We start from the raw sequence: 57,671 nt of genomic DNA on the forward strand, positions 1-57,671 counted from the left end.
GCGGCCGGGATCGCCGGTGAACTGCGTGATGATCTTGTTCCCGTTGTCGGTGTACTTGTAGTTGGTGTACTGCTTGCCGCCGTTGCTGTCGGTGGACTTGGTGTTGGCCGGCAGGCCGTCGAGCACCGACTTGGCGTCGGCGGCCGAGTTGAAGGCATAGATCCGGTAGAACGGATCGTCGCTGTCGCCGCCGCCGAAGCAGCTCCACAGGTGCACCCAGGCGCCGAAGTCGGGTTCGCCTTCCGCGGGCGACGGCGGATCGCTGTTGTCGGTCTCCCAGCAGGTGGCGCCGTTGTATCCGGTGGAGTCGTCGACCGTGGCGGGCACGATCCGGCCGAACTCCGCGCTGATGGCGTCGGCGCTCGGGGTGATGTAGGCGCCCGCCGACGTGGTGGTCGTGCGGTCGCCGCCGCCCGCGTCATCGCCGCTGGCCGCGATACCGATGCCGATCAGCAGCACGATCACCAGGATCACCGCGACGACGATGCCGATGATCAGCCCGGTGTTGGACTTCGACGGCGGCCGCTGCCCGTGCGGATACTGGGCGAAACCACTCGCCTGTGGCCGCGGCGCCGACTGGTACTGCGGCCGCGACTGCTGGGTGTAGGGCTGCGAAGCGCCGGTGGGCGACTGGTTCATCGGACGCTGGGTGCCCATCGGGCCACCCGTCATCGGGCCTTGCGCGGTGCCCATCGGGCCGCCGGTCATCGGGCCTTGCGCGGTGCCCATCGGGCCGCCGGTCATCGGGCCCTGGGCGGTGCCCATCGGACCGCCGGTCATCGGGCCCTGTGTGGCAACGGGATACGGCAGACCGGTCTGCGGAATCGCGCCACCTGTCGTGGGCCGCCCGGCGATCGGCAGCGACCCACCGGTGCCCGGTCGTGGACCGACGATCGGCAACGCGGGTGCGCTCGGACTGTTCAACGCCTCGATCGCGGCTTCGGCGAAGTCCGAACAGGAGTCGAACCGGTCATCGGGCCGCTTGGCCATCGCCTTGGCGAGCACGCCGTCGAGTGCGTAGGACAGGCCGGGCCGGACGCTGCTCAGCGTGGGCGGCGGCTGCTGGAGATGACCCTGGATCACCGCGGCCGGGTTGGTCGCCGCGAACGGTCCCGAACCGGTGAACAGCCAGAACAGTGCGCAGGCCAGCGAATACTGGTCGGACCGGTGGTCCAGCGAGGCGCCGGTGAGCTGTTCGGGGGAGGCATAGGCCAGCGTCGCGGTGAAGGTACCGGTCTGGGTGAGATGGCCGGTGTCGTCGCGCAATCGGGCGATGCCGAAGTCGGTGAGGTAGACGCGTTCGCCCCGGCCCGCGCCCGAGCGGGCGAGCAGGATGTTGGCCGGCTTCACGTCGCGGTGCAGCACGCCCATACCGTGCGCGTAGTCCAGCGCGTCGGCGGTTTCCTTCACGATCTGCAGCGCGCGGGCGGGCGGCAGCGTCTGCGGATCCACCGATGCCGCGTCGACGCCGTCGATGAACTGCATGGAGATCCACAGCTGTTCGTCGTCGTGCCCGCGGTCGTAGACGGTGACGATGTTCGGATGATCGAGGCGCGAAACGAGATCGGCCTCCCGCTCGAACCGTGCCCGCACCTCGGCGTCGAAGAACATCTCGCGATTGAGCAGCTTCAGCGCCGTCATCCGCGGTAGGCGGGGGTGCTTGGCCAGATAGACCGAACCCATGCCACCGCGGCCGAGCTGCCGTTCGATGACGTAGCCGGCAAAAACATCTCCGTTGGCCAGCATGTCTGCTCCACTTCCCGCCGCGCGCCGGGACCCACCAGCGCACGTGCGTACAGCATAAAAGCCGCGGCCGACGTTGCCCGCCACGGGAAAATCAACGAAACCTTATCAGTCGGCGACGACGCCGACGGTTGCCACGATCACGGCGGACGCCGCTGCTGCGGCGGCACGATATAGCCGGGATGGTTACGGCCACCAGGGAAATCGATGGTGCCCGGGCGTGCGCTTCCGCGTCGCGGCGGGATGGCCGGACCGCCCGTCGACGGCCGCGGCGCGTGAGGATGCGGCTGTGCGGGAGTGGTCGGCTGCACGTGCGGGTGCGGTTGCGCGGGGGTGGTCGGCGGGGGCGCGTTGCGGTAGGGCTGCGCCGGGGTGGGCGGCCGGGAATATCCCGGCGCCTGCGGATAGGACTCGCGGGCGCGCAGCACCACACCGGCCGCGGTGTACTGCTGCTGCTGATGCCACGGCCCCGGCACCGCGAACAGCGCCGCTTTGGCCGCCTGCGCGAACTCGGCGCAGCTGGCGAAACGGGACTCGACGCGCTTGGCGGTGGCTCTGGCCAGCACCGCGTCCAGGGTCGCGGGCAGGTCGGGGCGCAGACTGCGCAGCGGGGGAAGGGGCTTGCTCAGGTGCGCCTGGATCACCGCGCCCGGGCTGGGTCCGGGGAACGGCACCGAGCCCGTGAGCATCCAGAACAGCGTGCAGGCCAGCGAGTACTGATCGGCGCGATGATCCAGGGGTGCGCCCGCCAGATGCTCGGGCGCGGCATAGGCCAGGGTGGCGGTGATCGTGCCCGCCGAGGACAGCGTGGTCTCGCTGTCGCGCACCGCGGCGATGCCGAAGTCGGTGAGCACCACGCGTTCCGGGCGCCCGATCGGTGGCTTGGCGAGCAGGATGTTCGCCGGTTTCACATCGCGGTGCAGCACGCCGCCCGCGTGCGCGAAGTCCAGCGCGGTGGCGGTCTCGGCGACGATCTGCACGGCCCGGCCGGGTGTCAGCACGTTCACGTCGGCGGTCGCGACATCGGTGCCCGCCACGAACTGCATGGAGATCCACAGCTGGTCGTCGTCGGTGCCGCGGTCGTAGACATTGACGATATTGGGGTGCTCGAGCTGGGCGACCAGATCGGCTTCGCGCTCGAAGCGGCGGCGGATCTCCTCGTCGGCGGACAGTTCACGGCTGAGCAGTTTCAGCGCGGTGAGCCGGGGCAGCCGGGGGTGCCTGGCCAGGTAGACCACGCCCATTCCACCCTGGCCCAGCACGCGCCGGATCGTGTATCCGGCGAACACGTCGCCTTTGCGCAACACGCGAAGTCACCCCCTCCAGGGCAGAGCACCCGTTTGAAATTCTACCGATGTATCTCCCGAACCCACCGCCGCGCAACATCGCGAGCGAAGTTGTCGGTGCCTGATATTAGGGTGGCAGCTATGCGCATTGGAGCACATGTTCGCGACGAGAGCGATCCGATCGGCTTCGGCGAGAAGCTCGGTGCCGAGGTCGTGCAGATGTTCGTGGTCGATCCGCAGAGCTGGGACAAACCCCAGCCGCATCCCAGGGCCGCCGAGATTCTGGCCAGTCCGATCGATGTCGTTGTGCACTCGTCCTATCAGATCAATGTGGCGAGTCTGAACAACCGGTTGCGGATGCCCTCGCGCAACGCGGTGGCCCAGCAGGCGAAGGCCGCGGCCGACCTCGGTGCGTTCGGCCTCGTGGTGCACGGGGGACACGTACGCTCCGACGCCGAGCTCGATACCGGAATCGACAACTGGCGCAAGCTGTTCGAGCGTCAGCAGGACAAGGGCGGGTTCGCCGTGCCGATCCTGATCGAGAACACCGCGGGCGGCAATCACGCGATGGCCCGGCATTTCGATTCGATCGCGCGATTGTGGGACGCGGTCGGCGACTACGGCGCGGGCTTCTGCCTCGACACGTGTCACGCGTGGGCGGGTGGTGAGGAATTGGTCGGGGTGGTCGAGCGGATCAAGGCCATCACCGGGCGCATCGATCTCGTGCACCTGAACTCCTCGCGTGACGAATTCGACTCCGGCGCCGACCGGCACGCCAATTTCGCCGACGGCACCATCGACCCGCAACTGCTGGCCGAGGTCTGCCGCACGGCCGGTGCGCCGGTCATCCTGGAAACCCCGGCCGACGGGGTCGCCGAGGACCTGGCCTACCTGCGGGAGCACATCGGCTGACGGCGTTGGGATCACTTCGAGGCAAACCCTGTCTGTCGAACGGGATTCACGGTGTGCTTGATGCATACCAACCGATCGAGAACGACAGTGAAGGTGATCCCCATGACGGTCGACCACGCCCTCCCAACCACCCTGACGGTGACCAAGCTCGGCGCCCACATCGGCGCGCAGATCGATGGTGTCCGGCTCGGCGGTGACCTGGACGCGGCGACCGTAGCGAAGATCCGGCGCGCGCTCAACGAGCACAAGGTGATCTTCTTCCGCGGTCAGAACCATCTCACCGAGGACGGTCAGTACGAATTCGCGGAGCTGCTCGGCAGCCCGACCACCCCGCATCCCACGGTGAAGTCGGCCGGTGTGAAGAGCCTGGCCATCGACTCCGAGCGCAGCCGCGCCAACTCCTGGCACACCGATGTGACGTTCGTGGACCGCGTGCCGAAGGCGTCGATCCTGCGCGCCGAGCACCTACCCACCTACGGCGGCTCGACCACCTGGGCATCCACGGTCGCGGCCTACAACTCGCTGCCCGCTCCGCTCAAGGCGCTGGCCGAGAACCTGCGCGCGGTGCACACCAATCTCTACGACTACGCCGGAGCGGTCGACAAGGTGCGCCCGTCGCAGGTCGAGTACTCGACGGAATTCCAGTCCGATGTGTACGAGACCGAACACCCCGTCGTGCGGGTGCATCCCGAGACCGGCGAGCGTGCGCTGCTGCTCGGCCATTTCGTGAAGCAGTTCGTCGGGATTCCGTCCCGTGAGTCCGACCAGCTGTTCCGTCTGCTCCAGGATCGGGTCATCCGCTTGGAGAACACCACCCGCTGGAACTGGTCCGACGGCGACGTCGCGATCTGGGACAACCGTGCCACTCAGCACTACGCCATCGACGACTACAACGACCAGCCGCGTCGCCTCACCCGGATCACCCTCGCCGGTGACATCCCGGTCGGCGTCGACGGACAGGCCAGCACCGTGTTGAAGGGCAATGCCGAGGACTACTCGATCATCGAGGAAGTGGAGCTCCTCGCCAGCTGAACTATCGGTTCGCCGCCGGGCCCGCACGTGCCCGGCGTCACCGGGGGTCGCACTGCGATACTGCCTGTATGAGTATTCGGCCGTTGGACGGTGTTCGCGTCCTGGAACTCGGTAACTATGTTGCCGCTCCCACTGCCGGACGTATCCTCGGCGATTTCGGCGCCGAGGTGATCAAGGTGGAACGCCCCGGCACGGGCGACGAATTACGCAACTGGCGGTTGTACGGTGGCGATACCTCGATGCTGTATCGCACCGTCAACCGCAACAAGAAATCGATCGTGCTGGATCTGCGGACCGAGGCGGGGCGCGCGATCGTGCTCGATCTGGTGAAACAGTGCGATGTGCTGCTGGAGAACTTCCGGCCCGGAATGCTCGAGAAGTGGGGGCTGGGGCCCGAGGCGCTCGAGGAAGCGAACCCGAAGCTGGTGATCACGCGGATCTCGGCATACGGCCAGACCGGGCCGATGGCCGCGCGACCGGGATTCGCCGCGGTCGCGGAGGCGGTCGGTGGCCTGCGTGAGCTGGTGGGGGATCCCGATCGGCCGCCGGTGCGCACCGGGGTGTCGATCGGTGATTCGATCGCGGGCATCTACGCGGCGTTCGGGACCGTGATGGCACTGTTCCAGCGCGAACGGGTCGCGGGTGCGGTGCCGCAGGCGGAGCGGATCATCGATGTCGCGCTCAACGAGTCGATCCTGTCGGTGATGGAATCGTTGATCCCCGATCATCTCGCCTACGGCATCAACCGGGAGCGGGTCGGCGGCCGGATGGAAGGCATCGCGCCGTCGAACGCCTACCCGACCAGCGATGGTTACTCCATCATCATCGGTGGCAACGGCGATGCCATCTTCCAGCGGTACATGCAGGTGATCGGCCGGCCCGACCTGGCCGTCGACCCCGAGCTCGCCGACAACAACGGCCGCTGGCGCAACCGCGAGCGCCTCGACGCCTCGATCGCGGAATGGTCGAGCAAACACACGCGCGCGCAGGCGCTGAAACTGCTCGATGACGCGGCCATCCCGTGCGGCCCGATCTACACCGCCGCCGACATCGTGGCCGACGAGCAGTACCGCGCACGCAATATGATCCAGATGTTCCCCGTCGACGTGGGCGAGGCCGAACCCAAGCAGGTGGGTTTCGGTGGCATCGTCCCGGTGATCGGGGACGCATCCCTGCCGATCCGCAATGTCGGCCCCGACCTCGGCGAGCACACCAGAGAGGTGCTCGGCGGGCTGCTCGGGATGAGTGAAGATCAGATCGACGCGCTGGAGGCACTGTGACGAGGCGAGTACACGGCAGGCGCCGCCCGCCGGTGCGCAACAAGTGGGAGCCGCGCGGCCCGGGTCATGTGCGTCCGACGGTCCACCCCACCCCGGCCAGCGTGGGCGACAAACCGTGCGGTGGCGTGATGTGCGTGCCCGCGCGGGAACCGGAGCAGCGGCGGTGACCGCACCGCTGCTGCGTGATGTGACGCTGCGCGACGGTTTGCAGCTCACCGGCAAGGTGCTGCCGGTGGAGCAGAAGATCGATGTGGTGCGCAGACTGCTCGCCGCGGGCGTGCCCGCGCTGGAGATCGGTTCGATGGCGCGGCCGGATCTGGTCGCGCCGATGGCCAACTCGCTCGAGTTGATCGCGGCGCTCACCCCGGACGAACTGGCGAAATGCTGGGTGTGGGTGGCGACCCCGCGCCATGTCGAGAAGGCCGCCGCAGCGGGCGCGCGCAATTTCCAGTACTGCTTCTCGGTGTCCGACGCGCACAACAGGGCCAATATCGGCCGCGATACCGAGACCTCGGTGGCGGCGATGCCCGCGGCGATCCGCCTCGCCCACGAGGCGGGCGGTGAGATCCAGCTGTGCCTGGCCACCACGTTCACCTGCCCGTTCGACGGTCCCGTCGATCCCGGCCGGGTGCTCGCCATCGCGAACGATCCGCGCACCGACGGCGCCGCCGACATCGTCCTCGCCGATACCCTCGGCCAGGCCCACCCTGGTCAGGTGGGCGCCCTGGTCGCCGCCGTCCGCGACACCACCCCGCCGCGCCGCATCGTCTTCCACGGTCACGACACCTGGGGCATGGGCGTGGCCAACACGCTCGCGGCCGTCGCCGCGGGCGCGACCATGGTCGACGGTGCGCTGGGCGGCCTCGGCGGCTGCCCCTTCGCTCCCGGTGCCAGCGGCAATACCGCGTCCGAGGACATCCTCTTCGCGACCAGGCCCGACTGGTTCACCCCGGCCTCGCTGGCCGACCTCGTCGGGCTCACCGAAGAACTCCTCGCCGAGCTCGGCGAGCCCAACCGCTCCCGCGCGCTGGAAGGCGCGCGCTCGGAGGCCGACGCCTTCGAATGGGTCGTTCGCTGAGAGGTCGGTAAGACCTGCGGTATCGGGGGGATCCCGGATGGCGCGGTTCTCGGTGGGCAGCCAGACTGGACAGCATGACTTCGCACGCCTTGGGCACCGAGGCCGCCGATGCGGCGGCCGCTACCGATATCGCGGCCGCCGCGCTCGATCTGGTCAAGCTGTACGGATCGGGAGATACACAGGTCAAGGCCCTGGACGGGGTGTCGGCTGACTTCGCGAAGGGCGAATTCACCGCGATCATGGGCCCATCGGGTTCGGGCAAGTCGACGCTGATGCACTGCTTGGCCGGGCTCGACAGCGCCAGCGCAGGTCAGGTCCGCATCGGCGACACCGCGCTCACCGGCCTGTCCGACAAACAGATGACGGCGCTGCGGCGCGACCGGATCGGTTTCGTCTTCCAGGCGTTCAACCTGGTCCCGACGCTCACCGCGCTGGAGAACATCACCCTCCCGCTCGATATCGCGGGTCGCAAGGCCGACCAGGAATGGCTCGACACCGTGGTCAAGCGCCTCGGTCTCGGCGACCGCCTCGAGCACCGGCCGTCCGAACTGTCCGGCGGCCAGCAGCAGCGGGTGGCGTGTGCGCGTGCGCTGGTGGGCAAGCCGGAGATCATCTTCGGTGACGAGCCGACCGGCAACCTGGACTCGCATTCCTCGGGCGAGGTGCTCTCGATCCTGCGCGCCTCGGTCGACGAGTTCGGCCAGACCGTCGTGATCGTCACCCACGACCCGCGCGCGGCCGCCTATGCCGACCGCGTCGTGTTCCTCGCCGACGGTCGCATCGTCGACGAGCTGCGCGACCCGACCCAGGATTCGATCCTCGACCGGATGAAGGCGCTGGAAACCCGATGAGCAATCCCATGCGCAAGGTCGCCTTGCGTAACCTCGCCGCGCACAAGGTGCGTTTGGCATTGACTCTGCTGTCGGTGGTGCTCGGTACCGCCTTCATCTCCGGATCGTTCGTCTTCACCGACACTTTGCAGCGCACCTTCGACGGGATTTTCGAAGGCCAGGCTCAGGGCGTGGACGTGCGCGTGGGCCCCGCGGACCGCCAATCACTGGGCGTACCGACGAACATCGTCGACGCGCTGGCCAAGACTCCCGGTGTGGCCAGGGTCGCGCCCGCCGTGAACGGCCCGGTCGTGCTGCTCGAGCCCGACGGCAAGAAGGCCGTGCAGACCGGTGGCGCACCGAGTTTCGGCCTGTCCTACCTGCCGCCCGACAAGTCCGTCGAGGAGCCCGAGAAGTTCCTGTCGGGCGCCGCGCCCACCCAGCCGAACGAGATCGCGCTCAATGCCGGTGGCGCCGAGAAGGCCGGGCTGAAGGTCGGCGACAAGACCAAGGTGCTGATTCCGTCCAAGGGTGACCCGTTCGAGGTGACGCTGTCGGGCATCTACGAGATGCCGGGCGCCGAGGGCGGCGGTGTGGTCGCGGTGATGTTCACCGAGCCGCAGGGCCGCAAGCTGTTCACCGACGGGTCGCACGTGGCCTACGCCGACATCGCCGCGGCGCCCGGTGTTTCGGCCGATGACCTGCGCGATCAGCTCGCCGCCGGCCTGCCCAACTACAAGGTGCAGAACTCCGACGAGGTCCGCGAGGACATGAAGAAGGAGATCTCCGAGGCGCTCACCTTCATCAACTACTTCCTGCTCGCCTTCGGCGCGATCGCGCTGATCGTCGGCACGTTCATCATCTACAACACCTTCTCGATGATCGTGGCCCAGCGGCTGCGCGAACTCGCGCTGCTGCGCGCGATCGGAGCGAGTCGTCAGCAGGTCGGGCGGTCGGTCGTCTCCGAGGCGATCGTGATCGGGCTGATCGGTAGCGCGCTCGGGCTGGCCGCGGGCATCGGGCTGGCGTACGGGTTGTCGGCGTTGCTCAACGCGTTCGATCTCGGACTGCCGACGGGGTCGCTGACCGTGTTGCCGCGTACCGCGATCGTCGCGCTGCTCGTCGGCCTGATCGTCACCGTGGCCAGCGCCTATGCTCCCGCTCGCCGGGCGGCGAAGGTGCCGCCGGTGGAGGCCATGCGGTCCGAGTTCGCCAGCGCGGGTGATTCGTTGCGGCTGCGCACGATCATCGGCGCGGTGATGGCCGTCGCCGGTGGCGTGCTCGTGTACGTGGGTGCGCAGGGCACCGGCAAGGGCTCCGCGGTGACCGTCGGTGTCGGCGCGCTCGGGCTCATTCTGGCGGTGCTGTTGGCGGCGCCGGCGTTGTCGCGGCCGATGGTGCTCGTGCTCGGCGTGCTCACCAGACCGTTCGGCGCGATCGGGCAGATGGCGCGCAACAACGCCACGCGTAACCCGCGGCGTACCGCCGCCACCGCGTTCGCGCTCACCCTCGGCCTGATGCTGGTCTCGGCGATCGGCATTCTCGGTGCTTCGGCGAAGACGAGTGTCGGTGTGCTCATCGACAAGGGTGTGAAGGCCGAGTACGTGCTCGCCGGTCCGCAGATGATCGGTGCGCCGATCGGTGCGGTCGACGCGGTGCGCACCGATGTTCCCGGCGTCAGCGATGTCACCGGGATCCGGATCGTCGCGTTCAAGGTCGGCGACGAGCAGATCGGCGCCACCTCACCGGACGGTCCGATCGACCCGGTGATGGACATCGACATGATCAGCGGCACCACCACGATCCCCGCCGGTGGCGCGCTCATCGACGAGACCGAGGCGACCGAGCGCGGGTGGAAGCTCGGCGACAAGGTCACTATCACCAGTCTCGACAAGAAGCAGATCGAGCTCACGATCGGGGGCATCTTCGCCGACTCGCCGCTGCTCGGGCCCATGGTGGTCGATCCCGGTATCTACGAGCAGTTGATGCCGCAGAGTCTGCGCACCAATGTCTTCGTGCTGGTCAAGGCCGCACCGGGGGCCGATCTCACCGCGATGCGGGCGAACCTGGAGAAGGCCACCGAACCGTTCGTGGTGGTGCAGGTCCAGGACCACGAACAGTTCAAGGGCGCGCAGGGTCAGCAGATCAACACCCTGCTCGCCATCCTCTACGGGCTGCTCGCGCTGGCGGTGGTGATCGCGGTGCTCGGCATCATCAACACCCTGGCGCTGTCGGTGGTGGAGCGCAGGCGCGAGATCGGCATGCTGCGCGCGGTCGGCACCCAGCGTGCGCAGGTGCGTCGCACGATCTACCTGGAGTCCATGCTGATCGCCATCTTCGGCGCGATCGTCGGCCTGGTGCTCGGCATCGCGCTCGGGGTCGGATTCCTGCGCACCCTGCGCGATATGGGCATCGACCAGATCACCATTCCGTGGTCGCAGCTGGTGATCGTGCTGATCGCGTCCGGTGTGGTGGGTGTGCTGGCCGCGGTGTGGCCGGGTGTGCGGGCCGCGCGGACGCCGCCGTTGGCGGCTATCGCGGATCTGTAGGCGGCACAGGCACGTTCGACCCCCCACCGGAGTTCTCGGTGGGGGGTCGAACGGTGTCATGGGGCGCGGTACGCCGCTCGTGGTCGATCGACTGGGCGATATCTGACGGCCACTGGGGTCAGTGCGGAACTAGCCGGACGGGGGCCAGCCCGGGTAGCGGTTCCACCAGTGTTCTGGTGGTATCCCGTGGGAGTCACTCGGTGGTGTGAGGCCGAATTCCGTGCAGTAGCCAGTGGCCAGGAGATCGAGAATCGGGCGCGCATCGACCGCATTCGCCCAACCTCGCGGGAGTGCGGAACGGCCGTACCGGGCGCCGAGAAGACTGCCCGCGATCGAACCGGTGGCGTCGCTGTCGCCGGAGTGGTTGACCGACAGCAGGAGTCCGGTGCGGACGATGTCGTGGGGCGAGCCGCCGAGTCCTTCGGCGGCGAGGGTGGCGAAGACGGCGATCGACAGGGCCTCTGGACCGATCCATCCCTGGCCGAGCGTCTCGACATCTTCCGGTGTGGGATAGCGCCTTTCGCGTTCGATCCGGGCGGCCAGCCGGTTGGCCGCGTTCAAGGCGGCCGAGGTCTCCCCGTGGTCGGAGTAGCCCGTCAGCTCGGTGCGGGCGCGCGAGAGGGCGGTGGCGGTGTCGGCGCCGCGCGAGAGCTGATAGATCAGGGCGGACAGGGTGCCCGCGGGCAGCCAACCGCTGGGATGACCATGGGTGAGCGCGGCCGCATCGCAACCCAATTCGAAGATGGTATCGGTCGCGGCTCCGGAACGATCTGCGGCGTAACCGAATCCGCAGGGGGCCGCGCGCATCACCGCGCCGCTGCCCTTGGAATGGTTGATGGGCTGGTCGCGGGTGCCGAGCGGATTCATCGGCGCTTTCCGGGCGGCCGCGTGACGCAGCGCGGTGTAGACCGAATTCGCCACGCCACGTTGCTCGATCAGCTCGGGGTAGTCGCTGAGGGCGCTGTACAGCGCGAAGGGCTGCTCCGGCATTTCGGTGACCTGCCCGCGCAACCACACGAGCATGCCCTGCTGCAGCAGGCCCATCGTCGCTCCGCCGATGCCCTTGGCCCTGGCCCGCACCGACCCGCGGATCAGCGCTTCTACGGTGAAGGCCGTCAGCTGGGTCTCCTCGGAGATGCGAAGCGGGTCGACGTCGGTCAGCCCGGCGTGGCCGTACTCGTTCCGGATCTGTTGCAGCGAACGGGTTTCCACCGGAGCGCCGAGGGCATCGCCGATCGCTCCGCCGAGCAGACAGCCGTGTACGGCGTCGAGCCATACCGGTGCGGTGCTGGTGTCTCGCGCGTCCCTGCCGTAGGTCGAGGAAGCGCGTGTATCGATCCGGCCGTGGGGAGAACGGGGATTCGCGGCCGGGTTCGAGGTGAGGTCGGGTGGCGTTCCCGGCCGGGCGGACATGGCGGTGTCGAAGCCACGAACGTCGACCGAGACGCTGCTTTCCGGCTCGGACATGGTGTTGCGGACAACGGTCGGGTCATGTCGCCGACCGGCATTCGGGTGACTCGAGGATGTGCGCGACTCAGGCCTGGAACCGGCGCTCGGCGGCAGCGGTGTTCCGGTCGGGCGCACCTCGGGAGCAGAGGCGGTTCGCCGCGGCCCGGCGGTCGGGATGCGGCCGGACGCCGGCGGTGTGGGTGGGCGATGGCGCAGTGCCTCGGTGAGCGCGGTGGCGAACGCGGTGCAGGTGGGGAAGCGGTGGCTGGGGTCTTTGGCCATGGCCTTCGACAGGACGGTATCGACCGCGGTGGACAGGGTGGTGCGGCGGGTGCTGGCCGCGGGAGGCGGGGCGTTGAGGTGGCCGAGCATGACGGTGGCCGGGTTGGGGGCGTCGAAGGGGCCGGTGCCGGTGAGGAGGCGGAAAACCGTACAGGCCAGGGAGTATTGATCGCCGCGGCCGTCGAGTGGTGCGCTGCTGAGTTGTTCGGGCGAGGCGTAGGCGATGGTGGCGGTGAACTGGCCGGTGCGGGTGAGGCCGCCGGTGTCGTCGAGGAGTTTCGCGATGCCGAAGTCGGTCAGCACGACTCGTTCGTCGAAGCCCGCGCCGACACCCGCGGTGTGCGACAACAGGATGTTGGCGGGCTTCACGTCGCGGTGCAGAACGCCCTGGCGGTGGGCGTAGTCGAGCGCACTCGCGGTCTGGGTGACGATCTGGGCGATCCGCTCGCTCCCGAACTGCTGCACCGGCACCGCCGAGGCGTCGACACCGTCCACGAACTGCATGGCTATCCAGAGACGTTCCTCGTCGATGCCGCGGTCGTAGACGGTGATGATGTTCGGGTGGTCGAGCTGGGCCACCAGGTCGGCCTCGCGTTCGAATCTGGCGCGGATCTCGAAGTCGGCGAACAGGTCACGGTGCATCAGCTTCAACGCGGTCAGCCGCGGCAGCCTGCGGTCTCTGGCCGCGTACACCGCGCCCATGCCGCCACGTCCCAGCTCACGCTCGATGACGAAACCGGCGAACACCGCCCCGCGCCGCAACATCGCCTCACCCCGTCCAACGAACCCGATCGTTCGCAGCCTAGTTGGCGCGGGCTCGCAACGCTGCCGAGTCCCGCCACGTTCCCCGGGGTGCGATCACACCGCCGGGGCGTTGGTGTCGGCCCAGCGCGTGATGTCGCCGCGGTCCAGCGCGGTGGCGAGCAGGTCCGGGAACTTGTCGGGGGTGCAGGCGAAGGCGGGGATGCCGAGCGCTGCCAGCGCCGCGGCGTTGTCGTGGTCGTAGGCGGGCGCGCCCTCGTCGGAGAGCGCGAGCAGCACCACCACCTGGACACCCGCCTCTTTCATCGCATGGCAGCGGCGCAGCATCTCGTTGCGTACACCGCCTTCGTAGAGGTCGGAAATGAGCACGAAGAGGCTGTCGGTGGGCCGGGTGATCAGCGTCTGCGAGTAGGCGATGGCGCGATTGATGTCGGTGCCACCGCCGAGCTGGGTGCCGAACAGGACGTCGACCGGGTCGCTGAGCTGATCGGTGAGATCGACGATCTCGGTGTCGAACACGACCAGCGAGGTCTTCAGCGACCGCATGGACGCGAGGACGGCGCCGAACACCGAGGCGTAGACGACGCTGGCCGCCATCGAGCCGGATTGGTCGATGGCCAGCACCACATCGCGCTGGATCGACTGCGACTTGCGGCCGTAGCCGACGAGCCGCTCGGGCACGATGGTGCGGTGTTCGGGCAGGTAGTTGGCGAGATTCTTGCGGATGGTCCGGTTGAAATCGATATCGCGCAGTTTCGGGCGATGAGTGCGGGCGGCACGGTTGATGGCGCCCGAGACCGCGGCCACGGTCTTGGCGGCGATGCGCTGCTCGATCTCGCGCACCACCTTCTCGACTACCATGCGCGCGGTGGCCTTGGTGGTTTCGGGCATCACCCGGTTGAGGCCGAGCAGTGTGCCCACCAGATGTACATCGGGCTCGACCGATTCCAGCAGCTCGGGCTCCAGCAACAGTTGGGTGAGGTTGAGCCGGTCCACGGCGTCGCGCTGCATCACCTCGACCACGGTCGCGGGAAAGTAGGTGCGGATGTCGCCGAGCCAGCGCGCGACTCGGGGCGCTGAACCACCCAGTCCACCAGACCTTTTCGTCGAACCGCCGGCTTCACCGGTGTTGTAGAGGGCGGACAGTGCCTGGTCCATCGCCTGATCGGCACCGGAGCTCAACCCGCCGAGCTGTTCTTCGGCGGCGGTTCCCAGTACGAGACGCCAACGGCGCGAATGGGTTTCGTCGGGTTCGGTCATCGGTGCTCCTGGTGGTCGAGCGGGATGCGGTGGCGAGTGGGTGTCGGACGTCTGCGGAGGTGGGTCACCCAGCGGCCCCCAGGATCGCGGTCGCTGCGCGCAGCGACAGTTGCCCGCGGATCGGATCGACCGCGGCGGGGCCGTCGGCGGTGGTCGGTGCTGAGCCGGTGTCTCGCAGGGCCTGGCTGATGGCCCGGCGTTCGCCGGATTCGAAGGAGCCGAAGGTGCGGCGCAGCAGCGGCAGGGTGGCGACGAACTGGTCTTCGTTGAGGTCGCGGAGCCATTCGTCGATGCGGCGCAACAGCTCTCGGTCGTGGACCAGGAGCAGACCGCGGCCGCCGAGGAAGCCGTCGATCCAGGCGGCCTTGGCGGCGGGGGTGTTGCCGACGGACAGTGCGGCGGCCAGCCGGCGGGCGGATTCGGCGTCGTCGATGCGTTCGGCGTCGCACAGCAGGCGCACCGCGCGGCCGCCGATCGCGCCGTGTACGTCGTCGCGATCGGCGATGCGGTGCAGGGTGGCCAGCCATTCGGTGGTGGCGTGCTCGTCGTCGCGGGTGCTGATCGCGGTGTGCGCGGCGTCGATCTGGGTGCGCAGGGCCTGGGCGGCATCGGTGTCGAGGCCGGTGACGGCGCCGGGCAGGCCCGCGCAGATCCGCACCAGCAGGCCGTCGGCGACGTGGGCCAGGGCCTTGGTGTCGGTGCCGCGGACATCGCCGTAGCGCAGGGTGCGGGTCAGGCCGGGGAGGGCGCCGAGCAGATGGGTGACATCGTGGTCGAGGGCGGCGGCGGCTTCGAGCCTGGTGATCAATCCTTCGGTGGCGCCGCCCAGGTCGGCGAGCAGGGCCATTTCCAGTGCGTCGGCGAGCGCGGTGACGGTGACGTCGTCGCGGCTCGCGGTGTCGAGGATCTTGGTCTCCGCGGCGGTGCGCAGGGTCGTGCCCCAGACCGCGGCCTCGACGATGCGGACCTCGAATTCGGGTTCCCAGCGCAGGGTCCACGTCTCACGGAAGGTGCCGGTGCTGCGGACCTCGCCGGTGGTCGGAGTGCCCCAGCCGATACCGAGCAGGCGCAGGCGGTGCAGCAGATGCGACCGCTCGACGTCGCGTTCTTTGCGCAGGTCGAGGTCGACATTTCGAGCGAGCGCCTCCTGCTTGAGCCGCAGGGTTTTACAGCGTGCCCGCAGGTCGGCCGCCAAGGGGACCGTCGGAGTGTCCTCGGGAACACCGCCGAGCGTCTCGCCGACGACCAGTTCGTCGACCACCAGTCGCAGCATGGTCTCGTCGCCACCGCACATCACCGACCGCACAGCCTCGGTGACCTCGGACAATCCCGGCAGCGGCCTGCCGCGCAACGCGGCGAGGGTGTCCGCCAGCCGCACCGCCTCGATGATGTGCGCACTCGACACCGGCAGATCGTGCGAGCGCAACACTCCGGCGACCTTGGTCAGCCAGCGCGCCACCGGCCGCTCGGTCTCGGTGAACAGGTGGTGATACCAGCCGGGCGAGGTGACGCCTGCCCCGTAGCCGGACCCGGCTGCCAACCGCGAATGCGTCCACGGCACCCAGGTCAACGCGGCCTTCGTCTTCGGCAAACCCTTGAGCAGTCGCATATCCGGTGCGGCGGGACCGAGCGGTTCGACCAACGCGGGCGCGTGCCAGGCACCACACACCACCGCCAACCGCTTCGCACCACCCTTGAGCACCTGCCGCATCACCTGCCGCATATGCGCCTCGCGGACCAGAGTGTGCTGGTCGACGATCAGCGGCGCCATCGCGGGGTCCGGTCGATTCGCGGCGGCCGGGAACTCGAATCCGTTCGCTGCCGAAGGCTTCTCCAGCAGCTCGGGAGCGTCGAGTGGCGAAAGTGCCACCGGGTCTGGGACTTCGGTGCCGGTCGGCGCCGTCGCGCCGAGCTGCGGTGGCGCGTCCGCTGTGGGTGGCGTGATCGCGGCGTGTCGGGCATCCTCACGCAGGGCGGTCATCGCCTCGGTGATGGCGTCGAAAGCCGCGCTGTCGGGCACGGATTCGACGACCGCGTCCCACCAGCGTTCGGCGTCGTCGTAGCCCGCGGCCGAGGCCAGGGCGGCCAGCGGGTCGGAGCCGCCGCCACGGGCATCGTCGTCGGCGGCGAGGACGTTCGTGGCGGGGAGGTCGCAGAAGCGGACCGGGACGGCGTGCTCGACGCCGTAGCGCATCGCCTGCCACTCGGGGGAGAACACGGCGAACGGCCAGAATGCCGCGCGGGCAGGCGAATCCGGGACGTAGGCGAGCAACGCGACCGGTGGGGCCATCGTGTCGGCGGCGACGAACCCGACGAGCGGATCAGCGTCGGCGGGGCCTTCGATGAGAATGGTGTCGGGCCGGAACTCCTCGAGCGCGTGGCGCAGCGAGCGTGCTGATCCGGGCCCGTGGTGACGGATGCCGAACACCCGCGTCACCGCCTCCGCGCCCGCACTCGAATTCGTGTCGGTCACCGAACCCGCACCGGCTTCGGCCTCGGTGGTGACCGCGCGCGCCTCGCCCGCGCCCGTATCCGAGGCGGAGCTCTCGCGGATTTCGGCACGGCTCGCCGGCTCGCCGGGCGTGGTGTCACCGGCGGCCGGGTGGGTCGCCTTGTTGCGTTGACTCATCGAAAACCCCATGTGTGGTGTGTGTTCCGTCCTCCCCTTCGGGCGGTTCTCAGCCGGCGATTTCGCGGCAGGCCCGGTAGAAGTCGGCCCAGTCGGGGCGTTCCCGGACCACGGCCTCGAGGTATTCGGTCCAGATCACGGTGTCGGCCACCGGGTCCTTGATCACCGAGCCGAGCACGGCGCCCGCGATGTCGGAGGCGCGCAGCACGCCGTCGCCGAAGTGGGCGGACAGGGCGAGGCCGTTGGTGATCACCGAGATCGCCTCGGCGGTGGACAGGGTGCCCGAGGGGGATTTGAGCTTGGTGCGGCCGTCGGCGGTGATGCCGGAGCGCAGTTCGCGGAAGACCCGCACCACGCGGCGGACTTCCTCGGCGGCGGCGGGAACGGTCGGCAATTCCAGTGCGGCGCCGAGCTGTTCGACGCGACGGCTGACGATGGCGACCTCGGAATCCTCGTCGGCGGGCAGCGGCAGCACCACGGTGTTGAAGCGGCGCCGCAGGGCCGAGGAGAGATCGTTGACGCCGCGGTCGCGATCGTTGGCGGTGGCGATGACGTTGAAACCCTTGGCCGCCTGTACTTCCCCGCCCAGCTCGGGCACCGGCAGCGTCTTCTCGGACAGGATGGTGATCAGCGCGTCCTGCACATCGGAGGGGATGCGGGTGAGCTCCTCGATGCGTGCGATGGCGCCGGTGCGCATAGCGGTCATCACCGGTGACGCGACCAGGGCGGCGTCGCTCGGCCCCTCGGCGAGCAGGCGGGCGTAGTTCCAGCCGTAGCGGATCGCTTCTTCCGCCGTACCGGAGGTGCCCTGCACGAGCAGGGTCGACTCGCCGCTGATGGCGGCCGAAAGATGTTCGGAAACCCACGTTTTCGCGGTGCCGGGCACCCCGAGGAGCAGCAGGGCGCGGTCGGTGGCGAGGGTGGCGACCGCGACCTCCATCAGCCGGCGGGGGCCGACATATTTGGGCGTGATCACGGTGCCGTCGTCGAGGGTGCCGCCGAGAATGTAGGTGACCACGGCCCACGGCGACAGTTTCCAGGACGGCGGGCGCACTCGATCGTCGACGCGGTCCAGGGCGGCCAATTCGTCGGCGAAGGCCTGTTCGGCGTGGGGACGCAGCAGGGTGGTGGAGGGTTCGATGGTGGTCAACGCAGCTCCTCGAGCATGGTGGCACGATCGGTGAGATCGTGGGCGAGTCGGTGGAATGCCTGGTGCCAGGCGGGATCGTCGGTGGTGTCGGCGAGCGCGCTGACGCGCGACGCGAGTTCGACAGGTAGGTGGACGCTCGCGGCCGTGAGCAGCGCCCGGTCGGTGTACACGCCCGCACTGGCGTGCGGCTGCCGCGCGGTGGTGCGGGCGCGCTCGCCGAGCAACCGCAGCACATGGTCGGCGACGGGTTGCGGCCACGGATGATCGAGGCCGGGCAGGATCGCGTGTAGTTCGTTGAGCTGGTGCGCGTCCAGGTCGAGCACGTGCTCGATCCGGTCGGCGGCATCGAGCAGCGTGAACAGTTCGCGACGCCGCAGCACCGCCTGCTCGGTCGGGGTCGCGTGGGCGAACAGCGCACGGGCCCACGCGGTGTCGTGCTGGGCGAGCGTGGCATCGACCCAGCCGTCCACGATCGCCTTGGCGTAGCGGGGCGGCAGCGACAGGGTCAACGCGGTGGTCGGGGTCTGCTCGCCGGGGGCCCGCACGATCGAGGACCATGCGGTGAGCGGAGTGGCGGCGATCGCCTGGTGCAGCGTCGTGATCGTCGAATCAGGGGTGTCCCAGCGCAATTTCGCTTGATCGGTCGCATCGGTGATGCCGTCGCGCCGGGCCTGCGCGTCGAGCTCCGCGGGTACCCGTACGTCTACCGTCCCGTCGTCCGCCACCCGGATCCACGACGCCACCAGCGCCGCCATCCGCCGCCCGAAAGCGGCATCCGGCAGCTTGTTCAGCAGCGTCGTGGCGGTGCGCCGGACATCACCGCGCCGGTCGTCGAGGGCCCGCTCGAGCAGGGCTTCGTCGGCCGGACTCAGCCCCTCGGCGAGCAGCCCCAGCAGCTCCGCCTTCACTGGCCCCGACTCCTTCGGCCACGCAGCGGTCAACACGGTCAGCGCCGCGGCCGGATCGGCCCGGCGAGTACGCGCGAACCAGTCCTTTCGCTCGCCGGATGTGCCGAACAACCAGACATCGTGGACAGCGGGCGCGCCCGGCTCCGTACCGGAGCCCGAGTCGGCAGTGGTGCCGGAATCGGCATCGTGATCCGGGGACGTTGTCGGCCCGGCGCTCCGGGTCGTGCTCGCGTCCGTGTCGACCTGGATGTCGGCGGCGCTCGCCGTCAGCTCCGGCCGGCTGTTGTGGGTTTTCCCCTCCGCCGACGATGTGGCAACGTCGGCAGGGAACTCGTCGACCAGTTTCGCCCATGCCGGGTTGCGCGCGGCGAGCCAGCGTCCGCGGCGGCCTGCCAGTCGCAGCAGTGGCGGACGCAGCGTGGTGTCGGAGGCCGCCGAGAGCGCCTGGACACACAGCACATCGGGCAGGCGGAAGTCGAATGGTGTTGCCGCAGTGAACCATTCGGTTAAGAACGGGGACTTGTCCGCGAGTAGGCGGCTGAGGCGGTCGGCGGCGGGGCGCGGCAGAAGCGGGCGTGGATCATCTACGGCGGGTTCGGGTTTCGCCGCGATACGGGGGAGTTGTCCGCCGCGCAGATACAGGTCTTGTAGCGCGGCGGTGTGGAGCAGCCGGGTGGCCGGTTCGCCCGCGTGCTGCGGAACGGCGGCGGCGACCGCGGAGTCGAGGTGGACACCGTCGGCGCTGCGCCGGGCGGTGCCGAGCAGCGCCACCGAGACGAGTTCGGCCAGCGCGGGGGTCGGGGTGGTTTCGGTGGGGAATTCGGTTTCCAGGTCGCTCACCTCGCCTGCGCACAACACCGAGATCGGGTCGAAGCCGTCGGCTCGCCACTCGCCGCACACCGTCACCGGGTGACCGCCCGCGACCGCGATCAGCCGCCACGGGCGCGCGCCCGCGGCCAGCGGCAGCGCGGTGCCGTCGGATGCGACGAGCTGCCATCCGGTCTCGTCGAGCACCGGCACGACATCGGCGAGCAGCGCGGGCCAGGAACGCAGCCACGGATCCGCACTCAACGCGCCCGCGTAGGCGTCGAGCGCGTCGTCGATCGTGGCGCCGCCGACCGAGGGGACGGTGGTGAAGGGCTCGGGTGCGCCGTGGCGGGTGCCCCACTGCGCGCGCAGGGACACCGCGCCGGGGTAGTAGTGCAGTTCGGCGTCCACCTCGTTGCCGGGTGCGGGCACCTCGCCGGTGAAATTCGGGGTGGCGAAGGAATGTTCGATGAGCAGGGCCCACCGTCCGCTACCGCGACCGCGCAGCCAGGTGCGGCGCGTGTGCAGTCGCTCCTCCTCGCTCGCCCGCATGCCGAGCACCAGCCAGCGATCCCGCACCGCGGGCTCGTTCAGCACCGACTCGGCCGACGTCGGGTAGCCGATGTGGGTGCGGATCCCCGCCCGCAGCGGCTCGGGGAGGGCGTCGAGCCTGCGATGGGCCAGCACCAGCAGGTGCAGGCGGGCGTACTCGCGCAACAGCAGTTCGGGCCAGTGTTCGGTGGTGACGACCGCGGTGGGCAGCCTGCGCAGGGCCTCGGCGATGCGGGGCGCCTGGGCATCGACCATCCGGGCCGCGATCGCCTCGTAGGCGGCGTACGAACGGTCGGTCTGGGCCAGCCCGGTCCGGATCTGGTCGGTGAGCCAGACCTCCAGTTCGGTGAGCCCGGCGGATACCCGCGCCCGCCGCTGCTCGACGGTGGCCTGCGACGGCGTGCTCGCGGCCTTGGCCTTCGCCGGCGCGGCAGCCTTCGCGGCCCGCCCGGCCAGCCACTCGGCCGCGAAGTCGGCGGGTGCCTGCTGGACGGGGGTCTGGCCACTCGACCACGTGAGCAACAGCGACAGCGTGTGCTTACACGGGAACTTGCGGCTGGGGCACGAGCACTTGTACGCGGGCCCGTCCAGGTCGACGATCGCCTGATACGGCTTGGCGCCGCTGCCCTGGCACAGCCCCCACACCGCATTGCCCGCGGTGCCGGTCTCGCGCCAGCGACCGGCCAGCTTGCGTGCGGCAGCCAGTGAGCTCGCATCGGGCGCGAGCGCGCGGACCTGGTCCTCGGTCCACGGTGTGCGTTGCTCGGTCATCGGTTCCCCCGTTCTCGTGTTCGCCGAATATCTACCGCAACCCACCGACAACTGGCGGACCCGGCGGCGTAACGCTCGGAAAACACTGGTGCCGCGGCAAATTCGTGCTCCAGCTCTTGCCCTGGGTGGCGATCTCTGGCATTCTGACCTGTTCGGCACCGCCCGGACCGCCCGCGCTGCTCGACGCAGCGTAACGCGGGTGTGAACACCTCATCGAGCTGCCCGCCGGGGTGGGCGAGGGGTGGACATCGAGGGCCCGCCGTGGCGCCGCGATGGCCATTCCACTCCCGCGGGCAGATTCGCTGAGGGCCCTGCGCATCCCCTGGGCGAACATCCGGCGATCGGGTAGCGTTTCAACCAGGATCGCCGCGTTGCGCGCCGACGCGAAGGGGGATGTCGCAAGTGTGCTCGGATCGGATCGCCGAGGTGGTCGCGCGCGAGCTCGCCGCCGACCCGGCAGTGGAGGAACGGGTCGCCGATTGCGTGCTCGCCGCGCTCACAGCTGTCGACGGTGACTCGGCCGCAACGGATTCCGGTGATACCGGGGTCTTTCTGCGGTCGATCACCGTGCAGGGTTTCCGGGGAATCGGTCCCGCGGCGACGCTGCGATTGAATCCGGGGCCCGGCCTGACCCTGGTGGTCGGTCGCAACGGCAGCGGGAAATCGAGTTTCGCCGAGGCCGCGGAATTCGCGTTGACCGGTGGGAATCGCCGCTGGGACGGTCGCTCGACCACCTGGCGCGAGGGATGGCGCAACCTGCACGAACCCGAGACCGCCCGGATCGACGTCGAGCTGCTCACGGCGGGCGACGACCCCGCACTCTCGGTTGCGACCAGCTGGGACCCGAGTGCGGACCTGGCCGACGCGCGGTGGACCGAGCGGCGTGGATCCGAACCGGCGGCCTCGGTCGACCCGCACGGACGGCGCAGGCGACTCGATCTGTACCGGCCGTTCCTGTCCTACAGCGAGCTCGGCGCGCTCGTCGACGGGAAGCCGAGCGACCTGTTCGACGCGCTGCATCGCCTGCTCGGCCTGGACGAGCTGGCGGCCGCGGCCGAACAGATCCGATTGCGCAAGCTCGAACTCGAACGCGCCGTGAAGGATTCGCGCCAGTCCCGCGCCGACCTGCTGGTCGAGCTGGCCGAGGCCGATGACGAACGCGCCCGTGCCGTGGCCGACCTGTTGCGCACGCCGGACCCCGATCTCGACGCGGTGGCGGGCGCGGTGGCCGGCTCGGTCCTCGGCATCGACGGGCCGGAGGGTTTGCGCGCGATCCTGCGTCTGTCGTTGCCCGATGTCGCGCGGGTTGCCGCCACGACCGATCGACTCGCCGAAGCAGCCCGGAATGTGGCGCGCCACGAGACCGTCGATACCGAAGCCGATCTGCGAGTGCTCGAATTGCTCACGCGGGCGCGCGCACACGTCTCGACGGCAGGTTCGTGCCCCTGCCCGGTCTGTGGACGCGACGAACTCGACGCCGACTGGCTCGCCGCCGCCGATACCGAAATCATCTACCGCACTAGGGAACTCGCGGCCCTACAGTCGGCCACGGCGGAATTCGACACGGCTCTGACAGCGGCCCGCAACCTCCCCGCAGACCTGCCGATCGAGTTCGGTTCGGCAATCGCGGTCGGTGCCGGCGCAGTGAGGCTCTCGGGGCCGGTGTTCGATCCGGCGGGGCGCCGGGCGGATGCGCCCGCGCCGTACGCCACGTCGGACTCGTTGCGTAAACAGCGCGACATCGTCGGACAGCTCTGGTCGGAGTGGGCCGCGCTCGCGACGGCCGACTACGAAGGCCGGCTCCCGGACCGGCTGCGCACGATTCACGCCGACCTCACCGCGGAACTCGCCGCACTGCAACGGGATACGCGCACTGAACTGGACCGTCTGGACGCGGTGTGGTCGCCGTTGGTCCCGCGCGTTCTCGCGTGGCTCGACCCCGCCCGCGCCGTCGCCGACCACGCGAGCGAACTGCGGGTGGTGAAGAAGGCGGCCGAGTGGCTCAAGGCGGCGACGGCGACGATCCGCGAGGAGCGGATGCGGCCGCTGGAGACCACGGCACGGTGGGTGTGGAGCACCCTGCGGCAGCAGAGCAATGTCGAGCTCGGGGCGATTCGGTTGCAGGGCAGCGCGGGCACCGCGCGGCGGGTGCTGCTCGATGTGACCGTCGACGAGGTGGACGGCGCGGCGCTCGGCGTGATGAGCCAGGGGGAGCTGCACGCGCTCGGACTGTCGCTGTTCCTGCCGCGAGCCACGGTGGCGCACAGCCCTTTCCGGTTCGTGATGATCGACGACCCGGTGCAGGCGATGGATCCCGCGAAGGTGGACGGGCTGGCCAGGGTGCTCGCCGAGGTGGCGGCCTCGCGGCAGGTGGTGGTGTTCACCCATGACGAGCGTCTCGCCGAGGCGGTGCGCCGCATGCAGCTCGACGCGACAGTGCTCGAGGTGCAGCGTCGCGAGCGTTCGATCGTCGAGGTCAGGGTGACCGGCGACCCGGTCCGCCGCTATCTCGACGATGCCCGATCCCTGCTGCGCACACCGCAACTCCCCCCGGCGATCGCCGATGAGCTCGTCGCTACCTGCTGCCGTTCGGCGATCGAAGCGGCCGGGCTGGCGAAAGCCCGCCAGGAACTCCTGGCGGTGGGCCTCGAGCACGGGGAAGTGGAGCGGCGCGTGCGCAACGCGCACACCACCCGTGCCATGATCACCCTCGCCATCATGGGTGTCGGCGCCCGCGTGGACGACCTGAACAAGCACCTGAGCGCGGTCGGCGGACGCTGGCTCGTCGGCGTCCTTCGCGATGCGACCGCGGGAGCGCACGTGCCGATCGATCGTCCGATGCGCGAGTTGATCAGTGACACGGAACGATTCATCACCTGGCTGCGGGCGCACGAGCCGGCGGCGGTGCGCCCATGAGTGGGCTCGCCGGAGACTCCGGTAGGCGTCTTCGCGGCCGACGAGAGGTGATGGCCGCGCGCTCCCGTGCCGGTACGGTGGGGTCGTGAATCGTCGCGGCAGGCCGGCTCGCGCGAAGTTCAGCCCACGGCCCTCGGTGGCGCAGCGGCTGGAAGCCGCCGAGAACCTGTTGGACGGGTCGGTATCGGACGCCGGCGGGGTGTGGTCGCGGGCGGTGGCCTGGATCCTGCGGTTGGCGCTCGAGCAGGCGGTGGACCAGCTGTGGGCGCAGGTGGCGCCGGAGCTGATGCGGTGTCCGATGCGGGCGCAGCTGCTCGCGTTGCGGGTGTACGCGGGGCCGGAGACCGCCGGTCAGGTCGGTGCGTTGTGGGCGGCGCTGTCGCGGGCGGCGCATCATCTCGACTACGAGATGGCGCCCAGTGTCACCGATCTGCGGCGTTGGCGGGATCAGACCGCGGAGCTGGCGCGGGCGTTGGAGCTCGCGCCCCTCGCGCACCAGCCGTTCGGGTGACCAGCGCCAGCGGACCGAGCGGACCTGTGCGTGGCGTGGGGGTTGGGTCCGGCAGGATGACGGTATGGGTGAAGTGAGAGCGTGTCCGTGTCGTCGAGGTGAGTCGTTCGATGCCTGCTGTGGACCGATTCTGGCCGGGGAGAAGGCCGCGCCGACCGCGGAGACGCTGATGCGTTCGCGCTACACCGCCTACGTCGTCGGCGATGTGGACTACCTGCTGCGCTCGTGGCACCCCAGTACCCGCCCGGCCGAGCTCGACCTCGATCCGGACCAGCGATGGCTGTTCCTCGAAATCGTGGGCACGCAGCGTGGCGGGCCGTTCGACGACAACGGCACCGTGGAGTTCATCGCCCACTACACACTCGACGGCGCGCGGGACACGATGCACGAGCTGAGTACCTTCGTGCGGGTCGACAGGGCCTGGGTCTACCTCGACGGGACATTCCAGGCCTGATCAGGGGATACTGCTCGGGTGTCCCGTATCGCGATCGAATACTGCACCCAATGCCGCTGGCTGCTGCGCGCGAGCTGGATGGCGCAGGAACTGCTCACCACGTTCGCCACCGAACTCGGTGAGGTGGCGCTCGTGCCCGGTCAGGGCGGCATCTTCCGCATCACCCTCGACGGCGAACAACTCTGGGAACGCAAGGCGGACGGCGGTTTTCCCGATATCGCCGTCCTCAAGCAGCGCGTGCGCGACCGGATCGCACCCGATCGCGACCTCGGCCACGTCGACCGCCGCGACTGACGGCCGGGCAACCGGCGGGGTCAGCAGCAGCCGCCGCCACCGCAGCAGCCCCCACCCGCCGGACGTGGCGCGGGCGCGGGGGCGGGCGCCGAGCCGCGTCCCACCGCCGCGAAGGTGGTGAGCAGTTTGACGGTGTCGTCGTGGCCGACCGGGCACGTGGCCGGATCCGAGGACTGCGCCATCGGCCGGTTGACGTCGAACGTGTCGCCACAGGAGCGACACCGGAAGCTGTAGTTCGGCATCGGCCCAGTGTAAGGCCGATGCTTGCGATCACGCTGCGCCGAACGCTTCGTCGTGGCCGCTGCGCTCCGTACCGTGAGCGAACAGCGGTGATGGCGAGGTGGCGCATGGCGAACAGTAGCGCGGGGGCGGTATTGCGGGCGGTGCTCGACCTCGGGTCGGCACCGCGCAGCGTGGTGGCCAGACACGCCGGGGTTTCCCCGGCCACGGTCACCTGGCAGAGCCGGGCGCTGGTCGAGGCGGGACTGCTCGTCGAACTGCCGGAGTCACCCGGGCCGGGTGGCGTTGGCAGGCCACACAGTCCGATCGCGCTGGACGCGGTCGGCAATGTGGTGATCGCGGTGCACATCGCGGCGGTGCAGATCACCGTCGCGGTGGTCGACATCGCCGGTGCGGTGCTGCACAGCGAGCAGGTGCCCCATCGCACCCATGCCCCGTACGACATCCTCGACGCCGTGCTGGAGCGAGTGCGCGCGGTCGGGGCCGCCCTTGCCGACCAGGTGCGGATCCGCGGGCTCGGGGTGGCGATCGGCGGCCGTGTCGACACCGCCACCGGTTCGGTCGTCGAACACTCCTACCTGCGCTGGCGTGATGTGCCGGTGCGCGAATACCTGAGTGCCCGAACGGGTTTACCGGTCAGTGTGGACAGCCATACCCGCGCGACGGTGCACGCCGAGCAGCTCTACGGACGCCTGCGTGGCTCGGCGAGCTCGATCGTGCTGTTCGTCGGCAATGTCATCGACGCCGCCATCGCCGTGCACGGCCGCGTCCACTGCGGGCCACATTTCGGGGCGGGCTCCATCGCCCGATTGCTCGGCACGACCGACAGATTCGCGCTCGAGGCTCTCGGTGACCACGCGTTGCTGGCGCGTGCCGAAGCGGCCGGCCGGTACGACGGCTTCCCCGCATTGGTGGCGGCGGCCGCGGCGGGTGGCCCGGAACGCGAGTACTTCATCGAGCGCGCCACGGTGATGGGCGAGGTCGCCGCGGCACTGATCGATCTGATCGATCCGGAAGCGCTGGTACTGATAGACCGTGGCCTGATCACGGTTCCCGGCGTCCGCGAAGCCTACGACGACGCGGTGCGCGCCCACTCGACCATCGGCGCCGACCCGTCCGAGGTGATCTTCGCGTCGACGTTCCCCGGTCAGGTGCTGGTGATGGCGGCGGCCGGGGTGGTGTTGCAGGAGTTGTTCAGTGATCCCCTGAGCACGGTTGTCGCGCAGGCAGTTTGATTCGTGGTTATTTTAAGACAGTCGAATATTGACCGGAAGCGGCGTCACCCGCGACAGTTGACACTATGAACAAAATGCAGTCCGGCGTCGCCCGGGTTACGTCGGATGTGCTGTGTTGTCGCGGTTCGAATTCCGTCGCCGACAATTCTTCCATCAAATTCGGGAAATCACCTTGCGTAAAAATATTCGACGAATAGCACTTCTCGCCGCGGCGGCTTCGCTGCTCGCGGTCTCCTGCGCCACCGGTGACGAGGGCGGCGCCGCGCTGACGAATCCGCTGCCCACCCAGGTCCCCGCCGGGGTCTCGCTCGCGGTCGCGGCCAATACCGCCAAAGTGGCGCTGACCGCGTCGGGAGAACTGAACAAGCTCGGGTTCACGGTGTCGTCGTGGCCCGCCGTGCAGGCCGGTCCCGATGTCATCCAGGCTTTCCGCGGTGGCTCGGTCGACCTGGCCACCAACGCGGGCATTCCGCCGATCCACGCGCACGCCAGCGGGCTCGACGCGAAGATCGTCGGTGTCAAGGTGCGCACGACCCCGCTGTACAAGCTGGCCACCGCCCCCGGATCGACCTTTACCAACCTCGATGGGCTGCGCGGGAAGAAGATCGGCTTCTCGCCGGGCCAGGCGCAGGGGTTGGTGGTGTTGCGCACGCTGAAGGCGGCGGGCATCCGCACCGACGAGGTGCAGCTCGTGGAGCTGCCGAGCACGAAGTTCCTCACTGCCCTGCAGGCCAAGGAAATCGATGTCGCCCCGTTCGGCGAACCGACTCTGACCAAATACCTCGACAAGTACCGCGTCGACGGCGCCACCGCGATCGACACTCCCGCCGTCGACGCGCTGACCGTGCTGTGGGCGCCGACCTCGGTGCTGCGTGACGACAGCAAAGCCGCTGCCGTCGCCGAATTCGTGAAATTCTGGGCACGCGGCGAAGTCTGGGCCTGGGAGCATCCCACGGAATGGATCGACGCGTACTACGTCAAAGATCAGTCGGTCTCGGCCGAGGACGGTAAACGCATTGTCGCCACGACGGAAAAGCCGTATTTCCCGGAGAATTGGAACGAGGCGATCACCTGGGAACAGGAGACGATCGATCTGGTGACCAAAGCCGGCTTCTTCGGTAATTCCTTCCCCGCCGGCGAACTGTTCGACCGCCGATTCGAGAAGATCGCGTTCGACGCGGTGCCTGCGCCCTATCGCACCAAGGGGCAGCAATGACCATCGCCCTGTCTCGCACCGCGATTCCGGTTTCCGCACCGTCCGGTGACGGATTCGTCGAGCGGCGCACGCTGCGCCGGCTCGGACTGCGCAAGGCCTTCCCCGCCGCCCGCCTGCTCGGTGTGGTCCTGGCGGTCGCGGCCTGGGCCGCGGGTTCACTGCTCGAACTGATCGACCCGCGCAAACTGTCAGCGCCGTGGACTGTCCTGGCGACCGGCTGGGAGTTGCTGGTCGACGGGCCACTGCTGGCCAACCTGGGGGTGTCGCTGCAACGGGTGCTGATCGGCATGGTCCTCGGCGTGCTCATCGGCACCACGCTCGCCGTGATCGCGGGACTTTCCCGGTGGGGTGAATCGCTCATCGACGGCCCGGTCCAGATCAAGCGGGCCATTCCCACCCTCGGCCTGATTCCGCTGATGATCCTGTGGCTCGGTATCGGCGAGGAATTCAAGCTCGTGCTCATCACCCTGGGCGTGGTCGTGCACATGTACATCCAGACCCACGCCTCACTCACCACGATCGACCAGAAACTGGTGGAACTGTCGGAGGTGCAAGGCGTTTCACGCGCGGAGTTCATTCGCAGCGTGGTGCTGCCCGGATCGCTGCCCGGCTTCTTCCTCGGTCTGCGGATGTCGGTCACCAGTGCTTGGCTGGTGCTGATCGTGGTCGAGACGGTCAACGCCATCGACGGTCTCGGCAAGATGATGTCGAACGCGCAGAACTACGGGCAGGCCGATGTGATCCTGGTCGGCTTGGTCGTCTACGCCGTCTTCGGCCTGGCCTCGGATTCGGCGATCCGCCTGGTGGAACGGAGGGTGCTGTCATGGCGACGCACTATCGCGGGGTGAGCGAGCCGAAGGTCGTGGGTGTCGAAGTGCGCTCGCTCACGCGAAGATTCGGCGATCGCACGGTGCTCGACTCGATCGACCTGACCATCGCGCCCGGCCAGTTCGTCGCCTTGCTCGGACGCAGCGGCTCCGGCAAGAGCACGTTGCTGCGGGCGCTCGCCGGGCTGGACTACGACGTCGACGGCGGCGGCACACTGCGCATCCCGGCGAAGACCTCGGTGGTGTTCCAGGATTCACGGCTGCTGCCCTGGCAGCGGGTGCTGCCGAACGTGCTCTACGGGCAGCCGCGCACGCGCCGCGCCGCCGGCGAGCAGGTCCTGGCCGAGGTCGGCCTGGCCGGTCGGGAACGCGCCTGGCCCAGAGAGCTCTCCGGCGGTGAGCAGCAACGAGTGTCGCTGGCCCGCTCCTTGGTCGGCGAACCGGATCTGCTGCTGGCCGACGAACCCTTCGGCGCGCTCGACGCGCTCACCCGGATCAAGATGCACGCTCTGCTGCGCGACCTGATCAGCCGGCATCGTCCGACCGTGCTGCTGGTCACCCACGATGTCGACGAGGCTGTCGCACTGGCCGACCGGGTGATCGTGCTCGACGACGGAAAGCTCGCGGTGGACATTCCGGTCGACCTGCCCGGCGAGCGTGATCCGAGCCAGCCCGCGTTCCAGCGCATCCGCCGCACTCTGCTCACCGCACTCGGGCTTGCCGAGACCGCGGCCTGAAAGGCACCCATCATGTCGAAGAAACTGCACCTCAACGCTTTCCTGATGTCGGTCGGTCACCACGAGGCGGCCTGGCGGCTGCCGGAGAGCGATCCCCACGCGCACACCGACATCAACTACTACGTCCGGCTCGCCCAGACCGCCGAGCGCGGCAAGCTCGACTCGATCTTCTTCGCCGACAGCCCGGTACTGATGGGCGACCCCGGTCGTCGGCCGAGCGGCAAGCTGGAGCCGACCGTCATCCTGACCGCGGTCGCCGTGCAGACCAGCCGGATCGGCCTCATCGCCACGGCCTCCACCAGCTACAACGACCCCTACAACCTCGCGCGCCGGTTCGCCTCGGTGGACTGGGCGAGCAACGGCAGGGCAGGCTGGAACATCGTCACCACCGCCGGTGCCGACGCGGCCCGCAACTTCGGCCTCGACGACACCCCCGACCATCGGCTGCGCTACGAGAAGGCCGCCGAATTCGTCGACGTGGCAACGAAACTGTGGGACAGCTGGGACGACGACGCCATCCTGGCCGACAAGGAACTCGGCATCCACACCGATGCCTCGAAGGTGCGCAAGATCCTGCACCACGGCGAGCACTTCCGAGTGGACGGCCCGCTGAACCTGCCGCGTTCCCCGCAGGGATATCCGCTGCTGGTGCAGGCGGGATCATCGGAGGACGGCAAGGAGTTCGCCGCCCGCTACGCCGAAGCCGTGTTCACCGCGCAGCAGACGCTCGACGATGCCAAGGCCTTCTACACCGACCTCAAGGCCCGCACCGTCGCCGCGGGCCGCGACCCGGAGAGCATCAAGATCCTGCCCGGCATCGTCCCGATCATCGGCGACACCGAGGAGCAGGCCCGCGCACTCGACGAGGAACTGGCGCGGCTGATCTCGCCCGAATACGCGCGCAAGCAACTCGCCGAGCGGTTCAAGCTGCCCGTCGACGAGCTCGACCTCGACAGTGAGCTCCCCGAGGAACTGCCCACCGAGGACGACATCGAGGGTGCCAAGAGCCGCTTCACCCTGATCGTGAATCTGGCTCGGCGCGAACGGCTCACGGTGCGCGAGCTGATCGCCCGGCTCGGTGGCGGACGCGGGCACCGCACCTTCGCGGGCACCGCGGTCCAGGTGGCCGACGCCATCGAGGACTGGTTCCGCCAGGGCGCCGCCGACGGCTTCAACATCATGCCCGCGGTACTGCCCTCGGGGCTCGAGCGCTTCGTCGACGAGGTGGTCCCGATCCTGCAGGAGCGCGGCCTGTTCCGCACCGAGTACACCGAGACCACGTTGCGCGGCCACTACGGTCTCGCGCGACCGGCGAACCAGTTCGACGACGCGGACGCGCTCGTGGCCGCCCGATGAGATCGGACTGGATCCGGTACCTGACCCGCCGCTGTCTCGAGCACCGGCGGCTGGTGATCGTCAGCTACACCGGTGCGCTGGCGGCGGCACTGCTCACCGCGGCGCTGCCGCTGGTGGTGCGGCATGTGGTCGACACGCTCAGTGCCACCGCGGCGTCGGTGACGCCGTGGGTGGTGCTGTTGCTGGTGATCGGGGTGGCCAGGTTCGCGTCGTCGTACGCGCGCCGGGTGGCCTCCTCCGAGCTGTCGCTGGGGGTGCAACACGACCTGCGCCGTGACCTGTTCGCCGCGTTGCTGCGGCTCAACGGGCGCGAGCAGGCACAGTTGCGCACCGGGCAGGTGGTGAGCAGGGCGATCACCGATGTCACGTTGATCCAGATGTTCCTGCAGCTCATCCCGATGATCGCGGGCAATGTGGCGCTGCTGCTGGCGGTGCTGGTGCTGATGGCCGTGATGTCGCCTGCGCTCACCCTGATCGCGCTGGTCGTGCTGCCGGGGCTGTGGATCGTCACCCGGCGCAGCCAGCGTCAACTGTTCCCCGCGAACTGGGACGCGCAGGCGCGGGCCGCCGAAGTGGCGATGCAGGTCGAGGCCGCCGTGGCCGGTGTGCGGGTGGTGAAGGGTTTCGGGCAGGAGCAATACGAGCTGGATCAGCTGGGCGCGCGTGCGCGGGTGCTGTACCGGTCGCGGTTGCGGGTCGCCCGGATCACCAGCCGGTTCACCCCCGTCGTGCAGGCGGTGCCCGCGGCGGGGCAGGCGCTGATCCTGATCGTCGGCGGGTTGCTCGCGCTGCGCCAATCCATCACGCTCGGCACGTTTCTCGCGTTCATGACCTATCTGGGCGCTTTCGTGGGGCCGGTGCGGCAGTTCTCGATGCTGCTGACCGTGAGCCAGCAGGGCAAGGCGTCCCTCGACCGGGTGCGCGAGGTGATCGAAGCGCCGGACGACGCGGGCGCGGCGCCCGGCGCGGCGGGGACGCCGGTCGCCGCCTCGAGCGGACTCGGCGCCACCGAGCCGCCGTCGATCGAATTCGACGCGGTCACTTTCGGTTTCGACGACACGATGATCCTGGACGGCGTCGACCTGCGGATCGGCTCGGGCGAGACCGTCGCCGTCGCGGGTGGTGCGGGCAGCGGCAAGTCGATCCTGGTGTCGTTGCTGCCCGCCCTGCTCGAGCCCGATTCCGGCGCGGTGCGCTTCGACGGGATCGACCTGCGAATGCTGCCCGACCCACGCGCGCAGGTGGCGATGGTCTTCGAGGACACGCACCTGATGGCCGATTCGATCCGGGCCAACGTCGCCTACGGCAGACCCGACGCGAGCGACGAACAGGTCTGGCACGCGCTGTATCTGGCCGCGGCCGACGAATTCGTCACCGCCCTGCCGCAGGGCATCGACACCACCATCGGTGAACGCGGACAACGGCTCTCGGGTGGTCAGCGCCAGCGCATCGCGCTCGCCCGGGCCCTGCTCACCGAGGCGCCGGTCCTGGTGCTCGACGACGCCACCTCCGCCATCGACGCCCAGGTGGAGGAACAGATCTACCGGCGGATCGGCGCCGAGCTGCGCAAGCGTACGACCATCGTCGTCGCGCACCGGATCTCGACCCTGGCGCTCGCCGATCGGGTCGCGGTTCTCGACGGCGGTCGCGTCGCCGAACTGGGCACACTGCGCGAACTACAGCAGTCCGGTGAGCTGTTCCGGGCCCTGTTCACGCCGCCGGAAGTCGTCGGCATCGGCGTCGATCCGCACCGCGACAGCACGCGGGTCGCCACCGAAGAGCTCTGGGTGGCACCGGAAGTCGACTCCGACGACGACCGCACGATGGAACACCTGGCCAAGGCGTTCGCGCGGCGCTCGGCCGGCGCGCCCGCGGGTCCCGGCGGTGGCGCGGGCGGGGGCATGATGGCGAGCGCGCCACCCAGCGGCGATATCGTCGCCCTGCTCGACCGGCTGCCGCCGGTGTCCGGCGAACCCGAGGTCGACCCGTCGTTCTCCCACACCCCGGACACCGCGTTCTCCCTGCCGCGACTGCTTCGCCCGTTCACCTGGCCGCTGCTCGCCGGACTCGGTCTGGTCGGACTCGATGCCATCGCCCAGGTGCTGATCCCGTTCCTGGTGCGCTACGGCATCGATCACGGCGTCCTGGCCGGTGCGCGCGACGTGGTGATCGGCGCGGCCGCGCTGGCGATCGTGGTCGTGGTGGTGGACTGGGCGATCAGCGTCGCCCAGGTGCGCGTCACCGGGCGGGTCGGGGAGCGGCTGCTCTACGGTCTGCGCCTCAAGACCTTCGCCCACCTGCAACGGCTCGGCCTGCAGTATTACGAGCGCGAGCTCGGTGGCCGGATCATGACCAGGATGACCACCGACGTGGACGGGCTGTCGGCGTTTCTGCAGACCGGCCTGGCCACCGCGCTCACCAGCACGGTCACCATCGCGGGCGTGGTCGCCGCACTCCTGGTGATCGACGCCGAGCTGGCCGTGGTGGTCCTCGTGTTGCTGCCGGTGCTCGGCGTGGCGACCGTGGCCTTCCGGCGCGCGTCGATTCCCGCGTACAACCTGGCCAGGGAGCGGGTCAGCGCCGTCAACGCGTATCTGCAGGAGAACGTCGACAACATCACCGTCACCCAGGCGTTCCGCCGGGAGTCGGTGAACCAGAACGAGTTCGAGCGCAGGTCGTGGGCCTACCGCGACGCGCGGCTGCGTTCGCAGGTGCTGATGGCGGTGTTCTTCCCGTGCATCGAGCTGATGTCGGTGATCGCCACGGCCGCGGTGCTCGCGGTGGGCGTACACCAGGTGCGCGACGACGTGCTCACCGCGGGCACGCTCATCGCGTTCCTGCTCTACATCGAGTTGCTGTTCGCCCCGATCCAGCAGCTCTCGCAGGTGTTCGACAGCTATCAGCAGGCGGTGGTCGGCGTCGACCGCATCGGTGACCTGCTGCGCACCCCCGTCGACACCCCCGAGGCCGCCGATCCGCTCCCGGTGACCGGCCTGGACGGCGCGATCGAACTGCGCGCGGTGAGTTTCGGGTACTCGTCGCGGGCTCGCACGGTGCTCGACGGACTGGACCTGCGGATCGAGCCGGGCCAGAAGGTGGCCCTGGTGGGAGAGACCGGGGCGGGCAAATCGACGCTGGTCAAGCTGCTCGCCAGGTACTACGACCCGACCGAGGGAGCGGTTCTCGTCGACGGTGTCGACATCCGCCGGTTCCGGCTGCGCGACTTCCGCAAACGTCTCGGTGTCGTCCCGCAGGAGCCGTTCCTGTTCGGCGACACCGTGCGCGAGGCCATCGCCTACGGCAACCCCGATGCCGAGCCCGCCGAGATCGAGTGGGCCGCCCGCGCGGTCGGGGCGCACGAGATGATCGCGGCGCTCGAACACGGGTACTACCAGCCGATCGGCGCGCACGGGCGCAGTCTGTCGGCCGGGCAGCGGCAGCTGCTGGCATTGGCCAGGGCGCAGCTCATCGACCCGGACATCCTCATCCTGGACGAGGCCACCGCCTCGCTGGATCTGGCCACCGAGGCACGGGTGCGTGCCGCGGTCGACGTGCTGACCGCGGGCCGCACCACGATCGTCGTCGCGCATCGGCTCGCCACCGCCGCTGATGCCGATCTGATCGCGGTGGTCGGCGGGGGCAAGCTCGTGCAGATCGGCGCTCATGCCGAGCTGGTGGCCGTCGATGGACCGTATCGGCGCCTGTGGGCCGCCTATGTCGGTGACGAAGCCCAGCACATTTCCAGCTAATCGGCGAGAGGTCGGCCGCTGTCCGGTGGGGGAGATCCGGCTGGTGGCCGACCTCGGTCCACCCGGGAGTGGTGGGCAGGGGCGGCATCCGCCGCCGAACCCGCGTCACGACCGCCGGGTGTCGGCGCGGAACGGGACTTTCGCGTGTACCGCGGAGTAACTGTTACCTGCGGAAATGGCGCGTAGGGCACGCGTTCGGGCGGTATCCACGTACGCTCGTAGGAAGTCACCAGGTGCTGCGACCAGCGGGAGCAAATACACAGGCACCCGTGCGGTCGTGCCGGCTAGGAGGTGTGCGATGAGCATTCAGCCCGATTTCGACCCGGACACGCGGACCCGTGATGCCGACCCACTGGCGGAGACCGAGTACGGCACGGTCGGTGGAACCTGGGATGGACCGGTCGCCGTATGGCGCAGCATTCCCTACGCCGCCGCTCCCGCTGGGCCCGCTCGTTTCGCGAAACCCGAACCCCCGAAACCCTGGGACGGCGTGCGCGACTGTGTGGTGTTCGGCGATATCGCACCGCAGGCCATGGGTGCGATGGTGCCGGTGGATTCCGACCTGCAGATGGGCGAGGACTGTCTGTGGGTCAACGTCTGGTCACCGCGGCCCGAGCCCAGCGACGACGCACCGCGTCCGGTCATGGTCTGGGTGCACGGCGGCGCCTACTGCCTCGGCACCGCCGCCCAGACCATCTACGACGGACGCAAGCTGGCCGAGGCGGGCGACGTGGTGGTCGTCTCGGTGAACTACCGCATCGGGGTGTTCGGCTTCCTCGACCTGTCCTCGTTCGGTGAGCAGTTCACCGCGAACCTCGGCCTGCACGATCAGCTCGCCGCCCTCGCGTGGGTGCGAGACAATATCGCCGCCTTCGGTGGTGATCCGGGCAACGTGACCCTCTTCGGTGAGTCCTCGGGCGCGGGATGCGTCACCGCGCTGCTCACCTCGCCCGCCGCGGCCGGGCTGTTCCACCAGGCGATCGCCCAGAGCCCGCCCGCTACCACGGTTTTCGGGCAGGAACGGGCGGCGGTCGTCGGGCAGCGCTATCTCGAGCTGCTCGAACTCGGGCCCGGCGAGGCGAATCGGTTGCTGGAATTGCCGATCGAACAGCTCGTCGAGATCGGGTCCGTGCTGCTGGACGAGGTGCCCATCAAGGAACCGGGCAGGCTCGCCGCGGCACCGGTCGTCGACGCGGACCTGTTGCCCGGCTACCCGATCGACCGATTCCAGCAGGGACATTCGCATCGGGTGCCGTTGCTGATCGGCACCAATCGCGATGAGGCGTCGCTGTTTCGGGTGCTGCGCTCACCGATCATGCCGGTGACGCCCGACGCGGTGAACGCGATGCTGCGCGACGTCGCCGCCTCGCATCCGGAGATGTCGCCCGAGCGGATCGCCGAGATCACCTCCGCCTACCCTGACCTCACCAAAACCCGTGGCGCACTGGCGATGTCGACCGACGCGGCCTTCCGGATGCCCGCGGCCTGGGTCGCCGAGGGGCATGCCCAGCATTCGCCGACCTGGATGTACCGCTTCGACTACGCCACCCCGATGTTGAAGGCGGCCAGGGTGGGAGCCGGTCACGCCACCGAATTACCGTATGTCTTCGGCAATTTCGGCACCTTGAACCACGACCCCACCTTCTGGCTCGGTGGACGCAAGGCCTCGGTCGCGGTCTCGGGCCGCATGCAGCGCCGCTGGCTGGCCTTCGCCGAACACAGTGTCCCCGCCGCCATCGACGGCTCCAAGCACTGGCCCCGCTACCGCCCCACCGCCCGCACCACCCTGCTGATCGACACCATCGACCGCATCGTGGACAACCCCGACGCCGACCTCCACACCGCCTGGGGTGACCACGCCGTCGGCTTCAGCTAGACCCGGCGCGAGCGCGTTCGATCTCGTTGATGTGGGTCTCGGTCCACTGCCGCAGGGCGGTGATCGGCTCGGCGAGGCTGCGACCCAGCGCGGTGAGTGCGTAGTCGACCCTGGGCGGAATCGTGGGATACACCGTGCGGGTGACGAATCCGTCGGCCTCGAGACTGCGCAACGTCTGGGTGAGCATCTTCTGGGAGACGCCCTCGATGCGCCGGTTGAGGTCGGTGTAGCGCTGCGTGCCGTCGAGGAGCGCGTCGATCACCAGGATCGTCCATTTGCCCGCGATGTGATCGAGCACCTGGCGGGTCGGGCACTTCGCCGAGTAGGCGTCGGCGGGCAGACCCGAGGACTCCACGAAGGTTGTCATCGGGGGATAGTAACGCACTATTTAGTGCCTACTTCCCAATGGAGAGTGACTCTCTGATAGTGGGTGCATGACATCGAAAACTCTGTCGGTCGCCGAAGCGATCCGCACCCGACGCACCGTCCGCCACTACCGCCCGGATCCGGTTTCGACGACCGATCTCGAGGTGCTGCTCGATCTCGCCATCGAGGCGCCCACCAGCTGGAACTTGCAGGATCGCGCCATCGTCGCCATCACGAGCGAGGCAGGTCGGGCCGGTCTGGCCTGGGCGACCGGTGACCAGCCCCAATCGCGGGAGGCGCCACTGATGCTGGTGTTCGTCGCCGAACCGGAGTCCTGGCGCGCGGACCATCGCGACGTCTACGACCAGGCTCGCGGCAACGGCGCGTGGACCGAGGAGTTCATCGAGATGTTCGCCTCGGCGTCACAGGAGTTCCAGACCGATCTCGCGCGGCGCGGGCTACTGCGTGAATACGCGGTCAAGGACGCCATGATCGCGGCGACCTACGTGATGCTGGCGGCCACCGAGCTGGGGCTGGCCACCGCACCGATGAACGGCTGGGACGAAGCGAAGGTGAAGAAGACGATCGGGATCGGCGACCGTGACGATCTCGCGATCGCGCTGCTGCTGGCGGTCGGTCATCCGGCCGAGCGACGCGAGCATCCGGGCCGCCGAGCCAGGGAGCGCAATGTCTTCCGTGAGGCGTATGGGCTCGCGTGAACAGCACGACGCCGGGTCGCCGGCCGAGGGAATCGGCGGTGACCCGGCGTCGCGAGGATCAGACGTCGGTGGAGAAGCGGATGCCGCCGTCGGGGATGACCACGCCGGGCCACACCCGGGCGCCACGCAGGAGCTCGCAGCGGGCGCCGACATGGGCGCCGTCACCGATCACACCGTCGCGAACCAGTGCGCGGGGGCCGATGCGGGCACCGAAGCCGATGATCGAGCGTTCGACGGTAGCGCCCGCCTCGACCACCGCGCCGTCGAAGATCACCGCGCCGTCCAGTCGCGCACCCGCGCCGATTTCCGCGCCGCGCCCGACCACGGTCCCGCCGATCAGCAGCGCGCCCGGTGCCACACCCGCGCCGGGGTGGACGAGAGACTCGCCACGCTGGCCGGGCAGAGCGGGGGAGGGAGCGATGCCGCGGACCAGATCCGCGGAGCCGCGCACGAAGTCCTCCGGGGTGCCCATATCGCGCCAGTAGGAGGCGTCGACGTGGCCCTGGACGCGGGCGCCCTCGGCCAGGAGCGCGGGGAAGACCTCGCGTTCCACCGAGACGGGGCGACCCGTGGGGATCTTCTCGATGTACTCGCGGCGGAACACGTAGCAACCCGCGTTGATCTGGTCGGTCGGCGGATCCTGGGTCTTCTCCAGGAACGCGGTGACCCGGCCGTCGTCGTCGGTCGGCACGCAACCGAAGGCGCGCGGGTCGCTGACGCGGACCAGGTGCAGGGTGACGTCGGCGTTGGTCGACTCGTGGGTGTCGAGGATCGCACCGAGATCGGTGCCGCCGAGAACGTCGCCGTTGAACACCATCACGTTGTCCGCGCGCAGCTTGGGCAGCACATTGCGGATACCGCCGCCGGTGCCGAGCGGTTCGGTCTCGGTTACGTACTCCAGGTCCAGGCCCAGCTCCGAGCCGTCACCGAAGTGCTCTTCGAAGACCTCGGCCTTGAAGGACGTACCGAGCACCACGTGGGTGATCCCGGCTTCGGCGATCCTGGCCAGCAGGTGGGTCAAGAACGGCAGCCCGGCCGTCGGCAGCATGGGCTTGGGCGCCGAGAGGGTGAGCGGACGCAGCCGCGTGCCCTGTCCGCCGACGAGGATGACCGCGTCGGTGCCTGCATTGCCTGCCATCGAGTTTCCCCTGTTCACAGTGGACCGGTACCTACTCAGGCTCCGGTTCGCGCTTGCTCACGCAGCGCCGATCGAACCGCAATCTTGGAGCGAACCGCAAGTCCGGCCCGCAACGCGCCCCGCAACGGTGCCTGCCACCAGTGCGGATGCCGGTCCGCCTGGAAGCGGTAGGCGCTGGCGTGGTGGGCGGGCAGCATCAATTCGGGATGCTTGCCCGCGGCATGACCCTTGGCGTGGGTCACCTCGGCGTCCGGGACGAATACATTGTGCCAGCCCGCCTTGCCCATGCGGTCACCGAAGTCCACGTCCTCCATGTACATGAAGTAGCGCGAGTCGAAACCGTCGATGGTGTCGAAGGCGGCGCGGCGCACCAGCAGGCAGGAGCCGGACAGCCAGCCGACCACCCGCTCGGAGATCTGCTCGTTCTCCTGGCGGTAGCGCACCGACCAGGGGTTCTTCGGCCAGATCGAGCCCAGGATCGCGTGCCCGGCGCCATCAGCGAGGCCGGGGACCCGGCGTGCGGACGGGTAGATGCTGCCGTCGGGCTCACGAACCATCGGCCCGATCGCGCCCGCCCGCGGCCAGCGTGCGGCGGCTTCGAGCATCTTGTCGATGGAGTCGACGCCCCAGCGGATGTCCGGGTTGGCCAGGATGACGAATTCGATGGACGGATCGATCTCGGCGACGGCCCGGTTGATGGCGCCGCCGTAGCCGATATTGCCGCCGGTGTGCAGCAGCGTCACGTGCGAGTTGGCCTCGGCGACGAGTTCGGGGACGCCGTCGGTCGAGCCGTTGTCGGCCAGGATCACCTGCGGCTTCTCGCTGGTCGCGTCGGCGAGAGTGGTGATGAAGTGCTCGAGGTGCTCACCCGGTGAATAGGTCACCGTGACCACGGCAAGGCCGGCGGTGGCTGGAGAATCGGCTGCGTCTGCTGCGTTCACGACTGCGGAGCCTAGTCGGACAACCGGCGCAGTGTGTCGGTGAGTGCGATACGCCAGGGGCGCAGCGGGGTGAGGCCCGCCGCGTTCCAGGCGGCGGGGGACAGCACCGAATACGCCGGGCGCGGTGCGGGTCTGGGGAATTCGCTGGACGCGCACGGCAGTACCCGGTTCGGGTCGGCGCCCAGGTCGGTGAAGACCGCCGCGGCGAGGTCGAACCAGGTGGCGGTGCCGGAATTGGTGGCGTGCAGCACACGGGGGGCGTCGGGGCGGGTGCTCAATTCGAGCAGGCCCGCGGCGAGATCGGCGGCGCTGGTGGGAGAGCCGAGCTGGTCGTTCACCACGGTGACGGTGTCGCGTTCGGCCTCCAGCCTGCGCATCGTCGCGACGAAATCCCCCTCGACACCGGAGTAGACCCAGGCGGTGCGCACGACCTGGGCGCCCAGCGCGAGCACCGCCTGCTCACCGGCGAGCTTGGATCGGCCGTAGACGGTGTCCGGTCCGGTGGGGTCGTCGGGTTCGTACGGGGTGCGCGCGGTCCCGGGGAAGACGTAGTCGGTGGACACGTGGATCAGCCGCGCGCCCGCCGCGGCGCAGGCGGCGGCCAGGACGCCCGGTCCGGTTGCGTTGGCGGCGAAGGCGGCGTCGACGTCGGTTTCGGCGGCGTCGACCGCGGTGTAGGCCGCGCAGTTGATCAGTACGGCCCCCGAAGTGAGGACGGCGTCGACGGCGGCGCGGTCGGTGATGTCGAGTTCGACCCGTCCGAAGCCGCGCGCCTCGGGTGCCAGGCGCAGGATCTGTCGCCCCAGCAGACCATGTGCGCCGGTTACGATCAGGTGAGCGGGGGCGGGGAAATCGACGTTCACGCGGCCAGTCTGGCACGCCGGGGCACGTGCGGTTGGGCCCGAGTGTGGTAACTGTTGGTTAGCCTGTGATGGCCGGTGTCCTCGGACGAGCCCGGGTTAACGACAAAGGCGGAGTTTGCCGGGGGAAGAGCGGGCCGGGCGCGGAGTTCGTCGAGAGGATGCACGAGTGCGAGAGTCGACAAGACCGGTCAGCGCGCCTGCGGGCACCTTCGGTCCGGCCAAACTGATGGTGGCGATTTCGGCGGTGCTGGTGCTGGCACTCACCGGATTCGCCTGGCGCAGTGTCGATAACCTGATCGCCAACATCGACCGGATCGGCGGCCTCGGCCTCGGCGGTGAGCGCGACGGCGCTGTCGACATCCTGCTCGTCGGCGTCGACAGCCGCACCGACGCACACGGCAACCCGCTCACCAACGCCGAACGCGCGATGCTGCACGCGGGCGACGAGGTGGGCACCAACACCGACACCATCGTGCTGATCCGCGTGCCCAACGACGGCCGCTCGGCCACCGCGATCTCCATCCCGCGCGACTCCTACGTCGATGTCGGCGGCCAGGGCAAGGCCAAGATCAACTCCGCGTACGGCTCGACCAAGGAGACCGAACGCGCCGAACTGCTCGCCGACGGCAAGTCCGAGGCCGAGGCCGAGCGTGAGTCGACCAAGGCGGGCAGGCAGGCGCTGATCAAATCGGTCGCGACCCTGACCGGCATCACCGTCGATCACTACGCCGAGGTGAGCCTGCTCGGCTTCGTGCTGCTCACCGACTCGGTGGGCGGTGTCGAGGTGTGCCTGAACCAGGCGGTGGACGAACCGATGTCGGGCGCGGACTTCCCGGCCGGGCGTCAGCGGCTGGACGGTCAGGAGGCATTGAGTTTCGTGCGCCAGCGCCACGATCTCGAACGCGGTGACATCGACCGGATCGTGCGTCAGCAGGTGTTCATGGCGCAATTGGTCGGCCAGCTGCTCAACGCCAAGACCCTGGCCAATCCGGGCAAGCTCAGCGAGATCAGCGAGGCGGTCGGGCGCACCGTCGTGCTCGACGACGACTGGGACGTGCTGGCCTTCCTGCAGCAGCTCAAGGATCTGTCCGGCGGCAAGGTGGAATTCGAGACCATTCCCGTCTCCGATCTCAACAGCATGACCTCGGCCGGAGAGTCGGTGGTGAAGGTCGACCCGAAGACGGTGCAGAGGTTCGTCGCCGGTCTGGTGGGGGAGGAGAAGAAGGAAGAGGAAGACACCGCTCCGAAGATCGATACCTCGACCGTCACGGTGAACGTGCTCAACGCGGGCGGCGCCACCGGACTCGCGGGCAAGGTGTCCACTGCCCTGACGGGCAAGGGATTCCGGGAAGGCACGGTCGGCAACTACACCGGCGGCAGCGTGAGCTCGAGCCGCGTGCTGGCCGCCGACGCCGACGACCCGAAGGCGGCGGCGGTTGCGCAGGCGCTGGGTGGCTTGACGGTGGTCGCCGACAAGACGGTGTCGGCGGATACAGTGAGCGTGGTGTTGGCGAGCGACTATTCTGGTCCCGGCTCGGCCGCGGCAGGCATGTTCGATCTCGACGCGACATCCTCCGCGACCGCGACACCGATACCGCCCGCCCCGCCGATCGACGCAGGCCAGAACGGACCGAAATGTGTGAATTGACCCATGCGTGAGCCGAATTCGACCCTGACCGACGCCCTCCTCGACCCCATTCTCGAACGTGATCCCGCCGGACCGCGCGTCACCTGGTACGACGACGCCACCGGTGCGCGGATCGAACTGTCCGGGCTGACGCTGGCCAACTGGGCCGCCAAGACCGCGAACCTGATCCGCGACGAATTCGCGCTCACCCCGGGCGCCAGGGTCGCGGTGCTGTTGCCCGCGCACTGGCAGACCGCCGCTGTGCTGCTCGGTTGCTGGTGGGCCGGCACCGAGGTGGTGCTCACGCCCGATCCCGACGCCGACCTCGCGCTGGTCACGCCCGACCGGCTCGACGACGCCGACGGTGTCGACGAGGTGGCGGTGCTGTCGCTGGACGCCATGGGGACGCCGGTGCGCGACCTGCCGGTCGGAGTCACCGACTTCGCGACCGCGGTGCGCGTGCACGGCGATCAGTTCCTGCCCGGTGGTTTTCGGGCCGCGCTCGACGGCCTCTCGGTGCCGGAAGTGCTGACGATGGCCCGGAAATCCGCTGCGCTGCAAGATTTTTCCGCTGGCGACCGAGTGCTGTCGAGTACGCCGTGGGAGACGGTGGAGGAGCTGATCGACGGCTTCGTCGCGGTGTTGTTCGCCGGGGCCTCGCTGGTGCAGGTCGTCAATCCCGATCCCGCCGGTGTCGAACATCGGGTCGTCAGCGAGAAGGTGACCGTCCGGCGCTGACTCCTACCCAGGTATAGGTTCGGGTCCACCTGGGGGACGTGTCGCGTGTCACACCCCGTCCGTACTGTGGAAGCAAGACTTCGGCAGAGTGGCAGGGGTGGCGATGATTGCGAAATACTGGGTTCGATGGTCGGCCGAACACGGGGCGCCGCGCGCGATTCTTCGCTGGCAGGCGCGTCGCGGCGATCCGTTCTCGACGTTGCTCAGCGGTCAGCGGGGCCTGCACGATCCGTATCCGCTGATCGATGAACTGCGTGGTCGCGGCGGATTGATCAAGACGTCGGTGTCCTATGCCACGTTCGATCACGCGCAGGTCCGAGCGATTCTGCGTGCCCCTGAATTCGGTGTGCGCCCTGCCCTCAACGCGGATCTGCCCGCCGCGTGGCGCAAGCTCGCCGGGGTGGTCACGGTGCCGCCCAACCCGGTCGAGCCGCCGTCGATGCTGGTCCTCGACCCGCCGGAGCACACCCGGATGCGCAAGCCGGTGGCGTCGGCGTTCACCCCGCGCGCTATCGCTCGGCTGCGCGAGCGCGTGGAGGTGGTCACCGCCGAACTGCTCGAGGCGATGCCCGCGAACGGCTCGGTCGACCTGATCACCGATTTCGCGGCCAGGGTGCCGATCGCGATCATCGCCGACATGCTCGGCTTCCCGCCCGCGGACCGCGAGATGTTTCTGCGCTGGGGCGACAAAGTGACCCCGTTGCTCGATCTCGGCACCTCATGGCGAACCTATCGAGCCGCGATGACCGCGATCGAGACCATGGACGACTACCTGGCCGACCACATCGCCACGTTGCGTCGCGCACCGGGCGAGGACATCCTGTCCACCCTGGTCCGCTCGGGTGATCTGAGTCTGCGGGAACTGCAGGCGGGCGCGAGTCTGCTGATGGGCGCCGGTTTCGAGACGACGGTCAACCTGATCGGCAACGCGGTCGCCGCGCTGTCGGCCCATCCCGATCAGCTCGCCCTCGCCCAGGACGATCCCGAACGCTGGCCCGACGTGGTGGAGGAAACGCTGCGGTTCGATCCTCCCGTCCAGACCACCGCGCGCCAGACGCTCGAGGATGTCGAGATCGATGGTGTGCGAGTGCGGGCGAACAGTACGGTGATCCTGTCGCTGGCCGGGGCCAACCGCGACCCGGCGGTCTTCCCCGACCCGCACCGCTTCGACATCGACCGCCGTAATGCCAAGGAGCACTTGGCGTTCAGTAGCGGTGTGCACTCCTGCCTGGGTGCGAGCCTGGCCAGGATGGAAGCGGTTCACGCCCTGCGCGCGCTCTACACCCGCTACCCGAATCTGCGCTTGCGCGGCGAGCCGGTCCGTCGAAACCTGTTCACGCTGCACGGTTTCGAGCACATGCCGGTCGACCTGGGTCCGGTCGCGCGCATCTCGGCCCCCGATGACCTGGCGGGGGCGTCCCGTCCGGCTTGAGTCCGGTGCTCACCGACCGTCGGCCGGACTTTCGCGCGTGCCCGCACCGGGCGGAGCCCGGGTACGCGGCTATGAGCTCGTACGCCAGCGGTAGCGGGTCTTCGGCCGGCCGGCCCGGCCGTAGTCGGCGCGACGCTCGGCCAATCCGTCGTCGGCGAGCTTCTCGAGATACCGCCATGCCGTGATCCGCGAAACACCAACGGCCGCCGCGGCATCGGTGGCCGTGATGCCGGATTCGGCCGCGCGTACCGCGCGCGACACCTCTTCGAGGGTGTGCTGGACAACGCCTTTCGGCGCACCGGCCTTCTGGTCGGCGGTGCGCAGCGCACCGAGCGCGCGGTCGATGTCGTACTGCGACAGGGCCGCCTCACCCGCGGGCAGCGCGGTGTCGAAACCGCGGTAGCGTTCCAGCTTTTCCCGGAACGCGGCGAAGGTGAACGGCTTGAGCAGGTACAGCACCACGCCGTGCGCCACCGCGCTGCGCACCATGTTCAGCTCGCGCGCCGAGGTGATCGCGATGACATCGGGGCGCGGCTGGAGTCCGTTGAGCGCGGCGGCCACATCGAGGCCGCTGATGTCGGGTAGGCCGATGTCCATCAGCACCAGATGGAACGGATTGCCGTCGGCGATCGCCTCGGCCGCCACCCGCAGCGCGTCGCGTCCGGTGTGGACGACCCCACCGGTGACGAAACCGTCGAGCCGTTCGAGATAGGCCCGATGTGCCTGGGCGATCAACGGCTCGTCCTCGACGATCAGGACGCGGATCATGGTGTCTCCCTCAGCGGAATGCGAACGATGACCGCGCTGTGTGGTGCGGCCGTGGTGGTGATGGTGCCGCGATGTCGATCGACGAGGCGGTGCACCAGCGCGAGGCCGAGGCCCGCGTGGTCGGATTTCGTGGTGTAGCCGCGTTCGGCGGCCCGCGAGAACATCTGGGCCGACATGCCGGGTCCGCTGTCGGACACCTGGACCCACAGCGCGCCGTCACGATGGCACACCGACACCTCGACGCGCTTGTCGACGGTGCCCGCCGCCGCGTCGATCGCGTTGTCGATCAGGTTGCCCGCCAGGGTGACGGTCTCGTGCGCGGACAGTGGATCGGTGGAGTCCAGCGCGGTGTCCTCGCTGATCGCCAGGCTCACGCCACGTTCGGCGGCCTGGTCGACCTTGCCGAGCAGCAGCGCGGCCAGCGCCGCGTCGCCGACGGCGGCCAGCAGCCGGTCGATCAGCACCTGCGAGAGCTGGAGTTCCGCGGTCGCGAAGGCCACCGCTTCCTCGGGGCGGCCCAGCTCGACCATCGTCACCACGGTGTGCAGCCGGTTGGCCGCCTCGTGCGCCTGCGCGCGCAGCGATTCGGCGAAGCCGCGCACCGAGTCGAGTTCGCCGAGCACCGTGCGCAGCTCGGTCTGATCGCGGATGGTGAGCACGGTGCCGATATCGCGGCCCTCCCAGCTCACCAGGTCCTGGTTCACCAGCAGGATGCGGTCGGTGGTCACGTGCGTCTCGTCGCGCACCACGCCCCCGCTCATCTGCTGCAGCGAGACCGGCAGGTCGCTGCGCAGGACCGGACCGTCGGGCAGGTCGAGCAGCGTGCGCGCCTGATCGTTGACCACCTCCGCGGCCTCGGATTGGTCACCGAACACCACCAGTCCCTCGTGGACGGAGTGCAGTACCGCGTCGTGGTGCTCGTAGAGCGCGCGTAGTTCGTCGGGGGCCAGACCGTGGGTCTGGCGGCGCAGCCTGCGGCTGATCAGGAACGACGACAGCGCGGCCAGCGCGAGACCCATCGCGGCGACGCCGAGGATCAGTGGCAGCTGGGAGGCGACCTGGGTGCTGATCTTGGCTCGGGTGACACCGGCCGAGACCAGCGCGACCACCCGGCCGTTGTCGTAGACCGGGGTGACCGCGCGGATCGAGGGGCCGAGGGTGCCGGTGAAGGTCTCGGTGAGGGTCTGGCCCGCCAGGGCGCCGTCGATGCTGCCGACGAACGGCTTGCCGATCAGATCGGGGTTGGTGTGGGTGTAGCGGGTGCGGTCGGGGGCCATCACGACGATGAAGTCCATGCCGGTGGCCGCCCTGATGCGCTCGGTGGTCGGTTGCAGCAGTCCGCTCGGGTAGGGCGAGTTCACCGCGGCCAAGGTCGACGGCGACCGCGCCACCGTGACCGAGACATCTCTGACCTGCATCTCCGCGGCCAGGTCATGGTCGCGCCGGGCATCGAGCACGGCCAGGATCGTGCCGATGGCGATCAGCAGCGCCAGCACCACCAGCTGCCATACGAAGGCCTGTCCCGCGAGCGACAGTCGTCCTCGTCGCACCTCTTGCCTCCGACCTGGATTTCTCGAACGTTATGCGCAGATATGAAACTTATGGACCAAAGTGACGGCCGTCACAATAGTTGCTCATGCTCGTCGGCATGAGTGATACCACCGCAGCGCGGAAACGCGACCATACCCACTGGCTGTACATCGCGGTGATCATCGCCGTCGTGGCCGGCGTCGTTGTCGGCCGGGTGGCCCCGGAATTCGGTCAGTCACTCGCGCCGCTGGGCACCGTGTTCGTGAACCTGATCAAGATGATGATCGCACCTGTCATCTTCTGCACGATCGTCCTGGGCATCGGTTCGGTGCGCGCGGCGGCCACCGTCGGCAAGGTGGGTGGGCTGGCCATCGGCTATTTCCTCGCGATGTCGACGGTCGCGCTCGGCATCGGGCTCGTGGTCGGCAACCTCATCGACCCGGGCGAGGGCCTGAACGTCGGCGCCACCGGAGCGGGCGCGAAATACGCCGATCAGGCGCACAGCGCGGGCGGTACCTGGGACTTCATCCAGAACATCGTGCCGACCACGCTCGTGTCCTCGCTCACCGCGGGCAGCGTGCTGCAGGCGCTGTTCGTCGCGCTGCTGGTCGGGTTCGCCGTGCAGGCGATGGGCGCGGCGGGCGCGCCGATCCTGCGCGCGGTCTCGCTGGGCCAGAAGCTGGTGTTCCGGATCCTGTCGATGATCCTATGGCTGGCGCCGATCGGCGCGTTCGGCGCGATCGCGAACGTGGTCGGCCGCACCGGCTGGTCGGCGGTGGTGCAGCTGGCGACGCTGATGATCGCGTTCTATCTGACGTGCCTGGTGTTCGTGTTCGGTGTGCTCGGCGTGATCCTGCGGATGGTCTCGGGCGTCTCGATCCTGAAGCTGTGCCGCTACCTGTCGCGTGAGTACCTGCTGATCGTGGCGACCTCGTCGTCGGAGTCGGCGCTGCCGCGCCTGATCGCGAAGATGGAACACGCGGGGGTGGAGCGCACCACCGTGGGTGTTGTCGTTCCGACCGGGTATTCGTTCAACCTCGACGGCACAGCCATCTACCTGACGATGGCCTCGATCTTCATCGCCGATGCCATGGGCAAGCCGCTCGAGCTCAGTGAGCAGTTCGGCCTGCTGCTGTTCATGATCATCGCGTCCAAGGGCGCCGCGGGCGTCACCGGCGCCGGCCTGGCCACCCTCGCCGGTGGCCTGCAGAGCCATCGCCCCGACTTGCTCGACGGCGTCGGCCTGATCGTCGGCATCGACCGCTTCATGTCGGAAGCCCGTGCGCTGACCAACTTCTCGGGCAATGCGGTGGCCACCCTGCTCATCGGCACCTGGACCAAGACCGTCGACGCCGACCGGACCCGGCGTGTGCTCGATCGTGAGCTGCCGTTCGACGAGGAGACGATGGTCGACGACCACGTCGACGACCATCGCGTCGACATCACGAAACCTGTTCCGGCCCAGGTGGTCGACGCGCAGTGAGACAGCCGAAAGGCCCCGCGACGAGATCGCGGGGCCTTTCGGCTGTATCGGATCGTTCAGTTCCCGCACCGGCTAGATTCGGGACCACTTGCCGGGGTTGAGGTGGAACTGCACCAGGGCGGTGGCATGACCGTGGCCGAGGCCGTGCTCGGACTTCAGCCAGGTGACCAGGGCGGTGTGCCCGGTCGGCTCGGCCGCGTCGAGCAGGGCGAACCACTCGTCGACGGTGCGCCCGTACTTGGTCTCGATGGTGGGAAAGTAGGACGCGGGGCCGTGCGGCGCGTTCGCCATGGTGGTTCCTCCTCGACAGGTGATCGTTATCGGTGGAGACGGTGCGGCGGTGCGGAATTCATCGCTGCCGGGGTCATGCCGCGACGAGTGCGTGATCGGTGGTGGTCGAGCGGCGTTCGCGGATCAGCAGCACGCCGGCGAGCGCGACGAGTACGGCGGTGAAGCCGTGGACGCCGAACGCGGTGGCGGTGGAGCCGTGCCAGCTCAGGACGGTGGCCATGTCCCCGAACGGGGTGAGCGAGGTGGCCAGCATGGCGACGCCGAGCGCGAAGCGCTGTTTGGTGGCCAGCAAGCCGAGGATCACCAGGCCGCTCACCACGTCGCGGACGCCCTTGAGGTTCAGGAAGGCCACCGCGTCGCCCTTGGGTACGGCGGGGAGGCCGAAGCCTGCGGCCGTCATCTCCGGGGCGATGAGGTAGTTGATGCCGACATAGATGATGAACAGGCCGCCGAGCAGGGAGAGGGCGGTGGCGATGCGCGAGGTGGTCATGAGGTGCTCCTGAATCTTGTTGCTTGCTCTGAAATCTAGCGGCGCTAGGTGTTGAGAGGACAATAACCTGATCCTCGCTATCTTGTCTAGCGTTGCTAGAATATCGAGCATGAGCACTCAGCAGCGCAAGGAACGCGAACGCGCCGAACGGCATCAGCGAATCATCGACACCGCGCGCGAGATGGCCGAAGCGGAAGGCTGGGACGCGGTCACCATCCGCAAACTGGCCGACCGCATCGAATACAGCCAGCCCGTGCTCTACAGCCATTTCGCGAACAAGGCGGCCATCGTCGGCGCCGTCGCCCTGCAGGGCTGCGTCGAGCTCGCCGAGCAACTGAAGCAGGCCCGCGAGGCGGCGACCACCCATTCCGAGGTGATCGCCAACGTCGCGCGCGCCTACCTCGACTTCGCCACCGCCAACCCGGCCCGCTACGACGCCATCTTCCAGCAGAAGACCGACCTCAACTTCGGCCTCGACGCCCCGCAGCCCCTGCGCGACGCCTTCGCGGGCCTGGAAGCGATGTTCTCCCCGTATGCGGAGGGCGACGATCTCGGTGCCCGCACCGAAGTGGCCTGGGCCTCACTGCACGGCCTGGCCACCCTCGACCGAGGTGGACGGCTACGCCCCGAACTGCGGGAACGACGCCTCACCCTGCTGGTCGACGGGACCAGCGAGGCGACAGCCGATCCGGCCTGAGCGAGGCGACGGCGCGTCGAACCGGCTGGGTGACCCAGCGCACCTGGACGGGCTCGTCGCTCCGCGTAGGTTGGAGGCAACGACGCAGGTCGGCAGAGCGGGGCGAGGGCGAAGGGACGGCGGATGGCGGAAGTCGTAGTAGTGGGGTCGGGGCCGAACGGTCTTGCCGCGGCCGTGATCGCCGCTCGCGCCGGGTTGTCGGTGCGAGTCCTCGAAGCGCAGGAGCAGGCGGGCGGCGGTTCGCGCACGGCCGAGCTGACCCTGCCCGGATTCCATCACGACATCTGTGCGGGCGCGCATCCGATGGCATTGGCATCACCGTTCTTTCGTGCTTTCGACCTCGAGGCGCACGGCGTCGACCTGCTCACCCCGACTGTCTCCTACGCGCACCCCCTCGACGGCGGGATCGCCGGATTGGCGTGGCGCAACATCGAATCCACCGTCGCCGACCTCGGCCGTGACGGTCGGCCATGGCGCGACCTGTTCGCGCCGCTGGTCGAGCACTGGCCCGATGTCGTCGACCTGGCCATGTCGGATCTGCGGCACCCGCCCCTGCACGTCGGCACCGGCATCAAGTTCGCGACCCGTCTGCTCGAACAGGCGTCCCCGCTGTCGGACAGCCGTTTCAGCGGTGACGTCGCGCCCGCGATGTTCAGCGGGGTGGCCGCCCACGCCATCACCTCACCGCGCGCCTTTCCCGCCGTGGGCGCGGCCCTGCTGCTCGGCACTCTCGCGCACGCGGGTGGCTGGGTGATCCCGCGCGGTGGCAGTCAAGCCATCCCGAACGCGATGATCGCCGAGATCGAACGTCTCGGTGGCGAGGTGCGCACCGGGCACCGGGTCGACGATTTCGCCGAACTTGCCACCGCGCGCACGGTGCTGTTCGATACCTCGCCCGCCGAACTCCTTCGCGTCGCCGGTGACCGTCTGCCCTCGCGATACCGCAACAGCCTCGGGCGTTTCCAGTACGGCAATGCCGCGTGCAAGGTCGACTTCGCCCTGTCGGGACCGGTGCCGTGGGCCGCCCCCGGCGCCGACCTGGCGGGCACCCTGCACCTGGTCGGCACCAGGGCGCAGGCGATGCACGCCGAACACCAGGTCGCCACCGGCACTTTCGCCGATCAGCCCTTCGTACTGGCCATTCAGCCCGGCGTGGTCGACCCCACCCGGGCGCCGGAGGGGCAGCACACCCTCTATACCTACGCCCACGTCCCCAACGGCACCGATCGCGATATCAGCGATCAGGTGATCGACCAGGTCGAACGTTTCGCACCCGGTTTCCGCGACCTGATCCTGGCGAAACACGTGACACCGGCGGCCTTCATGCCCGCGCACAACGCCAACTACATCGGCGGCGACATCTCGGCAGGCGCGATGACCACGCGTCAGACCCTGTTCCGGCCGCTCGCTCGCTGGAATCCTTACTCCACCCCGATTCCGGGCACCTACCTGTGCTCGTCATCGACTCCACCGGGTCCCGGTGTCCATGGGATGCCGGGCCTGCACGCGGCGCATCACATGCTGCGCAACCGATTCGGCATCGTCACCGACCCGCTCGACCTGTTGCGCGGCGAGGCGCCCGCCTACCGGTAGGGCTTCATCGGTGCGTCGTGGATCTTGTCGGGCTCGAACACATCGGGCTCGAGGTAGATCGTGCACGTATTCGGCACTGCGGCGTGAATGCGGTCGTCCGCGGCATCGATCACCTCGGCGACCTGGGTGATGTCGAGGCCCGCGTGCAGCGCGATCTTGGCGTTGATCAGCAGATCCTGGGGCCCGAGGTACTGCGTCTGCATCCGGATCACGCGCTCGATCCGCGGATCGGCCAGCAGCGCCGACCGAATCGCGGTGTCGTCCTTGGCCGTCGCGCCCTCACCGATCAGCAGACTCTTGGTCTCCACGATCAGGATCACCGCGTTCACGCCGAGCAGGATGCCGATGAACAGCGTGCCGACACCGTCCCACACCGGGTTGCCGGTGAGCACCGACAGACTCACCCCGGTCAGGGCGAACAGCAGGCCGATGATCGCGCCCGCGTCCTCGAGCAGCACCACGGGCAGTTCGGGATTGCGGGTGTGGCGGATGAAATACCACCACGAATTCTTGCCCTTCAGCGGCGCCGACTGCTTGCGCGCGGTACGGAAACTGGCGCTCTCCAGCACCAGCGACACCCCGAGGATCCCGATCGCCACCCAGGCCGACACGATCTGCTCCGGGAACCGGATCTTGTGGATCGCCTCGTTGATCGCGAACAGCGACCCCATCACGAACAGGACGAGCGCGACGACGAACGAATAGAAATACCGATTGCGCGAATACCCGAAGGGGTGCAGCGTATCCGCGGGCTGGTCGGCCCGATTGCGGCCGACCAGCAGCAGCGCCTCGTTCCCGGTATCGGCCACCGAGTGCACCGCCTCGGCCAGCATCGCCGACGAGCCGGTGATGAACGCGCCGATGAACTTCGCGACCATGATCCCCGCGTTCGCCCCGAGTGCGGCGAGGATCGCGATCTTGCTGTCTCCACCTTGCTCGGCCATATCGGAACGCTACCGCCGACACCGAGCCACGCACCGACCCCGGCACCGTGTCGTCGGCCCGGCGTTCTCGGCGCGCCTCCGCCTCTGGACTGAGCGGAGGGTGCGACGAAGGAGTGCCCGGAGGGAGGGAAGAGGCGGAGTCAAGCGCCGAGAACCGCGGCTCCAGCCGCTATTTAACCCTGTACAGGTCGGGTTCCAGGTAGATGAGGCGGGCGGTGGGGACTGCTGCGCGCACGCGCGTCTCGGCGGCGTCGATCGCTTCGGCGACATCGGCGATGTCCAGGTTCGGGGCGAGGGCGACCTTCGCGGCGACCAGCATCTCGTCCGGGCCGAGGTACTCGGTCTTGAGGTGGATCAGCGAGGTGATCCTGGTGCCGTCGACCAGGTTCTCGCGGATCGCCCGACCCTGTTCGGGGGTGGCGCCCTCACCGATGAGCAGGCTCTTCATCTCCACGATCAGCACGATCGCGATGATGCCGAGCAGGACACCGATCGACAGGGTGCCGATGCCGTCGAAGATCGGGTCGTCGGTGGCCATGGTGAGCCCGACGCCACCGAGGGCGAGCACCAGACCGATCAGCGCGCCGGTGTCCTCGAGCAGCACCACCGGCAGCTCGGGGCTGCGTGAGTTGCGGATGAACCGCCACCAGCTCGCGTTGCCCTTGAGCGGCTTGGATTCGCGCACCGCGGTGAGGAAGCTGAAGGTCTCGAGGCCGATCGCGATCACCAGGATGACGATCGCGACGATCGGCTGACTCAGCTCCTCGGGGTGCTGGATCTTGTGGATGCCTTCGTAGATCGCGTACACCGAGCCGAGGGTGAACAGCACCAGCGCCACGACGAACGAGTAGAAGTAGCGATTGCGGCCGTACCCGAACTGGTGCAGCTCGTCGGCATCCTTGGCGGCGGCACGCTGGCCGAACAGCAGCAGGCCCTGATTCGCGGTGTCGGCGACCGAGTGCACGCCCTCCGCCATCATCGAGGCCGAACCCGTGATGAACGCGCCGACGAACTTCGCCACCGCGATCCCCGCGTTGGCCGTCAACGCCGCGACGATCGCCTTCTTGCCACCACCAGCCGACATGCCGGCCCGCCCTTCTGTTCACTGAACACGACTCGCCACAGCCTAATCGGACACAGCGGCGAACCGGTCATCAGTCCCGTGCGGCACGGCCGCGGCGAAGGCGGTTCAGTTGTCGCCGACGCAGGCGCTGAACAGCTGGGCGGGGCCGCGCAGCGCGCGCGCCTTGATGTCGGTGTCGGTAGCGGAGATCCAGGCCGCGCTGCCACGTTCGACGATGAGCGTGTGCCCGTTCTCGGAGAGTTCGAGCGTGCCCGCCGTGCACAGCACGATGCCGGGGCCCGCGTCGGCGAGCACGACCGGCTCGTCGTCGGCGCTGAGGTCGAAACGGCACAGGGCGAATTCCGGTGCGGGCGTGCGGTATCGGATACCGCCGTCGCTACTGGGTTCGGGTTCGATCACCGGCAGGTCGATCGGCTCGAAGTCCAGCACCCGCAGCAGTTCTGGCACGTCGACGTGCTTGGGGGTGAGCCCACCACGCAACACGTTGTCGGAATTGGCCATGATCTCCACGCCGACCCCGCGCAGGTACGCGTGCAGATTGCCGGCCGCGAGGAACAGCGCCTGGCCGGGTTCCAGGGTCAGCCGGTTGAGCAGCAGCGCGGCGAGGACACCCGCGTCGCCGGGGTAGACCTCGGCCAGTTCGAGCGCGGTGCGCACCTCGGCGGTGAACTCGCGCGCGCCCTTGGCCGACAGGTAGTTCACACAGCCCTCGAGCACCGTGGGCAGCAGCTTCGACAGCACGGCGGGCGGCAGCGTGATCCAGGTGGTGAACAGGGTGCGCAGACCGGCCGAATCGGGCTGGGCGGCAAGCAGTTCGGCGTAGATGTTGAGGCCGGGAACATCCAGCGCGCGCAACAGGTCGACGGTGCGGTGCGGATCGCGGAACCCGGCCAGCGCTTCGAAACGTTCGAGTGCGACAACGAGTTCGGGCTTGTGGCTGTCGTCGCGGTAGTTGCGCAGCGGCGAATCCAGTGCCACGCCGGTGCGGTTCTCGCGTTCGAAACCGGTACGCGCCTGCGCCGAACTCGGGTGCGCCTGGAGCGAGAGCGGTTCCTCGGCGGCGAGGATCTTCAGCAGGAACGGCAGCCGGGCGCCGAAAGTGTCGGCCGCTGCTCCCAATTCACCCGCCGGGTCGGCCATGAGGACCTCGAGCAGTGAACGTGTGCCCGAGCCGGTCTGCACGTGCGCGGGATCGGCGGGGTGCGCGCCGAACCACAGTTCGGCTTCGGGATGGGCCGATGGCACCGGCCGTCCGCACAGCTGAGCGAGCGCGGTGCGCGACCCCCATGCGTAAGAACGCAGCGCACCAACGAGTTCCTGCACTAGTAGCGTCCCCCGTCGTATCGATCCGGTTCGGGCGCGGCGGCACCGCGCGCACCGGTGAGTCGAAGATAGGCCGCGGCCATGTCGAGCCGCAGCGCGAGCACAGCCAGTTGCTCGAGTTCACTGCCGTGTCCGCCCCCTGCGGCGGAATCGGCAGCGGTGCGTTCGATCGCGGGTGCGGCGCCGGGGTCGGCGAGCTGGGATTGCAGCACGTCGACATCGGCATGGACGAGATCGGCGTCGACCAGGCCCGCGCCCGCGCCTTCGAAGACCGCGAGCTTGCGCCGGGCGGCGGCCTGATCGGGATGCACGCTCAAGGCCAGCACCCGGACCCGGTCGACCGGTGCGGGACCGTCGAGTTCCTCGTCATGGAACAGCGGATCGAAGCCGGGCGCGGTGCCGCCGGTGGCAGCGGCCAGGCGCCCGACCGCGGCGACGGCGTCGGCGAGATCGGCGGCCGAAGCCAACCGGCCCGCGGATTGCAGCAGCACTTCGGCGCCGTGACCGGCCAGCTCCACCGCGGCGGGCGAGTCGCCCGCGAGGACGACACCCACCCCGTGCATCCGCGCGGCGAGGGTCTTGGCCGGGTTGTGGAAGACCTCGTTGGTCGGGCCGTCGCGCAGCGCTTCGGCGTCGAGCATGTCGGCCAGCGCGGTGAGATCGGGCGTGGCCGGGCCGCTGCGCTGGGCGTCGACCCCACGCAGGACGGCGATGCCGACGGCGAGGAAACGCAGCAGCCGATTCTGGTCGAGAACGGGCACCCGCGGTTCGAGCACGATCGCGCGACCGGCGGCGACCGCGCGCAACGGACCCTCGTTGGGCGCGGCGATCACCACCTCGGCACTGCGGCGCAGCGCACGGTCGACGGCATCGATCAGCCGCGGGTCACCCGCGTCGTCGCCGGCCACCAGGACCACGTCCAGCGGACCGACCCACGGCGGCAGCGCAGTGACGGGCACGATCGGCAGCCCGGCCCGATCGCCGAGCGTGGCGACGAGCAGTCCGGCCGCGCGCGCGGCGCGACCCGATCCCGCGACCAGCACCAGGCTGCGCGGGCGCAGGTCGGAGAGCCGTTCGATGAGCGAGGTTTCGGCGACCGCCGCCGCGGTGGCCCGCACCTGGGCGCCGCCCGAGGCCGCCGAGCGCAGGGCGCCGCCGGTGTCGGCCGCCGCCAGTGACTCGGCATCGTCGAGGTCGAATACCGGTGTTCCAGCGATCATCGCCGAATCCACCTCCCCTCATCGCGCTGTGTCGTCTGTGACTCCACTATTCCAGCCGGGCACCGGCAATGCTCGTGATCTGCCGTCGCCGAATACCGGGCATGTGATTCCACGGGTACTGGTTTCATCTTCCCAGTCAGGCGCGGACGATGCTCAGGATCTCGGTCACGAGTGCGTTTACATCGTCGCGCGATCCGGCCTCGACATTGAGTCGAAGCAGCGGTTCGGTATTCGATGCGCGCAGGTTGAACCAGGCGTGGTTGCCCAGGTCGACCGTGACGCCGTCCATCCGGTCCACCGACTCGGTGCGGTCGGCGAACGCGGCGAGCACGGCGGCGGTGCGGTCGGCGGCGTCGGCGACGGTCGAGTTGATCTCGCCCGAGGCGGCGTACACGTCGTAGGCGGCCATCAGGTCCGAGACCGTCCGCTCGCCCTCACCGAGCGCGGCCAGCACGTGGAGCGCGGCCAGCATGCCCGAGTCGGCGCCCCAGAATTCGCGGAAGTAGTAGTGCGCGGAGTGCTCGCCACCGAACACCGCGCCGGTCGAGGCCATCTCCTGCTTGATGAACGAGTGGCCCACCCGCGTGCGCACCGGCTTGCCGCCCAGCTCCTCGACCAGCTCGGGCACCGCGCGCGAGGTGATCAGGTTGTGGATCACGGTCGCGCCCGGCTCCTTGGCCAGCTCACGCTGCGCCACGATCGCCGTGATCGCCGACGGCGACACGGGCTCGCCGCGCTCGTCGACGACGAAGCAACGATCGGCGTCGCCGTCGAAGGCCAGGCCGATGTCGGCGCCGCTGGAGCGCACCAGTGCCTGCAGGTCGACGAGGTTCTTCGGGTCGAGAGGGTTGGCCTCGTGGTTGGGGAACGAGCCGTCGAGTTCGAAGTACAGCGGCACGATCGTGATCGGGCCCAGGGTGCCGAGGACGGCGGGCACGGTGTGGCCGCCCATACCGTTGCCGGCGTCGACCGCGATGGTGAGCGGGCGGATCTCGTCGAGGTTCACCAGTTCGCGCAGGTAGTCCGCGTAGTCGGCGAGCAGATCGGTGCTGGTGGCGGTGCCGGGCGCGCCGTCGTAGGCGGGCACACCCTCGATCACCTCGGCCGCGATGGTCGCCAGCCCGGTGTCCTGCCCGACCGGCAGCGCGTTCGCGCGGCACAGCTTGATGCCGTTGTACTCGGCCGGGTTGTGACTGGCGGTGAACATGGCGCCGGGACAACCGAGCTTGCCCGAGGCGAAGTAGAGCTGGTCGGTGGAGGCCAGACCGATGTGCACCACATCGAGGCCCTGGGCCCGCACGCCCTGTGCGAACGCCTCGGACAGCGCGGGGGAGGACTCGCGCATGTCGTGGCCGATCACGACCCGGGTGGCGCCTTCTTCGCGCATCAGACGCGCGAAGGAAGCGCCGACATCGCCGACGAACGCCTCGTCGATCTGTTCGCCCACCACCCCGCGGACGTCATAAGCCTTGATCACGGCATTCACGAGTTCGCCAGAGCGCGCGAGGGTCGTCATGGGGCTAACCCTAGCGGGCTGCGCCGACTCTTCGGGATCCTGGCCGGACTAGCTACGGATCCGGCAGAACCCGTAGGTGGCCGCGGCGGCCCGTGCGCGCGGTGCGGGGGGCCGCGGCGGCGTTGTCGCGGTAGCCCGGCTGGTCGGCTTCGGCGGCGGGGCGGCGACGCAGGCCCGCTTCGCGGACGGCTTCGGCCAGCGCGGTGAGGTCGTCGTC

Annotated in this window: 47 protein-coding genes (2 of these 47 only partly in view); 25 read left to right on the forward strand and 22 right to left on the reverse strand. The window is 69.1% G+C overall.

The window, feature by feature from the left end:
- Window positions 1-1,746 carry the 5' portion of a serine/threonine protein kinase gene (locus ACFQ9R_RS24200; protein WP_378993468.1) on the reverse strand. The gene continues 81 nt to the left of window position 1, outside the view, so the window shows 1,746 of its 1,827 coding nt (coding positions 1-1,746); its start codon is at window positions 1,744-1,746; its stop codon lies beyond the left edge, outside the window.
- Window positions 1,747-1,883: 137 nt separating this feature from the next.
- Window positions 1,884-3,050, reverse strand: coding sequence for a protein kinase (locus tag ACFQ9R_RS24205; protein ID WP_378993470.1), 1,167 nt, complete (start codon window positions 3,048-3,050; stop codon window positions 1,884-1,886).
- A gap of 120 nt (window positions 3,051-3,170) precedes the next feature.
- Between ACFQ9R_RS24205 and ACFQ9R_RS24210 the strand changes: the two genes are divergently transcribed.
- The 7 genes from ACFQ9R_RS24210 to ACFQ9R_RS24240 all read left to right on the forward strand — a co-directional run bounded on the left by ACFQ9R_RS24210 (window position 3,171) and on the right by ACFQ9R_RS24240 (window position 10,710).
- Window positions 3,171-3,941 carry a deoxyribonuclease IV gene (locus tag ACFQ9R_RS24210; RefSeq protein ID WP_378993471.1) on the forward strand — a complete coding sequence of 257 codons (771 nt, stop codon included), beginning with the start codon at window positions 3,171-3,173 and terminating at the stop codon, window positions 3,939-3,941.
- Window positions 3,942-4,043: 102 nt separating this feature from the next.
- Complete coding sequence (locus ACFQ9R_RS24215; protein ID WP_378993472.1) at window positions 4,044-4,973, forward strand: TauD/TfdA dioxygenase family protein; 930 nt, start codon at window positions 4,044-4,046, stop codon at window positions 4,971-4,973.
- Window positions 4,974-5,041: 68 nt separating this feature from the next.
- Window positions 5,042-6,253, forward strand: a complete 1,212-nt coding sequence (locus tag ACFQ9R_RS24220; protein WP_378993474.1) for a CaiB/BaiF CoA transferase family protein — start codon at window positions 5,042-5,044, stop codon at window positions 6,251-6,253.
- Window positions 6,250-6,420, forward strand: a complete 171-nt coding sequence (locus tag ACFQ9R_RS24225) for a hypothetical protein (RefSeq protein WP_378609018.1) — start codon at window positions 6,250-6,252, stop codon at window positions 6,418-6,420. Before ACFQ9R_RS24220 ends, ACFQ9R_RS24225 begins: the two co-directional genes overlap by 4 nt.
- Window positions 6,417-7,331, forward strand: coding sequence for a hydroxymethylglutaryl-CoA lyase (locus ACFQ9R_RS24230; protein ID WP_378993476.1), 915 nt, complete (start codon window positions 6,417-6,419; stop codon window positions 7,329-7,331). Before ACFQ9R_RS24225 ends, ACFQ9R_RS24230 begins: the two co-directional genes overlap by 4 nt.
- 74 nt (window positions 7,332-7,405) lie before the next feature.
- On the forward strand, window positions 7,406-8,182 hold the full coding sequence (locus tag ACFQ9R_RS24235; protein WP_378993477.1) for an ABC transporter ATP-binding protein: 777 nt from the start codon (window positions 7,406-7,408) through the stop codon (window positions 8,180-8,182).
- Window positions 8,179-10,710, forward strand: coding sequence for an ABC transporter permease (locus tag ACFQ9R_RS24240; RefSeq protein ID WP_378993479.1), 2,532 nt, complete (start codon window positions 8,179-8,181; stop codon window positions 10,708-10,710). Before ACFQ9R_RS24235 ends, ACFQ9R_RS24240 begins: the two co-directional genes overlap by 4 nt.
- 129 nt (window positions 10,711-10,839) lie before the next feature.
- On the opposite strand, the gene ACFQ9R_RS24245 is transcribed toward ACFQ9R_RS24240, so the two are convergent.
- The 5 genes from ACFQ9R_RS24245 to ACFQ9R_RS24265 form a co-directional block, all read right to left on the reverse strand.
- Window positions 10,840-13,206 carry an ADP-ribosylglycohydrolase family protein gene (locus tag ACFQ9R_RS24245; RefSeq protein WP_378993480.1) on the reverse strand — a complete coding sequence of 789 codons (2,367 nt, stop codon included), beginning with the start codon at window positions 13,204-13,206 and terminating at the stop codon, window positions 10,840-10,842.
- A 93-nt stretch (window positions 13,207-13,299) separates the two neighbouring features.
- Window positions 13,300-14,463 carry a VWA domain-containing protein gene (locus tag ACFQ9R_RS24250; protein WP_378993482.1) on the reverse strand — a complete coding sequence of 388 codons (1,164 nt, stop codon included), beginning with the start codon at window positions 14,461-14,463 and terminating at the stop codon, window positions 13,300-13,302.
- A 64-nt stretch (window positions 14,464-14,527) separates the two neighbouring features.
- The gene (locus tag ACFQ9R_RS24255; protein ID WP_378993484.1) at window positions 14,528-17,092 is read right to left on the reverse strand and encodes a DUF5682 family protein; all 2,565 of its coding nucleotides are present in this window, start codon (window positions 17,090-17,092) and stop codon (window positions 14,528-14,530) included.
- Between the two features lie 49 nt (window positions 17,093-17,141).
- The gene (locus tag ACFQ9R_RS24260; protein WP_378632496.1) at window positions 17,142-18,242 is read right to left on the reverse strand and encodes an AAA family ATPase; all 1,101 of its coding nucleotides are present in this window, start codon (window positions 18,240-18,242) and stop codon (window positions 17,142-17,144) included.
- On the reverse strand, window positions 18,239-21,280 hold the full coding sequence (locus ACFQ9R_RS24265) for a DUF5691 domain-containing protein (protein ID WP_378993486.1): 3,042 nt from the start codon (window positions 21,278-21,280) through the stop codon (window positions 18,239-18,241). Before ACFQ9R_RS24265 ends, ACFQ9R_RS24260 begins: the two co-directional genes overlap by 4 nt.
- A gap of 393 nt (window positions 21,281-21,673) precedes the next feature.
- On the opposite strand from ACFQ9R_RS24265, the gene ACFQ9R_RS24270 reads away from it, so the two are divergent.
- The 4 genes from ACFQ9R_RS24270 to ACFQ9R_RS24285 all read left to right on the forward strand — a co-directional run bounded on the left by ACFQ9R_RS24270 (window position 21,674) and on the right by ACFQ9R_RS24285 (window position 25,455).
- Window positions 21,674-24,196, forward strand: coding sequence for an AAA family ATPase (locus tag ACFQ9R_RS24270; RefSeq protein WP_378993487.1), 2,523 nt, complete (start codon window positions 21,674-21,676; stop codon window positions 24,194-24,196).
- An 85-nt stretch (window positions 24,197-24,281) separates the two neighbouring features.
- Window positions 24,282-24,707: a hypothetical protein gene (locus ACFQ9R_RS24275; protein ID WP_170112314.1), complete on the forward strand. Its 426-nt coding sequence runs from the start codon at window positions 24,282-24,284 to the stop codon at window positions 24,705-24,707.
- Window positions 24,708-24,771: 64 nt separating this feature from the next.
- A complete protein-coding gene (locus ACFQ9R_RS24280) occupies window positions 24,772-25,161 on the forward strand; it encodes a YchJ family protein (protein ID WP_378993488.1) in 390 nt (129 codons plus the stop codon).
- An 18-nt stretch (window positions 25,162-25,179) separates the two neighbouring features.
- Window positions 25,180-25,455 carry a SelT/SelW/SelH family protein gene (locus ACFQ9R_RS24285; protein ID WP_378993489.1) on the forward strand — a complete coding sequence of 92 codons (276 nt, stop codon included), beginning with the start codon at window positions 25,180-25,182 and terminating at the stop codon, window positions 25,453-25,455.
- 20 nt (window positions 25,456-25,475) lie between these two features.
- Here ACFQ9R_RS24285 and ACFQ9R_RS24290 read toward each other — a convergent pair whose 3' ends face one another.
- The gene (locus ACFQ9R_RS24290) at window positions 25,476-25,697 is read right to left on the reverse strand and encodes a zinc ribbon domain-containing protein (protein WP_378916873.1); all 222 of its coding nucleotides are present in this window, start codon (window positions 25,695-25,697) and stop codon (window positions 25,476-25,478) included.
- 105 nt (window positions 25,698-25,802) lie between these two features.
- Between ACFQ9R_RS24290 and ACFQ9R_RS24295 the strand changes: the two genes are divergently transcribed.
- The 7 genes from ACFQ9R_RS24295 (at window position 25,803) to ACFQ9R_RS24325 (ending at window position 36,691) form a co-directional block, all read left to right on the forward strand.
- Window positions 25,803-26,930, forward strand: a complete 1,128-nt coding sequence (locus tag ACFQ9R_RS24295) for an ROK family protein (RefSeq protein WP_378993491.1) — start codon at window positions 25,803-25,805, stop codon at window positions 26,928-26,930.
- Window positions 26,931-27,102: 172 nt separating this feature from the next.
- Window positions 27,103-28,146 carry an ABC transporter substrate-binding protein gene (locus ACFQ9R_RS24300; protein WP_378993493.1) on the forward strand — a complete coding sequence of 348 codons (1,044 nt, stop codon included), beginning with the start codon at window positions 27,103-27,105 and terminating at the stop codon, window positions 28,144-28,146.
- The gene (locus tag ACFQ9R_RS24305; protein ID WP_378993495.1) at window positions 28,143-28,994 is read left to right on the forward strand and encodes an ABC transporter permease; all 852 of its coding nucleotides are present in this window, start codon (window positions 28,143-28,145) and stop codon (window positions 28,992-28,994) included. Before ACFQ9R_RS24300 ends, ACFQ9R_RS24305 begins: the two co-directional genes overlap by 4 nt.
- Window positions 28,970-29,710, forward strand: coding sequence for an ABC transporter ATP-binding protein (locus ACFQ9R_RS24310; protein ID WP_378993496.1), 741 nt, complete (start codon window positions 28,970-28,972; stop codon window positions 29,708-29,710). The genes ACFQ9R_RS24305 and ACFQ9R_RS24310 overlap by 25 nt, the downstream gene beginning before the upstream one ends.
- A gap of 12 nt (window positions 29,711-29,722) precedes the next feature.
- Window positions 29,723-31,066, forward strand: coding sequence for an LLM class flavin-dependent oxidoreductase (locus ACFQ9R_RS24315; protein ID WP_378993498.1), 1,344 nt, complete (start codon window positions 29,723-29,725; stop codon window positions 31,064-31,066).
- Window positions 31,063-34,815 (forward strand): ABC transporter ATP-binding protein, encoded by a 3,753-nt coding sequence (locus ACFQ9R_RS24320; RefSeq protein WP_378993499.1) that lies wholly within the window; start codon window positions 31,063-31,065, stop codon window positions 34,813-34,815. Before ACFQ9R_RS24315 ends, ACFQ9R_RS24320 begins: the two co-directional genes overlap by 4 nt.
- Window positions 34,816-35,113: 298 nt before the next feature.
- Window positions 35,114-36,691: a carboxylesterase/lipase family protein gene (locus tag ACFQ9R_RS24325; RefSeq protein WP_378993501.1), complete on the forward strand. Its 1,578-nt coding sequence runs from the start codon at window positions 35,114-35,116 to the stop codon at window positions 36,689-36,691.
- Here ACFQ9R_RS24325 and ACFQ9R_RS24330 read toward each other — a convergent pair.
- Window positions 36,684-37,058: a winged helix-turn-helix transcriptional regulator gene (locus ACFQ9R_RS24330; RefSeq protein ID WP_378993502.1), complete on the reverse strand. Its 375-nt coding sequence runs from the start codon at window positions 37,056-37,058 to the stop codon at window positions 36,684-36,686. The two genes, ACFQ9R_RS24325 and ACFQ9R_RS24330, sit on opposite strands and share 8 nt — an antisense overlap.
- Before the next feature lie 67 nt (window positions 37,059-37,125).
- Between ACFQ9R_RS24330 and ACFQ9R_RS24335 the strand changes: the two genes are divergently transcribed.
- Entirely contained in the window at window positions 37,126-37,776 is a 651-nt protein-coding gene (locus tag ACFQ9R_RS24335; protein WP_378993503.1) for a nitroreductase family protein, read from the forward strand.
- 58 nt (window positions 37,777-37,834) lie between these two features.
- Here ACFQ9R_RS24335 and ACFQ9R_RS24340 read toward each other — a convergent pair whose 3' ends face one another.
- From ACFQ9R_RS24340 to rfbD, 3 genes are read right to left on the reverse strand one after another with little or no spacing between them, the layout of a single operon-like run.
- The gene (locus tag ACFQ9R_RS24340) at window positions 37,835-38,914 is read right to left on the reverse strand and encodes a sugar phosphate nucleotidyltransferase (RefSeq protein WP_378993504.1); all 1,080 of its coding nucleotides are present in this window, start codon (window positions 38,912-38,914) and stop codon (window positions 37,835-37,837) included.
- Between the two features lie 35 nt (window positions 38,915-38,949).
- A complete protein-coding gene (locus tag ACFQ9R_RS24345) occupies window positions 38,950-39,855 on the reverse strand; it encodes a glycosyltransferase family 2 protein (RefSeq protein WP_378993505.1) in 906 nt (301 codons plus the stop codon).
- Between the two features lie 11 nt (window positions 39,856-39,866).
- Complete coding sequence (rfbD, locus tag ACFQ9R_RS24350; protein WP_378993506.1) at window positions 39,867-40,718, reverse strand: dTDP-4-dehydrorhamnose reductase; 852 nt, start codon at window positions 40,716-40,718, stop codon at window positions 39,867-39,869.
- A 226-nt stretch (window positions 40,719-40,944) separates the two neighbouring features.
- On the opposite strand from rfbD, the gene ACFQ9R_RS24355 reads away from it, so the two are divergent.
- The 3 genes from ACFQ9R_RS24355 (at window position 40,945) to ACFQ9R_RS24365 (ending at window position 44,515) form a co-directional block, all read left to right on the forward strand.
- Window positions 40,945-42,366: an LCP family protein gene (locus ACFQ9R_RS24355; RefSeq protein WP_378993568.1), complete on the forward strand. Its 1,422-nt coding sequence runs from the start codon at window positions 40,945-40,947 to the stop codon at window positions 42,364-42,366.
- Window positions 42,367-42,369: 3 nt separating this feature from the next.
- Window positions 42,370-43,083, forward strand: coding sequence for a TIGR03089 family protein (locus tag ACFQ9R_RS24360; protein WP_378993507.1), 714 nt, complete (start codon window positions 42,370-42,372; stop codon window positions 43,081-43,083).
- A 103-nt stretch (window positions 43,084-43,186) separates the two neighbouring features.
- Window positions 43,187-44,515, forward strand: a complete 1,329-nt coding sequence (locus ACFQ9R_RS24365) for a cytochrome P450 (protein WP_378993569.1) — start codon at window positions 43,187-43,189, stop codon at window positions 44,513-44,515.
- 69 nt (window positions 44,516-44,584) lie between these two features.
- Here the strand turns inward: ACFQ9R_RS24365 and ACFQ9R_RS24370 are convergent, their stop codons facing one another.
- Window positions 44,585-45,283: a response regulator gene (locus ACFQ9R_RS24370; RefSeq protein ID WP_378993508.1), complete on the reverse strand. Its 699-nt coding sequence runs from the start codon at window positions 45,281-45,283 to the stop codon at window positions 44,585-44,587.
- Window positions 45,280-46,833 carry an ATP-binding protein gene (locus ACFQ9R_RS24375; RefSeq protein ID WP_378993509.1) on the reverse strand — a complete coding sequence of 518 codons (1,554 nt, stop codon included), beginning with the start codon at window positions 46,831-46,833 and terminating at the stop codon, window positions 45,280-45,282. The genes ACFQ9R_RS24370 and ACFQ9R_RS24375 overlap by 4 nt, the downstream gene beginning before the upstream one ends.
- A gap of 98 nt (window positions 46,834-46,931) precedes the next feature.
- Between ACFQ9R_RS24375 and ACFQ9R_RS24380 the strand changes: the two genes are divergently transcribed.
- Entirely contained in the window at window positions 46,932-48,296 is a 1,365-nt protein-coding gene (locus ACFQ9R_RS24380; protein WP_378993510.1) for a cation:dicarboxylate symporter family transporter, read from the forward strand.
- A gap of 72 nt (window positions 48,297-48,368) precedes the next feature.
- On the opposite strand, the gene ACFQ9R_RS24385 is transcribed toward ACFQ9R_RS24380, so the two are convergent.
- Both ACFQ9R_RS24385 and ACFQ9R_RS24390 read right to left on the reverse strand, forming a co-directional pair.
- Window positions 48,369-48,587 carry a DUF4287 domain-containing protein gene (locus tag ACFQ9R_RS24385; RefSeq protein WP_378993511.1) on the reverse strand — a complete coding sequence of 73 codons (219 nt, stop codon included), beginning with the start codon at window positions 48,585-48,587 and terminating at the stop codon, window positions 48,369-48,371.
- Window positions 48,588-48,660: 73 nt separating this feature from the next.
- Window positions 48,661-49,077, reverse strand: coding sequence for a DUF4267 domain-containing protein (locus ACFQ9R_RS24390; protein ID WP_378993512.1), 417 nt, complete (start codon window positions 49,075-49,077; stop codon window positions 48,661-48,663).
- A 109-nt stretch (window positions 49,078-49,186) separates the two neighbouring features.
- Between ACFQ9R_RS24390 and ACFQ9R_RS24395 the strand changes: the two genes are divergently transcribed.
- Together ACFQ9R_RS24395 and ACFQ9R_RS24400 are read left to right on the forward strand one after the other, a co-directional pair.
- Complete coding sequence (locus tag ACFQ9R_RS24395) at window positions 49,187-49,774, forward strand: TetR/AcrR family transcriptional regulator (protein ID WP_378632549.1); 588 nt, start codon at window positions 49,187-49,189, stop codon at window positions 49,772-49,774.
- 123 nt (window positions 49,775-49,897) lie between these two features.
- A complete protein-coding gene (locus ACFQ9R_RS24400) occupies window positions 49,898-51,367 on the forward strand; it encodes a phytoene desaturase family protein (protein WP_378993513.1) in 1,470 nt (489 codons plus the stop codon).
- On the opposite strand, the gene ACFQ9R_RS24405 is transcribed toward ACFQ9R_RS24400, so the two are convergent.
- From ACFQ9R_RS24405 to ACFQ9R_RS24430, 6 genes are all read right to left on the reverse strand, one after another.
- A complete protein-coding gene (locus ACFQ9R_RS24405) occupies window positions 51,358-52,311 on the reverse strand; it encodes a cation diffusion facilitator family transporter (protein ID WP_378993514.1) in 954 nt (317 codons plus the stop codon). The two genes, ACFQ9R_RS24400 and ACFQ9R_RS24405, sit on opposite strands and share 10 nt — an antisense overlap.
- A gap of 169 nt (window positions 52,312-52,480) precedes the next feature.
- Window positions 52,481-53,395 (reverse strand): cation diffusion facilitator family transporter, encoded by a 915-nt coding sequence (locus ACFQ9R_RS24410; RefSeq protein WP_378993515.1) that lies wholly within the window; start codon window positions 53,393-53,395, stop codon window positions 52,481-52,483.
- 105 nt (window positions 53,396-53,500) lie between these two features.
- Window positions 53,501-54,718 carry a mannose-6-phosphate isomerase, class I gene (gene manA, locus ACFQ9R_RS24415; protein WP_378993516.1) on the reverse strand — a complete coding sequence of 406 codons (1,218 nt, stop codon included), beginning with the start codon at window positions 54,716-54,718 and terminating at the stop codon, window positions 53,501-53,503.
- Window positions 54,718-55,938 (reverse strand): tobH protein, encoded by a 1,221-nt coding sequence (locus ACFQ9R_RS24420; RefSeq protein WP_378993517.1) that lies wholly within the window; start codon window positions 55,936-55,938, stop codon window positions 54,718-54,720. Before ACFQ9R_RS24420 ends, manA begins: the two co-directional genes overlap by 1 nt.
- Window positions 55,939-56,074: 136 nt before the next feature.
- Window positions 56,075-57,454, reverse strand: a complete 1,380-nt coding sequence (locus ACFQ9R_RS24425; RefSeq protein WP_378993518.1) for a phosphomannomutase/phosphoglucomutase — start codon at window positions 57,452-57,454, stop codon at window positions 56,075-56,077.
- A gap of 52 nt (window positions 57,455-57,506) precedes the next feature.
- On the reverse strand, window positions 57,507-57,671 hold the end of the coding sequence (locus ACFQ9R_RS24430) for a DUF3499 domain-containing protein (protein WP_378652435.1). The gene runs 213 nt beyond the window's last position; the window shows 165 of its 378 coding nt (coding positions 214-378); its start codon lies beyond the right edge, outside the window — the gene reads right to left on this strand; the stop codon is at window positions 57,507-57,509.

The organism is Nocardia sp. NPDC056541, from assembly GCF_042794235.1.
Taxonomy (GTDB): domain Bacteria; phylum Actinomycetota; class Actinomycetes; order Mycobacteriales; family Mycobacteriaceae; genus Nocardia.

Coding starts and splice junctions, on each gene's coding strand:
- ACFQ9R_RS24370 (WP_378993508.1), bottom strand. CDS start 45,283: ATGATCCGCGTCCTGATCGTCGAGGACGAGCCGTTGATCGCCCAGGCA.
- ACFQ9R_RS24270 (WP_378993487.1), top strand. CDS start 21,674: ATGTCGCAAGTGTGCTCGGATCGGATCGCCGAGGTGGTCGCGCGCGAG.
- ACFQ9R_RS24305 (WP_378993495.1), top strand. CDS start 28,143: ATGACCATCGCCCTGTCTCGCACCGCGATTCCGGTTTCCGCACCGTCC.
- ACFQ9R_RS24405 (WP_378993514.1), bottom strand. CDS start 52,311: ATGGCCGAGCAAGGTGGAGACAGCAAGATCGCGATCCTCGCCGCACTC.
- ACFQ9R_RS24365 (WP_378993569.1), top strand. CDS start 43,187: ATGATTGCGAAATACTGGGTTCGATGGTCGGCCGAACACGGGGCGCCG.
- ACFQ9R_RS24420 (WP_378993517.1), bottom strand. CDS start 55,938: ATGATCGCTGGAACACCGGTATTCGACCTCGACGATGCCGAGTCACTG.
- ACFQ9R_RS24335 (WP_378993503.1), top strand. CDS start 37,126: ATGACATCGAAAACTCTGTCGGTCGCCGAAGCGATCCGCACCCGACGC.
- ACFQ9R_RS24215 (WP_378993472.1), top strand. CDS start 4,044: ATGACGGTCGACCACGCCCTCCCAACCACCCTGACGGTGACCAAGCTC.
- ACFQ9R_RS24380 (WP_378993510.1), top strand. CDS start 46,932: ATGAGTGATACCACCGCAGCGCGGAAACGCGACCATACCCACTGGCTG.
- ACFQ9R_RS24400 (WP_378993513.1), top strand. CDS start 49,898: ATGGCGGAAGTCGTAGTAGTGGGGTCGGGGCCGAACGGTCTTGCCGCG.
- ACFQ9R_RS24340 (WP_378993504.1), bottom strand. CDS start 38,914: ATGGCAGGCAATGCAGGCACCGACGCGGTCATCCTCGTCGGCGGACAG.
- ACFQ9R_RS24240 (WP_378993479.1), top strand. CDS start 8,179: ATGAGCAATCCCATGCGCAAGGTCGCCTTGCGTAACCTCGCCGCGCAC.
- ACFQ9R_RS24325 (WP_378993501.1), top strand. CDS start 35,114: ATGAGCATTCAGCCCGATTTCGACCCGGACACGCGGACCCGTGATGCC.
- ACFQ9R_RS24235 (WP_378993477.1), top strand. CDS start 7,406: ATGACTTCGCACGCCTTGGGCACCGAGGCCGCCGATGCGGCGGCCGCT.
- ACFQ9R_RS24360 (WP_378993507.1), top strand. CDS start 42,370: ATGCGTGAGCCGAATTCGACCCTGACCGACGCCCTCCTCGACCCCATT.
- ACFQ9R_RS24310 (WP_378993496.1), top strand. CDS start 28,970: ATGGCGACGCACTATCGCGGGGTGAGCGAGCCGAAGGTCGTGGGTGTC.
- ACFQ9R_RS24385 (WP_378993511.1), bottom strand. CDS start 48,587: ATGGCGAACGCGCCGCACGGCCCCGCGTCCTACTTTCCCACCATCGAG.
- ACFQ9R_RS24395 (WP_378632549.1), top strand. CDS start 49,187: ATGAGCACTCAGCAGCGCAAGGAACGCGAACGCGCCGAACGGCATCAG.
- ACFQ9R_RS24210 (WP_378993471.1), top strand. CDS start 3,171: ATGCGCATTGGAGCACATGTTCGCGACGAGAGCGATCCGATCGGCTTC.
- ACFQ9R_RS24245 (WP_378993480.1), bottom strand. CDS start 13,206: ATGTTGCGGCGCGGGGCGGTGTTCGCCGGTTTCGTCATCGAGCGTGAG.
- ACFQ9R_RS24220 (WP_378993474.1), top strand. CDS start 5,042: ATGAGTATTCGGCCGTTGGACGGTGTTCGCGTCCTGGAACTCGGTAAC.
- ACFQ9R_RS24390 (WP_378993512.1), bottom strand. CDS start 49,077: ATGACCACCTCGCGCATCGCCACCGCCCTCTCCCTGCTCGGCGGCCTG.
- ACFQ9R_RS24410 (WP_378993515.1), bottom strand. CDS start 53,395: ATGTCGGCTGGTGGTGGCAAGAAGGCGATCGTCGCGGCGTTGACGGCC.
- ACFQ9R_RS24320 (WP_378993499.1), top strand. CDS start 31,063: ATGAGATCGGACTGGATCCGGTACCTGACCCGCCGCTGTCTCGAGCAC.
- ACFQ9R_RS24265 (WP_378993486.1), bottom strand. CDS start 21,280: ATGACCGAGCAACGCACACCGTGGACCGAGGACCAGGTCCGCGCGCTC.
- ACFQ9R_RS24255 (WP_378993484.1), bottom strand. CDS start 17,092: ATGAGTCAACGCAACAAGGCGACCCACCCGGCCGCCGGTGACACCACG.
- ACFQ9R_RS24315 (WP_378993498.1), top strand. CDS start 29,723: ATGTCGAAGAAACTGCACCTCAACGCTTTCCTGATGTCGGTCGGTCAC.
- ACFQ9R_RS24425 (WP_378993518.1), bottom strand. CDS start 57,454: ATGACGACCCTCGCGCGCTCTGGCGAACTCGTGAATGCCGTGATCAAG.
- ACFQ9R_RS24290 (WP_378916873.1), bottom strand. CDS start 25,697: ATGCCGAACTACAGCTTCCGGTGTCGCTCCTGTGGCGACACGTTCGAC.
- ACFQ9R_RS24295 (WP_378993491.1), top strand. CDS start 25,803: ATGGCGAACAGTAGCGCGGGGGCGGTATTGCGGGCGGTGCTCGACCTC.
- ACFQ9R_RS24280 (WP_378993488.1), top strand. CDS start 24,772: ATGGGTGAAGTGAGAGCGTGTCCGTGTCGTCGAGGTGAGTCGTTCGAT.
- ACFQ9R_RS24355 (WP_378993568.1), top strand. CDS start 40,945: ATGGTGGCGATTTCGGCGGTGCTGGTGCTGGCACTCACCGGATTCGCC.
- ACFQ9R_RS24250 (WP_378993482.1), bottom strand. CDS start 14,463: ATGACCGAACCCGACGAAACCCATTCGCGCCGTTGGCGTCTCGTACTG.
- ACFQ9R_RS24330 (WP_378993502.1), bottom strand. CDS start 37,058: ATGACAACCTTCGTGGAGTCCTCGGGTCTGCCCGCCGACGCCTACTCG.